This window comes from Mesorhizobium sp. B2-9-1 (genome assembly GCF_006439455.1).
Taxonomy (GTDB): Bacteria; Pseudomonadota; Alphaproteobacteria; order Rhizobiales; family Rhizobiaceae; genus Mesorhizobium.
Map to the genome: position 1 here is coordinate 394,752 of NZ_VFTP01000001.1, position 57,034 is coordinate 451,785.

The following is a 57,034-nucleotide window of genomic DNA, read 5'->3' on the forward strand; positions in this document are numbered from 1 at the left end:
TCCACCTATGCCGATTTCGGCTTCGAGGAGGTCAGCGTGAAGCTGTCGACCCGGCCGGACAAGCGCGTCGGCACCGACGAGGCCTGGGACCATGCCGAGGCGATCATGAGCAATGTGCTGGAGACGATCCGCACGCGCTCTGGCAACCGCATCAAGACCTCGATCAATCCGGGCGAGGGCGCGTTCTACGGCCCGAAGTTCGAATATGTGCTGAAGGACGCCATTGGCCGCGAATGGCAATGCGGCACCACGCAGGTCGACTTCAACCTGCCGGAGCGCTTCGGTGCCTTCTATATCGGCTCGGATTCGGAGAAGAAGCAGCCGGTGATGGTGCATCGCGCCGTCTGCGGCTCGATGGAGCGCTTCCTCGGCATCCTGATCGAGAACTATTCCGGCCATTTCCCGCTGTGGTTCGCGCCGCTGCAGGTGGTGGTGGCGACGATCACCTCGGATGCGGACGAGTACGCCTTGAATGTGGTCGAGCGGCTGAAGGCCGCGGGGCTGCTCGCCGAAGCCGACCTGCGCAACGAGAAGATCAACTACAAGGTGCGCGAGCATTCGCTCGCCAAGGTGCCGGTCATCCTCGTCTGCGGCAGGCGCGAGGCGGAAGAGGAAACCGTCAATGTCCGCCGGCTTGGCTCCCGCGACCAGGAATCGCTGAAGCTCGACGACGCGGTGAAGCAGCTTTCCGACGAGGCGGTCTCGCCCGACCGCAAGCGTCGCGCAGCCTGACTTACCAGCGCTTGCTTGAATGGCGGTGGCGTGTCCACCGCCATTTTCATATGCCTGTCACGCCAACCTTGTAACGAGCCGCCATGCTCAAGTTGAAACTGCGGGAAAGACGGTTTCCCGAGCTTTCCTACGCCAACCCGCATCAACCGGTGCTGACGCGCTGGTTCATCCATTCGGTCGAGGGTCTCTCTGGGCGCGACCGCTTCGCCGTGCTCTACGATTTCTGGCGCCGCCAGGTGGTGCCGACAGGCGACCGAATATTCAGCCGTATGCTGGAACTGATCGACGTCAAGGTCCGCAACGCCGTGCAATGGCCGCCGCCAGCGCTGCCGGACACGCCGCTGGTCATCGTCGCAAATCATCCCTTCGGTATCGGCGACGGCATTGCGGTGCTGTCACTTGTCGAGCAGCTCGGCCGCCCGTTCCGGGTCATGATCCACAAGGATCTGCTCAGGATCCGCGAAATGGAGCCCTATTCGCTGCCGATCGATTTTTCCGAGACCAAGGAAGCGCTGAAGAACAACATGGCGGTGCGCCATGAAGCGGTGCGGCTGTTGAAGGAAGGCGTCACCATCGTCGTGTTCCCGGCCGGCGGCGTCGCCACGGCGCCGAAGGGTTTCGGCCGCGCCATCGACCTGCCGTGGAAGATGTTCCCGGCCAAACTCGTCCAGGACGCCAAGGCCTCGGTTATCCCGATGCATTTCTCCGGCCAGAACGGCCGCCTGTTCCATCTCGTCAGCGGCCCGATGAACATGGCTGAGCGCGACAACCGCGTAGCGAAGTTCATCGGCAAGGCGTCGCTGACGCTGCGCACCTCCTTGCTTATCCGCGAATTCGCGCGCCTGTCGGGCAAGGCGATCGAGGTGCGCATCGGCGACGTGCTGAGATGGAGCGACCTCGAGCCGCTGCGCGACCGCAAGGCGCTGCTCGATCGCCTCTATCGCGCGGTATTCGACCTGGCGACGCCTTCCGCACAGCGCGGGCGCGTGCCGTTTTTGCCGAAGCGGATGCGCAAGGCGGCCTGATCAGCCCGATCAGTCCGCGCCCTCCTCGGGGTCGATGGCGGAAGATTCGTTGGCAACGACCTCGATTTCCTGGTTCTGGCCGGCAACGACCGTGAAATCCTTCTGGTAGATACGGTCGCGGTTCTTGGCGATGATGGTGTATTGGCCTTCGGCCAGCACCATCGAGGCGAAGGCGCCGACCGCTTCCTTGATCGGATCGCCGCTCTCGTTGAGCAGCGACCAGGAGGTATCGGCGATGGCCTCGCCGCCGGGCTCGCGCACCAGCTTCATCGTCATTTCGGCGGCGCGGTGCTCGACGGTCGCCTCCATCAGCTTGCCGGCCTCGACGCGGATGTCGGAGCGGATCACGGCGTTGACCGCGCCATAGGTGGAGACGACATGATAGGTGCCGGCGTTCAGCCGCACCACGGTGTTCGGCGCGACGTCGGGGGCGATCAGCGCCCGGTCGCCATTGGCCGCGGCTTGGCCTTCATAGATCGAGAAGCGCAGTTTCTTCGACGGGATGGGCGCGCCGCCCGATGTCACCGCGTCAAGTTTCAGGCCGCCGGCATCGAGCACAAGGCTTTCGCGCCTTGCCTCCTTGCCGACGGTGATGCGCTTGGTGGCGCCGGCGCGTCCGTAGGAGGCGTGCACCAGATAGCTGCCGGGGTCGAGCTGGAACACGGCTGTGCCGCCATGCGCGGACGCCACCATCGGCAGCTTGCCGTCGCTGGCGGGCTGCGGCCTGAAGACCCGCCAGACGATGCCGCGAGTGATGTCGGCGCCCTTGTCGGTCAACTGCGCCGACAGAGTGATGGCGCCGCCGTTGCCGAGCGCCAGCGGCGTCCCGGCCTTCGGCGTCGCGTAACTCGAAATGCCTGGAAGCTTGATGTCGCCGACATCGTTGGCGTTCTGGGCCAGCGCGAAGGAAACCGGCACCGCGAACAACGCAGCGACGAGTGCGATCACGAAAAGGCGCAAGGTCCCCTCAAACATGGCTTGCGTTGAAGCCCAAGGCGGTGGCAATTTCAAGGCCTAGAGCCGGATGATTTCAGGTCGAATTGACCTGAAATCTGAATCCGGCTCTAAGTCAAAGAAGTAGAGCATGATGTCGTCCGAAAACCGCTTCACACTTTTCGGCATCATGCTCTAGAAGCGCGCCGCCTTGCGCGGCGGCTTCTTATCCGGCGCAAAACGCCACCGCCCGAGCCGCCCGACCTCCCGATGGCGTGCTTCAGCTCAAAATCCCAGGAGACTTGCGCCCATGGCGTCGCCGATCATCGACTTCCTGCTCACCCGCAATTCCGCGCCTATACCCGACCTCAAGGAACCGGCGCCGAGCGATGCCGAGATCGCGACGATGATCGCGGCCGCCTCGCGCGTTCCCGACCACGGCCGGCTCGAGCCATGGCGGTTCATCCTTTATCGCGGCGAGGCGCGCATCGAGATCGGCAAGAAGCTGGCAGCACTTGCCGAACAGCGCGAGGGGCCGCTGCCGGAAGGCCGGCGCAACCAGGAGCTGGCGCGCTTCTCGCGCGCGCCGCTGGTGATCGGCGTCGTGTCGGTGCCGAAGGAGAACCCGAAGATCCCGCAATGGGAGATGTTCCTGTCGGGCGGCATGGCGGCGATGAACCTGATGATCGCGGCGAACGCGCTGGGCTATGGCACCAACATGATCAGCAACTGGTATTCCGACGTTCCGGAGGGCAGGGCGATCCTCGGGCTGTCGCCGCAGGAGCGCGTCATCGGCTTTGTCCATATCGGCTCCTATAAGGGGCCGGCGCCGGAGCGGCCGCGGCCCGATCCGGCAAAGCTCTATGGCGATTACGCCGGTCACTGGGCCGGTTAAGATTATTTGCGGGTTTTCGGAGGAAACGGCGCGGCGGGCGGCCAATAGCGGCAGGGACATCACGGGAAGGTTGGTCATGATCTCGAGATTGATTTTCCAGACATTCGTATGGTTCGGCATCATGGGCGCGCTGCTGTTTCTGTCGGCAGGCACTCTGCACTGGACCGGAGCCTGGATGTACATAGCCGTGATGGTTGGGCTGAGCCTGACCATGGGCGTCGCGCTCGCCCGGCGCGATCCAGGCCTGATGAATGAGCGTCTCCGCCCGCCGATCCAGAAGACCCAGACAGCGGCCGACAAGATATTGCTGAGCATATTGCTGCTCGGCATCTTCGCCTGGCTGGCTCTGATGGGTCTCGACATCCGTTTCGGCTGGTCGGCAGCTCCCGTGTGGGTGCAGGCGATAGGCGTGCTGGTCCTGCTTGTCGGTATCTGGATCTGCTATCTAACGATGCTGGAAAACAGCTTCGCGGCACCTGTCGTGAAGATCCAGGACGAGCGTGGCCAGAAGGTGATCACGACAGGCCCCTACAGTTATGTCCGCCATCCGATGTATGCCGGCGCCATACTCTATTTCGCCGGCACGGCGCTGCTGCTTGGTTCCTGGTGGGGGCTGGCATCGGTGCTTGTCTTCATCGTCCTGCTCGGCATCCGCACCTTCATCGAGGAAAGGACCTTGCGGACCGGCTTGCGGGGCTATGACGATTACGCCACGCGCGTTCGGTACAAACTGATCCCGATGGTGTGGTAGCGGTCAGGCGGAGCTGCCTGCGGCTCAATCTCCTTGTTTTTACGCAATTCCGCACGGAAAACCGCTCACACTTTTCCTGGAATTGCTCTGGCGCGCGCGAGCAGCCGTTCGGCCAGCCGCAGATGCGGCCGGTCGTACATCTTGCCGTCGATGCCGACGACGCCCGGATTTCCCGCCGCCGCGAAGGCATCGACGATCGCCCGCGATCGCGCGACCGCTTCGGCGGACGGCGTGAAGGCGGCATTGATGACCGGCACCTGCGCCGGGTGGATCGCCATCTTGCCGGTGAAGCCGTCGCGCTCGGCCTCGCGGCATTCCTTCCCAAGGGCGGCCATATCGCGGAAATCGGGAAAGACGGTGTCGATGGCGGCGACTTCGGCCGCGCCGGCCGCCAGAATGGTCATGGTCCGCGCCAGGCGAAACACGTCGGTATAGCGGCCGCTCTCGTCGCGGGTCGCGCGCGCGCCGATCGCCGCGGACAAGTCCTCCGCGCCCCAGGTCAGGCCGGCAAGCCGCGCGCTTGAGCCGGCATAGCTTGCCGCCGCCAGCACGCCTGCCGCGGTCTCGGTGATGATCGGCAGGATTCTTATGGCGCCGTCCGGCAGCCCGTCCTCGGCTTCGTGCACTCGCAGCTTTGCCGCCAGTTGCTGGACGTCCTGCCCGCTGTTCGACTTCGGCAGCATGATGCCGTCGGGCTTCGCCAGGACGAGCGCCGCGAGATCGGCGTCTGTCAGGCCGGTGGAAAGATCGTTGACCCGCACATAGATGGCCGAACCCGTCCGGTGTCTTTGACTTGAGATGAACTCGGCCGCGGTCGCGCGCGCCGCCGCCTTGCTAGTGGCGGCAACGGAATCCTCGAGATCGACGATGACCACGTCGGCGCCGGCCTCGAACCCCTTTTCCAGCTTGCGCTCGGAATCGCCGGGCACGAACAGCAGCGAGCGCATCAGGCCGCCTTCCTCAGCATCATCGCCTGCCTGGTGCATTTGGCGACAAGAACGTCATTCTGATTGTAGGCGCGGTGCTCGAGCTCGACGATGCCGCGATCGGGTTTCGACTTGGAGTCGCGCACGGAGACAACCGTCGTCTCGACCCGGATGGTGTCGCCGTGGAAGACGGGGTGCGGGAACACCGTTTCCTTCATGCCGAGGTTGGCGACCGTGGTGCCGACGGTGATGTCGTTCACCGAGATGCCGATCATCAGGCCGAGCGTGAACAGGGAGTTCACCAGCGGCTTGCCCCACTCGGTTTTCGCGGCAAAGTCGAAATCGATGTGCAAGGGCTGCGGGTTCAACGTCATCACCGAAAACAGCATGTTGTCGCTCTCGGTCACAGTCTTGCGCAGCGTGTGGCGGAAGACATGGCCGACGACAAACTCTTCCAGATAAAGCCCGGCCATGGTTCGATTTCCTCCAATGTCCTTGCTTGATAGGCGTTGGCTGCGCCCCCATCAAGCCGGTTAAGAAACATGGTGAACCGTTCGTAAACCATTTGCAGCTTACCGTTCACAACGGGGCCGGGACCTTTCCGGCAAGGGCGCAGCTGGTCGGTATGGTTGTTTCGCATTTTCTAAAATGGATTGATACGGCAAGGGTTTCCGAGCGTGCCGCCGCCGCGAGCGCGCTGGCGCGCGCCTATATCAATTCCGATCTGCCGTTCGAGGATCGCTGTGCCGCCGAGGCGGCGCTGACGCTGCTTCTGGACGACGCTTCGTCCAAGGTGCGCCTGGCGCTGGCCGAGGCGCTGTCGATGAGCCATCACGCGCCGCCGCAGGTGATCAGCGCCTTGGCCGCCGACCAGCCGGAAGTGGCGGCGCTGGTGCTTGCGCGTTCGCCGCTGCTTACCGACGCCGATCTGGTCGAGCGCATCGCCTGCGGCCACAAGGCGACGCAGAAGCTGATCGCCAACCGCCCGGTGGTCTCGATGTCGCTGGCGGCGGCGATCGCCGAGATCGGCGAAGCGGAAGCCTGCGCCGCGCTGGTCGGCAACAGCGGCGCCGAGATCGCTTCGCTGAGCTTCCGCCGCATGGCTGAGCGGCACGGCCACCTGCCGCTGGTGCGCGAGGCGCTGATTGCCGATCGGCGCCTGCCGGCCGACTGCCGGCACATGTTGCTGGTCAAGCTCGGCGAGACCCTGAAAGGTTCGCCGCTGGTGCTGGCGATGATGGGGGCGGCGCGCGCCGATCGCGTCATGCGCGACGCCTGCGTGAAAGCCTCGGTGACGCTGATCGAGGGAACGCGCATGGAGGAGCATGCCGCACTGATCGAGCATCTGCGGCTGCGCGGCGACCTCACCGCCGGTTTCATCATCCGCACCATCGCGCATGGCAAGGTCGACTTCTTCGGCTCGACGCTGGTGGCTTTAGCCCGACAGTCTGAGCAGCGGGTAACGGCACTTCTCGCCGGCGGGCACGACGTTGCGCTGCAGGCGCTGTTCCGCAGCGCCGGGCTTGCACCGGCCACGCATGGCATCATCCTGAGGGCGCTGAAAGTCTGGCGCGAGGTGGCCAACGGCCGGCGTGTCGCCGGCGTGCAGGAAGTGAGCTGGCTGATGCTGAAGGAGCTCGGCGGCCAATCGGCCGAGGGCGATCTTGCCGGGTTGGTGAAGTCGATCCATCTCGACGCCCTGCGTGAAAACGCGCGTGGGCACGCGCTGGCCATCGCCGCGGCCTGAGCGGATCACAATCAGATCTCAGCTGAGTTCCTGGGCGAGTCCGATGAGAAGCCCTTCAGGCCCACGGATGTAGCAAAGCCGATACGCGTCCTTGTACCGGACGACTTCGCCGACGAGCTCGGCGCCGCGCTTGCGGAGCCTCTCCAGCGTGTCGTCGATGTCGTCCACGGCGAACATGACGCGGAGATAGCCCAATGCATTCACAGGGGCGTTGCGGTGATCCGCCACGACAGGCGGCCTGAGAAAGCGGGACAGCTCGAGGCGGCTGTGGCCGTCCGGCGTGCGCATCATGGCGATCTCGACATGCTGGTCGCCGAGCCCGGTGACACGCCCGGCCCACTCTCCTTCGATCGCGGCACGCCCTTCGAGTTCAAGGCCGAGCTCGCGAAAGAAATCAACCGTGCTGTCGAGGTCATCGACGACGATTCCGACATTGTCCATCCGCTTGAGCGCCATGTGTCCAACCTAAAAGGTGTCGCCCAGTCCAGCAAGGACCTATTCTCGGAAGGGCCCAAACCAGACACGTCCCGAGGTGGTTAAGCGCGACCCTTCGCGAAGAAATCCGGGTAATCTTCCATCGCCGCGGCAATGATGCGCAGCGAGGCGGCGATCTGCAGCATTTCGAGCCGATCGTTGCGTTGCGCGATGCTGGCCGCGTATTGCCTCGCCACCGCGATGGTCGCCGTCTGCGGCTCGCCCGGTTGCCGAAACAGCAATTCGCGCGCCAGGCCGCGCAGGAAATTGCCGATGGACTCGACTGTTTCGTGCGGGACGGCGGAGTTCAGTTGCGCCTGGCGCAGCCGCAGCACTTCCAGCCCGACGGTGACGGCCGCGATGCTGCCGCCAAGAATGGGATCACCCTTGCGGCCCGTCCGCTGCACCTGCGGCATCAGCTGGTTGATCCGGTCATAGGCGAGGCTTTCGAAGGCCGAACGGCGGGGAATGCGCTCGTGCAGGCAAAGCCGGGCCAGGTCCTCGCGCATCGCCTGCGAGATGCGCTCCATGGTGGCCCAGGGATCGGCCGGCAGCACGACAATGAAGACGCCGATAGCAATCAGGATGCCGACCAGGATCGAGGCCGAGCCGGCGAAGAACGGCCCGGGATCATAGATCATCTGCTGATGCGGGCTGAGGAAGGCGAGGAAGTTGATGGCGAAGGCGGTGGCGACGCCGACATGGCGCGGATTGGCCATGCCGAGCGCCGCGGGCACCAGGATCGGCACGACGAAGAGCGTGAACCAGCCGAAGCCCGGCAGCGCCGGCAGCGCGACCTGGCCGACAACGAAGGCAAAAGGCAGCGCGATCAGCGTGCCGGTGAAAAAACCCCAGGCGGACTGCACGGGATCCGGGCGCGATGCGAACAGGCTGGAGACGACGGCGACGAGGATAACGGTGCCGGCCGCTTCCGACCATCTGGTCGTCAGCCAAAAGATCGCCACGAGCAAGGTCGCCAGCGCGGCGCGCAGGGCGTTGCGCCATGCGGCCTCGTAGTCGCGGTGGACGACCAGCGCCGGCTGGCTCCGCTCGCCCGATTTCCGGGAGACGGGCGAGCGCAGCGCCTCCAGCCCGCGCATCACCTGCTTCAGCGCCTCGGCGAAATCGCCGGCAATGGTCAGGCGGGTGATGGTGCCGACCTTGTCTTCGCCGGCATCGTGGGAGCCCGTATCGTTCGGCTGGGTATCTGTGGGCAGGTCCGGCATCTCCATGGCCTTGCTGGCGATCGCATCGAGCCGTGCCACCCAGGGCCCGGTATCGTCGAGCGCGCCGGGCGTCGCCGCCAGTTCGCCGACGAAGGCTTTCAATTCGCTGCGCATGGGAATGAGCGCCGCGTTCTTCGGTCTGCGGTGGCTGTGCAGGGCGCGCGCCGCCGAAAGCGCCCACAGAAGCTGGCCGATCGTGCGCCGCACCGGGTGGGCGCGGGTGGCGAAGCTCGGCGCCTCCAGCCGCGCATAGGTGCGCATCTCGGCGAGCGTCTGGGCATCGGCGATCAGCTTGCGCTGGAGCGCGGCGAGGCTTGCCGGGTCGCCGCCGGAGAAAGCGCCGCCGGCATATTCGGCGAGGTCGAGGATGCTGCGCTTCAACCTGGAAATGATAGCGTCGGCCGCGAGCTTTGGCAGGATCAGCCGGCTGGTGACGCCGGCGCAGACGATGCCGAGCACGATCTCGGCGCAGCGCGCGACGGCGAGGTCGACGACAATATGCGGTTGTCCGAGGGCCGGCAGGCTGATGATCATCGCCGTATAGCCGGCAAGCGCGGCGCCATAGGCTTCCGGGTTGCGCAACAGCGACGAGACCAGCGTGCAGACGCCGATCCAGAGCGCCAGCACGCTCACCAATAGCCAGGGATTGGCGCCGAACAGCGATGTGATGCCGACGGCCGCCAGACCGCCGGCCAGCGTGCCGAGCAGCCGGTAGAAGCCCTTTGCCAGCACCATGCCGGCGACCGGCTGGGCGACGATGAACACCGTCATCATCGCCCATTGCGGATGATCGAGCTTCAATGCATAGGCGACAAGCAGCGCGACCAGTCCGGCCGAAACCGTGCGCAGGGCAAAAATCCAGTCCGAACGGGTCGGCTGCGTCAGACCGCTTAAGGGCGTCTCGACAAGCTCTTTCAACCGCGTCCAGGTCACACCGGTTCTCCGTGCCGGAGACTGTTATGGACCGGCAGGCGATCAGATATCCAGCACGTCCGCCTCGGCGAATTCGGCGCGCTCCTGGATGAAGCGGAAACGCGCCTCGGGCTTGGTGCCCATCAGCGCGTCGACGGCATCCTTGGTGGCCTGCTCGGCGTCGATCACGTCGACCCTCAAAAGCGTGCGCTTCCTCGGATCCATCGTGGTCTCCTTGAGCTGCGCGGCCATCATCTCGCCCAGGCCCTTGAAGCGGCCGATCTCGACCTTGCCGCGCCCGGTGAATTCGGTGCGCAGCAGTTCGTCCTTGTGCGCGTCGTCGCGGGCGTAGCCGACCTTGCCGCCTTGCCGGATCGAATAGAGCGGCGGCACGGCCATGTAGAGATGGCCGCCGCGGATCAGGTTCGGCATCTCCTGATAGAAGAAGGTGATCAGCAACGAAGCGATGTGCGCGCCGTCGACGTCGGCGTCGGTCATGATGATCACGCGGTCGTAGCGCAGATCCTCGTCGCGATATTTCGAACGCGTGCCGCAGCCGAGCGCCTGGATGAGATCGGAAATCTGCTGGTTGGCGGCAAGCTTGTCGTTGCCGGCGGAGGCGACGTTGAGGATCTTGCCGCGTAGCGGCAGCACTGCCTGGCTGGCGCGGTCGCGCGCCTGCTTGGCCGAGCCGCCGGCCGAGTCGCCCTCGACGATGAAGATCTCGGCGCCGGCGGCGGCGTTCTGCGTGCAGTCGGCAAGCTTGCCCGGAAGGCGCAGCTTGCGCACCGCGCTCTTGCGCGAGACTTCCTTTTCCTGGCGGCGCCGCACGCGTTCGTCGGCGCGCGCGATGACCCAGTCGAGAAGCTTCGAGGCTTCCTGCGGATTGTCTGCCAGCCAGTGGTCGAACGGGTCGCGAAGGGCGTTTTCGACGATGCGCATCGCCTCGATCGTCGCCAGCCTGTCCTTGGTCTGGCCGACGAATTCCGGCTCGCGGATGAACACCGACAGCATGCCGGCGGCCGAGATCATCACGTCGTCGGTGGTGATGATCGAGGCGCGCTTGTTGCCGATGAGGTCGGCATAGGCGCGCAGTCCGCGCGTCAGCACGTTGCGGAAGCCCGCCTCATGCGTGCCGCCCTCGGGGGTCGGAATGGTGTTGCAATAGGAGTTGAGGAAACCGTCGCCGCCGAACCAGGTGACGGCCCATTCGAGCGAACCGTGGCCGCCCTGCTTGTCGCTCTTCCCGGCGAAGACCTCGCGCGTGACCTGGAATTCGTCGCCGAGCGTCGCCTTGAGATAGTCCTTGAGGCCGCCGGGGAAGTGGAACTCGGCCTTGGCCGGCGTCTGGTCCTTGTCCTTGATCAGCGACGGATCGCAGGTCCAGCGGATCTCGACGCCCCCGAACAGATAGGCCTTCGAGCGCGTCATGCGGTAAAGGCGCGCCGGTTCGAAGGCGGCGCCCTTGCCGAAAATCTGCTCGTCGGGATGGAAACGGGTCTTTGTGCCGCGGCGGTTGTGGACCTCGCCGAGATGCTCGAGACCGCTGACCGGGACGCCGCGGGAGAATCTTTGGCGGTAAAGTTGACGACCCCGCGCGACCTCGACCTCGAGGTGGTCGGACAGCGCATTGACGACCGAGACGCCGACGCCGTGCAAGCCGCCGGAGGTCTCGTAGACCTTGGAGTCGAACTTGCCGCCCGAATGCAGCGTCGTCATGATGACTTCGAGCGCCGGCTTCTTGAATTTCGGATGCGGATCGACGGGGATGCCGCGGCCGTTGTCGGTGACGGTCAGGAAGCCGTCGGCGGAAAGCTCGACGTCGATGAAGGTGGCGTGGCCGGCCACCGCTTCGTCCATCGAATTGTCGATGACCTCGGCGAACAGGTGATGCATCGCCTTGTCGTCGGTGCCGCCGATATACATGCCCGGACGGCGCCGTACCGGCTCGAGCCCTTCCAGCACCTCGATATCGGCGGCGCTGTAGCCCTCGCTGCCGTCGCGTGTGGCGGTCGAACGCTTCGCGGCCTGCACCAGCGGATCGGCGGGCCGCGAGGGCGCGCGCACCGGCTGTGCCGGCTTTTCCATCTTGCCGAAGAGGTCGTTGCTGTCGTCCATGCTGGGCCTAGCGTCCGGTAATGCGAATCATTCCTCGATACTGCCACGCTTTTGGCGGGCGAACGAGTTCCTGTTCCGTTCAGGGATCAAACTGTCTCTTATTCCAAAACCATTCGATAACCAAGCCGGCCGAAATAGGGCGATCGGCGGGTCGTGGGATTCCTGATTCTTTAACATTAACGCCTAGCGTGAGACCCAACCAACAAAAGACCACGGGCGTCAGGGGTTTCGTTGTGAGGGGCAGGGCCATAACCATGATCGGCATCGCCGCCGTTTTCGGCGCGATCTCGATCTTTGCGGCGGATTTCTGGGTCAAGAGCCAGGCAAAGGCCCAGGCCGAGATCAAGGTCGTCTCCGTCACGGCGCCGCAGCAGCCCAAGGTCGAGTTCAAGACCATCGTGGTGGCGCAAGCGCCGCTGCGTTACGGCATGGAGCTCGCACGGCCGCAGCTCGCCGAGATCCCGTGGCCGCAGGATTCCCTGCCGCAAGGCGCTTTCCCGACCATCGACAAGCTGCTCGCGGACGGCGGCCGGGTCGTGCTGTCGCCGATCGAGGTCAACGAACCGGTGCTGCTCACCAAGCTGTCGGGGCCGAACGGCCGCGCTACCCTTTCCAACATGCTGTCGCCGGGAATGCGGGCCGTCACCGTCCGCACCGACGAGATCGCCGGTGTCGGTGGCTTCATCACGCCGGGAGACCGCGTCGATGTCGTGCTGACGCGCGATGCTGGGGACATCCAGGAAGTATCCAAGAATGCTCAAGGGGCCGCCGGCTCGACCGTCACGTCCGAGGTCGTCGTTGCCGACGTCAAGGTGCTTTCGGTCGGACAGGGCGCCGACGAACGCAAGACCGAGCCGCAAGTCGCCAATTCGGTGACCATCGAGGTGACCAACGAAGGGGCGCAGAAAGTGGCGCTTGCCCGCACCGTCGGCACGCTGTCGTTGTCGCTGCGGTCGGCCGCCGACGCAACTGCCAGCAATGGCGGGCTTACGACCATCTCGTCCTTCGGCGGCTCGGTTGCCGCAAATGCGCAGGCGAGCGCCGCCTCGCTCGTCAATGCGGTGACGAAGGACCAGGACGAGCCGAAATTCAAGACGGTGATCGTGACGCGCGGCGACAAGGTCGAGGAATACAAGGTTCCTTCGCGGCAACCGCCGCAGGAACTGCAGCAATAGCCGGTGGGGACCGGCGGGACGGGGCAAGATGTTCGGGTTTGATGCATTTCGGACGACCGGGGGATGGCGTCTTCTCGGCGTGATCGCGCTGGCGGCGACAGTGCTTGCCGTCGCCGCGCCGGCAAGGGCTGGCAATGACGTCGTCTATGTCTCGGCGAACAAGAACGCCTCGATCAAGGTCGCCAAGGGCAAGCCGAAGACGATCATGACGAGCGCCGCCTTCTACCAGATCGTCATCGGCGATCCGGAGATCGCCAACGTCAACCCGCTGACCGACAAGTCCTTCTATGTGCTGGGCAACAACCTGGGCACCACCGGCATCGCCCTGTTCGACCAGAACAAGCAGCTTGTCGGCACCATCGACATCGAGGTGACGCTGGATACCGACCAGCTGGCCAGCACCATCCGCGCCAGCGTGCCCGACGCCAAGATCAAGGTCGGCTCGGCGAACGGGCGCGTCGTGCTGTCGGGCGAGGCGGACGATGCGGTCGCCGCCGACAAGGCCAGCAAGATTGCGTCGCGCTTCTCCGGCAATGAGGAAGTCATCAATTCGGTCAACATCTCGTCCTCGCAGCAGGTTCAGCTCAACGTCCGATTCGTCGAGATCAACCGCCAGGCCGGCCAGGACCTCGGCGCCAAATACGCCGCCAATTTCGCCTATGGCATCGGCAACCGCAAAGTCGTGCTGAACCCTGATGGAGGAGACCTGACGGCTGCGGGAACAGGCGAGATCATCGGCAGCTTGCTTTCGAACGGCGTTTCCATCGACATCGCCATCAAAGCACTGGAGGAACGCGGCCTGGCGCGACGGCTGGCGGAGCCGAACCTGATTGCGCGTTCGGGCCAGACGGCGAGCTTCCTTGCCGGCGGCGAGTTTCCGATCCCGGTTTCCGAAGACAATGGCAAGATCAGCGTCACCTACAAGAAGTACGGCGTCGGCCTCGATTTCACGCCGACGGTGCTGAAGGACGGGCTGGTCAGCCTCGACATCGCGCCGGAAGTGTCCTCGATCGACCCGTCTGCTTCCATCCAGGTCAGCAGCGGCATTTCCATCCCGGCCTTCATCGTGCGCCGCGCCAGGACATCGGTCGACCTCAAGAACGGCCAGAGCTTCATGATCGCCGGCCTCCTGCAATCGCAGAACGACATCACGACGTCGCGGGTGCCGGGGATCGGCAAGCTGCCGGTGCTCGGCCCGCTGTTTTCCTCGAAGTCCTATCAGCGGCGCGAGACCGATCTGGTGATCATCGTCACGCCCTACCTGGTCAAGCCGGTCGATCCCTCGAAGAAGATGGTCGAGCCGACCGACGGCACCCAGCCGGCAAGTCCCGCCGACTATTTCCTGAACAACACCGAGGAAGTGAATGCCTCGGCGTCAAAGCGTCCGGTGGCGCTGGCAGACGGCAGCGCCGCCCGCCCGGTGGCTGCCGCCACGTCCGGCCACTTCCTCGATCTGCCAAAGGATTAAGGCCATGCGCATCCCCGTTTGCATCGCTCTGCTGCTCGCCGGTTTCGCCGGCGGTTGCACCAGCGACGACTATGTACGCTCCGAAGGGGTGACCTTGGCGGCCGGCAACGCGCAGGCGTCCAACACCGCCATGCAGATGGTCGATCCCTGGAAGTACGGCGTGCAGAACACAAGGCTTCTGGTGCCGGCCCAGCGTCCGGGTTCCGAGAGCGCTGCCGTCGGTGCGAAGGCCGGCTCCGTGTCGTCACCGACGACATCATCAACAACATCGAATTGATGGGCTGGCGAGGATGGCATCTGGTAGCAAGACCAAAAAGATCCTGCTCGTTTCGACGGACAGGACGTTCTTGCAGGACACGCGGACGGCTTTTGCGGCCTCCGAGGTCATCGAGCTCTTGACGCTGGAAAAGAGCGTCAACGAACTGCGCGGCGAGATCCTCGAGGCGGACTTCGGCACGGTCATCGTCGACATGGATGCAGCCAAGCTCGAGGAAATCGAGTCGCTGCAGCGCGTCATGCGGCGGCTGGAAGGCAGCGTTCCGGTGGTCGTCGTCACCCAGGAATTCAACGCGGCGGCGGTGCGCATCCTGGTGCAGCTCAAGGTCGCCGATTTCCTGGTCAAGCCGATCACCACGGCCGATCTCGTGCGTTCAGTCATCCGTGCGCTGCAAGGACCGGGGCGGGAAGAGAATACCGAATCGCATATCTATACGTTCATGCCGGCAGCCGGCGGCGTCGGCACAACCACGCTCGCCTTGCAGACGGCCTTCCAGCTGCATCATTCGGTGATCCGGGGCGCCTCGACCTGCGTCGTCGACCTCAATTTCCAGCAAGGCGCCTGCGCCGAATATCTCGACCTCGAACCGCGCTTTGACATCACCGAAATCGAGAACCAGCCGGAGCGCCTCGACCGGCAGCTGCTTGACGTGATGCTGTCCAAGCATGCGAGCGGGCTGTGCGTGCTTGCCGCGCCGACGCGCCCCTCGGACATGCGCTCGTTCAAGACCGATGTCGTGGTGCGCATGCTCGACCTCGTGGCGGCCTATTTCGACAACGTCGTCATCGACATGCCGCGCACCTGGTTCCCCTGGACCGAGACGGTGCTGCTGGGTTCCAACAAGCTCTATATCGTCGCCGAGATGACGGTGCCCTGCCTGCGCCATACGCAGCGTCTCATCCAGGCCGTCTACGAGACCGCCGGCAAGGAAGTGAAGCCCAACGTCATCGTCAATCGCTTCGAGCAGAAGATGTTCGACAGCGGCATCAAGCAGGCCGACGTTCAGGAGATACTCGGCGAGCATTTCGTCGGCGGCATCTCCAACAACTACCGGCTGGTGCGCGAGGCGGTCGACCGCGGCGTGCCGCTGCACGCCATCGACCCCAACGCCAATGTCGTCAACGACCTGAAGAAGATCATCCTGCCGGAGGAGGCCGTCCAGACGATGGCCAAGTCGAGGTCGCTGTTCGGCCTGGGCAAGGGCTTGCTGAAGAGGAAGGCAGGATGACCAGCCGCTTCTCCAACCTGCAGAGCCGCGACGTCCGCCCGCAGCGGGCGCCCGAACCCGCGCCGGTCACGCACAATGCAGTGATCATCCCGACGACCCGCAAACCGGCGCCGCCCAGGCCTGAGGCAGCCCCCGCAAAGAGCGCCAACAAGGTGCTGGACGCACGCGTGCGCATCCATCGCATGCTGCTCGAGGAGATCAACCTCGTGGCGCTGGAGCGGCTGCCCCGGGATGAAATGCGCCGGCAGGTGCATGATTTCGTCTCGGAAAAGACGCGCCAGGAGCGGATGGCGATCAACAATGCCGAGCTCGACGCGCTGGTCGACGACATCGTCGACGAGATGGTCGGCCTCGGCCCGCTGGAGCCGCTGCTCAAGGATCCCGAGATCAACGATATCCTGATCAATGGCCACCAGAACTGCTTCGTCGAAAAGCGCGGCAAGCTGCAGCAGGTCCACATCCCGTTCAAGGATGAGGCGCATCTGCTTAGAATCATTAATAAAATCGTCGCGGCGGTCGGCCGCCGCGTCGATGAATCGCAGCCCATGGTCGACGCCCGAATGCTCGACGGCTCGCGCTTCAACGCGGCGATCCGCCCCGTCGGCGTCGACGGCCCGCTGGTGTCGATCCGCAAGTTCTCCAAGAACAAGCTCGGCCTGCACAAGCTCGTCGAATTCGGCGCCATCACCCAGAACATGGCCGAAGTGCTGGCGGCGGCGGTGCATGCCCGCAAAACCACGATCATCTCCGGCGGCACCGGCACGGGCAAGACGACGATGCTCAACGCTTTGTCGGCCTTCATTCCGGAAGACGAGCGCCTGATCACCATCGAGGACGCGGCCGAGCTGCAATTGCAGCAGCCGCATGTCGCGCGCATGGAGACACGTCCGGCCAACATCGAGGGCCACGGCGAATTGAAGCAGCGCGACCTGGTCAAGAATGCGCTGCGCATGCGCCCCGACCGCGTCATCCTCGGCGAATGCCGCGGCGAGGAAGCCTTCGACATGCTGCAGGCGATGAACACCGGTCATGAAGGCTCGATGGCCACCATCCATGCCAACACGCCGCGCGATGCCATCTCGCGTCTGGAACAGATGCTCGGAATGACCGGCATGCCGATGACCGTACAGTCGATCCGCAGCCAGATTTCCAGCGCCATCGACATCATCGTCCAGCTGACGCGCCTTTCCGACGGCAAGCGCAAGGTGACCAGCGTCGCCGAAGTGACCGGCATGGAAGGCGACGTCATCCAGATGCAGGAGATCTTCCGCTTCGTGCGCACCGGCATGGAGGCGGACGGAAAGATCCTCGGCCACTTCGAGGCGACCGGCATCCGCCCACGCTTCCTCGAGGACCTGCGCAACATGGGCATCGAATTCCCGGGCAAGTATTTCGAACCCGGCCGGCCGCAGGACTAGGCCGGTGTTCGAGGGATTCAGCCCGGTCTACGTCGTCTACGCCGCGGCGGCGCTCACCGGCATCATGATCGCCGAGGGCCTTTATCTGCTCTATGCCGGGCGCAGCGACAAGCGCACGGCCATCAACCGCCGCATGAAGCTCGCGGAGAACAAGATCAGCCAGGAGCAGGTTCTGATCCAACTGCGCAAGGAACGCGGGATCGACGGCGGCACCTCCATCTTTTCCCTCGACCGCTTTCGCGCCCTGCGCACGCAATCCGGCATAAGCACGCCGCTGCCGAAATTCCTGACGATCACATCGGGGATCGCTCTCGCCCTGGCGCTTGTGGCGATCTGGAAGGGCTTGCCGCTCCTGTTCGGCCTTATCCTGCTTCTCCTGCTGTTGCCGGTGCTGCCGGTCATGGCATTGCGCTGGATGCGCAAGCGCCGGCACAAGCGCTTCGGGATGCAGCTGCCCGAGGCGCTTGAATTGATCACGCGCGGCCTGAAGGCAGGCCATCCGGTGCCGGTGGCGATTGCCATGGTGTCGCGCGAGATGGCCGATCCGATCGGCACCGAGTTCGGCATCGTGGCCGACGAGGTGACCTTTGGCTCCGACCTGGTCTCGGCGTTGAACAATCTTTTCGACCGGGTGGGGCATGAGGACCTGCCGCTGTTCGTCACGGCGGTGTCGATCCAGAGCAGTTCGGGCGGCAATCTGCGCGAGATCCTCGACGGCCTGTCGGCGACGATCCGCGACCGCGGCAAGTTGCGCCGCAAGGTGCGCGCCATTTCGACGGAAGGGCGCATGTCGGCCTACATCCTGACCGCGGTGCCGGTGCTTCTGTTCACCGCCATCATGGTGCTGATGCCGCAATTCTACCAGGATGTCTGGGACGTGCCGAAGACCTGGTACATGATGGGCGGCTCCATCATCTGGCTGCTGCTCGGCAACGCCATCATGTTCAAGATGTCGAATTTCAGGTTCTGAGATGGAAGACGTCATCCGCTTCCTCGCCTCGCTCGCGCCGACCTCGATGGTACCGGTCGCCATGCTGCTCCTTGTGCTGGGCGGGGGCGCCGTCGCCTGGCCGCTGGTACTCGCCAAGGGTGATCGCGGCGAGGTCAAGCGCCGGCTGAAGGTGGAGACATTGCAGCCGGCCGAGCAGGTGGAGCCCGCGCCCAAGAAGAGCACCAACGCCGTGCGCGAGAAGGCGGTGAAACGGGCGCAGGAGTTCTATGCCAAGAGCGATCCGGAAAATGTCGCGCGGCTGCGCCTGAAGCTCATCCAGGGCGGCTACATGGAACCGCGTGCCGTCGGCATGTTCTTCCTGATCCGTTTCGCCGCGCTGGTCGGCGCGGCGCTCGGCGCATTCCTGGTCAACCACTGGGCGGCAAGTGCGGAGTCGACCATGACCAGCCGCTGGACCTTCATCATCCTGTCGGCAGCCGGCGGCTATTTCCTGCCTGGCCTGGTGCTGACGCAGAAGATTCGGGAAAAGATGCGCGAATACCGCAACGGCTTTCCCGATTTCATGGATTTGATGATTGTCTGCTCAGATGCCGGCATGAGCATGGAGGCCGGCATCGAGCGGGTCTCCAGGGAGCTTGCCAGGACCTATCCGTCGCTCAGCCAGAACCTGATCCTGGTGTCGCTGGAGTTGCGGGCCGGGCGCAGCCTCGACGATGCGCTGAAGGCGCTTGCCGACCGCCTCAGCCTCGACGAGGTTCGCTCCTTCGCGACGCTGCTGCAGCAATCCAAGGAGCTCGGCACCAGCCTGTCGGGCTCGCTGCGCGTCTTTTCCGACGAAATGCGGCACAAGCGCATGTCGCTGGCCGAGGAGAAGGCGCATGCCCTGCCGGCCAAGATGTCGGTCCCGGTGACGGTCTGCATCCTGCCGGTGGTGCTGATGATCGCGATCATTCCGATCATCGTGAAGCTGACCGCGCACTGAGTATTCAGGTGAGGCCGCCCTGCAAATGGCAGCTTCCTGCGCTCCGCCCCGGTTCTCGGAATCCGCCATTTTCGACTCGGCCTGACCTGAATCCAGGACATTGCTGTGGTTAACGCATCCTTGGCGCGCGACCGAATTTTATCTGCATTTCGGCACCGAAGCTTAATCGCTGTCCTGTATCGTTTTTCCTGAAGAACGACCCGGCAAATCGGGCGATGGGGCAGGGGCATGCGTCAGAGACTTCCCAGGGCAGCGGCGGCATTGGCGGCCGTCTTGATGATTACCGGCTGCACGACGAACAACAATGTCGACACGACCAAGACCACGGCGATCCAGCCGGTGGCCAAGGACGTCAGCGCCAACGACCTCGTTGAAGGCAAGGCGCAGTTCCGCGAGGCGAATTTCGGCCTTGCCGAACAGCATTTCCGCAAAGCGGTCGAGCTCAAGTCCGACAATGCCGAGGCCTGGATGGGGCTTGCCGCATCCTATGACGAGCTTGGCCGCTTCGACTTCGCCGATCGCGCCTATATGCAGCTGTTGAAGGTCGCCGGGCGCAAGCCGCAGATCGTCAACAATATGGGTTATTCGCAGCTTCTGCGCGGCAACAAGAAAAAAGCGCGCGCGCTGCTGCTCGAGGCCAAGGCCGGCATGGCCGACCAGACGGTGGTCAATGCCAATCTGGCGCTGCTCGACAAGGGCTGATCCTGCTCCCGGTTCGCGTATTCCGTGTGCCGTCATGGGATTTCGCCTCACATGTCGACGCTTTGTAAACCCTGTGTCGAGGTAGCGTTGGGTGTCCGCCGAAAACGGTTTGCGCCAGCCGTCGCCAGCCTACATTGAGGAGCGACGGGCACCCGCTAGAGGCAGTTCTTCACCGATGTTGGATTTCAGTTCGCTCCTGCTCGCGGCGGCGCTGTCGGGCACATGCCTCAGCATCACCATGTTTGCGATCTGGCTCGCGACACCGAGGGCGCGCTTCGTGCTCACGGTCGCCTGCGGCATCCTCGTGCTCGTCGCCCATGTCGTCGCGTTCTGGCGCTATAGCAAGGATGCCGATCCCTGGCTGTGCCAGGTCGTGCTCGCGCTGCTGACCCTGGGTTTCCTGGTCCTCTGCCTGTCGGCGATGCAGTATCTCGGCTTTCGCGACTACCGCCGCGCCATCGTGCCGACGCTGGCCGCGATGGCTGCCTGCGCGATCGTCACCTTTCTCGGTTTCGACGGCATCGGCTTCCAGATCACCTATGCGGCCGTGACGGCGTTGCTCGCGGCGATCGGGGCGATGTTCTGGATGAAGGGGGATCACGACCGCCGGATATTGTTCATCGTTTCGTTCCTCAGCGGCGCCTGCGGCTTGTCCTTCGCGCTGTGCGGCCTGGCGTTGCTGACGCAAGAGCAATGGGTTCTCGGCGCCGCGCCCGACAATTGGGCGGAGCGATTGAACTCCGTCGTCGCGGTCGCTTGCATGACCGGCCTCGGCGCGCTGACGCTTTCACTGCACCATCTGCAGGCGCAGATCGAGCTCAAGGCCGAAACCATGACCGATCCGCTGACCGGCCTGATGAACCGCAGGGCGCTCACCGAGCTTTACGGCGAGCGCAGCTTCGGTCCGTTCATGGCGATCGCCATGTTCGATCTCGACCATTTCAAGATGACCAACGACGTCTTCGGTCATCCCGTCGGCGACCAGGTGCTTTGCCGCTTCGCGGCGGTGATCAGGAAATACGGCAGGACAGGGATCGACGCGTTCCGGCTGGGCGGCGAGGAATTCGCGCTCGTCATGTCGCGCGTGACACCGGAAAAGGCGCATGACATTGCAAGCCGGATCGGCGTCGCTTTCGGCACCGAGGTCGTCGCGACCCATCGCGGGCCGCTGCGCAGCAGCGTCAGCGGCGGCATGGGATTCGGCTCGATCGCGGGCCATCCACTCCATGAGGTGCTGGCGCAGGCCGACGCCGCGCTTTATGCGGCCAAGCGTGCCGGGCGCAACCGTGTCGTCGTTCAGGACAGAGCGGGCCAGCCCGATGCCGGGCCGGCCCTGAAGACTGCCTGAGCAGAGAGCAATTCCAGGAAAAGTGTGAACGGTTTTCCGTCTGGAATTGCGTTGAAACAAAGAGATAGAGCGGTTTGCCGTTTCCGTGCAACGGTGAACCGCTCTAGCGGTTACTCGGCGGCGCCGAGATATTCCGACAGCGGCGGGCAGGAGCAGACCAGGTTGCGGTCGCCTGCGACGTTGTCGATGCGCGAGACCGGCGGCCAGTATTTCGCCGCCAGATCGGCGTCGCCCGCCGGATAGGCCGCCTCCAGCCGCGAATAGGGATGCTTCCACTCGCCGGCAAGCGCTTCCGCCGCGGTATGCGGGGCGTTGACCAGCGGGTTGTCGTTGGACGGCCACTCGCCCTTCGCCACTTTCGCCGCCTCGGCGGCGATGGCGATCATCGCCTCGCAAAACCGGTCGAGCTCACGCTTGGGCTCGGACTCGGTCGGCTCGACCATCAGCGTGCCGGCAACCGGGAACGACATGGTCGGCGCATGGAAGCCGTAGTCGATCAGGCGCTTGGCGATGTCGTCGACGCTGATGCCGGCATTCTCCTTGAGCACGCGTGTGTCGAGGATGCATTCATGGGCGATGCGGTCGCTTCTGCCTTTGTAGAGCAGCGGGTAGTGCGGCGCGAGCCGCGTCGCCACATAGTTGGCCGAGACGATCGCCGTCTCCGTCGCCTGTTTTAGGCCGGTGCCGCCCATCATGCGGATATACATCCAGGTGATCGGCAGGATCGAAGCGCTGCCGAAGGGCGCCGCCGCCACGGCATGCGCCGAGCCTTCGGTGACATGGCCCGGCAAATAGGGTTTCAGATGCGCCCTGACGCCGATCGGACCGACGCCCGGGCCGCCGCCGCCATGCGGGATGCAGAAGGTCTTGTGCAGGTTCATGTGGCAGACGTCGGCGCCGATGTCGCCGGGACGGGCGAGGCCGACCAGGGCGTTGAGGTTGGCGCCGTCGAAATAGACCTGGCCGCCATGCTCGTGGATCAGCGCACACAGATGACGCGCGCCTTCCTCGTAGACGCCATGCGTCGAAGGATAGGTGAACATCAGCGCTGCAAGGTTCTTGGAATGCTCGTTGGCCTTGGCGCGCAGATCGTCCATGTCGATATTGCCGTCATCCAGGCAACGCACGACGACGACGCTCATGCCGGCCATCGCGGCGCTCGCCGGATTGGTGCCATGCGCGGAAGAGGGGATCAGGCAGATCGTGCGGTGGCCTTCGCCGCGCGCGCGGTGATAGGCGCGGATGGCGAGCAGGCCGGCATATTCGCCTTGGCTGCCGGCATTGGGCTGCAGGCTGACGGCGTCGAAGCCGGTGATTTCCGACAGCCATGCCTCCAGGTCGGCGGCCATCTTGCGATAGCCCGCCGAATGGCCGGCCGGCGCGAAGGGGTGCAGATTGGCGACGCTCGGCCAGCTCACCGGCATCATCTCGGCGGCGGCGTTGAGCTTCATGGTGCAGGAGCCGAGCGGGATCATGGTGCGGTCGAGCGCCAGGTCCTTGTCGGCCAGCCTGCGCAGGAAGCGCATCATCTCGGTTTCGGAATGATTGTCGTGGAAGACCGGCTGGGTGAGGAATTCCTTGCCGCGCGGCTTGCCCGGCATGGAGCTGCCTCCAGCCGCGCCGGGCTTGGCGCCAAACAGGGCCGCGATCGCCTCGAGATCGGCTTCCGTGGAGGTCTCGTCGAAGGCGATGCTGACATGGTCGGCATCGATGACGCGCAACAGCCGGCCGGTCTTCTCGGCGGCTTGCGCGATCGAAGCGGCCTTGCCCTTCACCTCGGCCGTGACCGTATCGAAGCGCCTCGCGCCGAGCACCGAAACGCCGGTTGCCTCAAGGCCCGAGGCGAGGCGGCCGGCCAACGCGTGGATCTGCCCGGCAATCGCCTGCAGGCCGGCGGGGCCGTGCCAGATCGCATAGGCCGTCGCCATATTGGCCAGCAGCGCCTGCGCGGTGCAGATGTTGGAGGTGGCCTTGTCGCGGCGGATATGCTGCTCGCGCGTCTGCAGCGCCAACCTGTAGCCCGGGCGGCCCTTGGTATCGGTCGACTGGCCGACAAGGCGGCCGGGCATCAGGCGGGTCAGCTTGTCGGAGACGGCGCAATAGGCGGCATGCGGGCCGCCGAAGCCCATCGGCACGCCGAAGCGCTGCATCGGACCGACGGCGATGTCGGCGCCGAGCTTCGCCGGCGCATCCGTCAGCGTCAGCGCCAGCGGATCGGCGATGAAGACGACCAGCGCGCCGGCGGCGCGGGCCTTCTCGATCGCCGCCTTGTGGTCGCCATAGACGCCGAGCGTGTCCGGCCAGGAGACGAGCAGTGCGGCGGTGTTGTCGTCGATCGTCTCGCCGTCGACCTCGATGTCGAGCGGCTCGGCGCGGGTGCGCACGACGTCCAGCGTCTGCGGATGCGCCGTGCCGGCAAGCGCCACTTTGGTGCGCTTGTCGCGGTGGTGGCGCAGCGCAATGCCGACGGCTTCGGCAACGGCGGTGGCTTCATCGAGCAGCGAGGCCGACGCCACCGGCAGGCCGGTGAGCTCGGCGACCAGGGTCTGGAAGTTGAACAGCATCTCCAGCCGGCCCTGGCTGATCTCGGCCTGGTATGGGGTGTAGGCCGTGTACCAGGCCGGGTTCTCGAACAGGTTGCGCTGGATGACCGGCGGCACGAAGACGCCGTGATAGCCGGCGCCGATGAAGCTCTTCAGCACCGTGTTCTTCGCCATGATCGCCGACAATTCGGCCAGCGCTTCGGCTTCGCTCGCCGGAGCGGGCAGGTTGAGCGGCAGGTCGAGGCGGATCGATCTCGGCACGGCTTGGCTGATCAACGTCTCGACGGATGGAACGCCGATGACGGCGAGCATTGCCCTGACGTCGTTGACGCCTGGGCCAATATGGCGGGCCGAGAAGGGAATAGGTGCTGCGGTCATTTCCAGGATCCTGATATCAGCCGATATGGGCTTTGTAGGCGGCTTCATCCATGAGGCTGTCGAGCTGGCTTTCGTTGGCCAGCTTCATCTTCCAGAGCCAGCCGTCGCCGGTCGCGGCCGAATTGACCAGCGAGGGGTCGGACGACAGGGAGGCGTTGGCTTCGGTGATCTCGCCGTCGACCGGCGCGTAGACGTCCGAGGCCGCCTTGACGGATTCGACCACGACGGCGGTGTCGCCCTTGGCGAGCTTGCGGCCGATTTCCGGCAGCTCGACGAAAACGAGATCGCCGAGCTGTTCCTGCGCATAGTCGGTGATGCCGACCGTGGCGACGCCGCCGTCGACGCGCAGCCACTCATGGTCTTCCGTGAAATAGGTCTTTGCCATCTGGAAATCATCCTTTGCGGTAGCGGTGTGGGGTGAAGGGCAGGGGCGTGACGTCCACCGGAATTTTCGTTCCGCGGACATCGGCGAAGAGTTTCGTGCCGGCCTTGGCAAGCGCGGTGTTGACATAGCCCATAGCGACCGGGTGGCCCGCCGAGGGGCCGAAGCCGCCCGAAGCGACATGACCGGCCGGATGGCCGCCGGCATCGATCAACGCGGCGCCCGCGCGCACCGGCTGGCGTCCGTCGGGCTTCAGGCCGACGCGCTTCTGCGACGGCCCGCGCTCGATGATCGAGCGCAGCGCGTCGGCGCCGATGAAATGGCCGGAAGCGCGAACTTCCTTGGGAATTGCCCACATCAATCCCGCGCTTGCCGGGTCTATCTCGGGCGTCAGGTCCTGGCCGTGCAGGCAAAGCCCGGCCTCGAGCCGCAGGCTGTCGCGGGCGGCAAGCCCGATCCATTGCACGCGCTCGTCTCCCAGCAGCTTGGCGACCAGATCCCGCGCGTCCTTCTCCGGCAGGCCGATCTCGAATCCGTCCTCCCCGGTGTAGCCGGAGCGGCTCATGAACCAGTTTTGCCGGGGCTCGACCCCATGCATGAAGAGCAGCGAGCCGGTCTCGATGCCGGCCCGCGCCAAAGCCGCCCAGGCGTCCGGTCCCTGGATCGCCAGGAAGACGCGGTCGAGCGGATCGACCCTGGCATCGAAACCGGCGGCAAGCGCGCGCAGATGCTTCTCGTCCTCCGCCGCGTTGCCGGCGTTGGCCACCACCATGAACCGGTCATCGCCCAGGCGCGTCACGATGAGGTCGTCGATGATGCCGGCAGCCTCGTTGAGGAAGAAGGCGTATTTGGACTGCGAGATTTCCAGCGCGTCGGCATCGAGCGGGCAGGCGCGGTTCAGCAATGCGGCGCTGCCCGGACCGGCGACCTCGAACAGCTTCATATGCGAGATGTCGAACAGGCCGGCATGCTCGCGTGTGTGAAGATGCTCCTTCATCACGCCCGGCGAGTAGGTGAGCGGCATCGACCAGCCGGCGAAAGCGCCGAAACGCGCGCCCGCGGCCTGGTGCAAATCTTCAAGGGGGAGATGTCTGGTGTCGTCGCCTGTCATGTCTTCTCCAGAGTCGCACGCAATCGACCGCCGTTCGCGGTCCAGTCCGTGCCCCTCTGTCTGAAGCCTGAGAGACTCGCGCCCCGTAACTCTGTCGGCAGCGCTTACACCTTCGGCGCGGGACGAATCCCGACTTTCCAGAGTTGTCTTTCCCGTCCACGGTTCTTTTGCCTGAGAGATTTCGGGCGATTTCCCCTTCGGCGACAGCTTGCGCTGCTCTCTCCCGCAAACAGGTAGGACTCAGTCGCCTGAGTCCTCGACATGTCATCCATAGCCCGTCGGCGACACCTTGTCACCTCCCAGCGACATTTTAAGCGCGCCCTGCTTTTCAGCGACATGAATTGGCCGACAAGGCTTCGCTAACCACGCCGTTTGCCGGTTTCTCAAGACAATGCTGATAAAGCTCGGCGGGGTAGTGCACGCAGCTCGCCGGCAACGTGGCGACGGACAGGGACGGCAATGGGCGAATTGATCATGAGCGCTCCGGTCGCGGGGCTGACCTCGAAGAACAAGATCACGGCCGAGGACGTGACGATGCTGCGGCGCGAGGTCTTCGCCGACGGCCTGGTAAGTCGCGGCGAGGCGGAGGCGCTGTTCGCGCTCGACCAGACGGCGCGCGACAAGTGCGGCGAATGGGCGCCGTTCTTCGTCGAGGCGGTGACCGACTACATCGTCCACCAGGAAAAGCCGGAAGGCTATATCTCCGAGCAGAATGCCGACTGGCTCGTCCGCACCGTCTCGCGCGACGGCATAGTCGACGGCCGCACCGAGCTTGAATTGCTGGTGCATGTGCTGGAGGAAGCGAAGTCCTCGCCCAGCGAGCTCTCGGCCTATGCGCTGGAACAGGTCGCGCATGCGGTAATCGACGGCAAGGGTCCGCTGATGCATGGCGGCAGCCTGGTTCCCGGCCATATCGCGAAGGCTGAGGTCGATCTGCTGCGGCGCATCCTCTATGCCTATGGCGGCGACGGCAACATCGCCATCAGCAAGGCCGAGGCGGAGGTCCTGTTCAGGATCAACGACCGGACCGCGGCAGCCGACAACGATCCGTCCTGGAGCGACCTCTTCGTCAAGGCGATCGCCAACTACGTCATGTGCTCGACCGGCTACGAGCCGCCGACGCGGGAAGTGGCGCTGCGCCACGAGAACCTCCTCGACGAGGCGGCGCCGACGCTTGGCGGCTTCTTCAGCCGGATGGTCTCGGGTGGTTTCGCGGCGATCCTCGAAGCGTATCATTCGCCCGGCGATATCGAGGCCGAATGGGAAGCCAGGAACCGGGCCGCCGAAGCGCTTGCCCGCCGCGCCGAGACGATCGACGCCGGCGAGGCCGAATGGCTTGCCGAGCGTGTCGGCGGCGGCCAGCGGCCGCTGCGCGACAATGAGCGCGCGCTGCTGACGCTGATCAAGCACGCGGCGCCGGAAATCCATCCGGCGCTGAAACCGCTGCTCGAGAAAGTGGCTTAGGCGTTTCCTGCAATCGTCTTGCAAAGAATGATGTTGGAATGGCCTTCGGGCCACCCGGCGAATTCGGCCATGCGCTCGAAACCGGCTTTTTCATATAAGCCCGGCGCCTGGAAGTCATGGGTCGAAACCCATATCCGCAGCGAGCCGCGCGCGGCAGCTTCCGCGACGAAGGCATCGAGTAGCTTCCTGCCGTGGCCAAGGCCTCGATAGGCTTCGTCGACCCACATCAGCGTGAGCTCGGCAATGCCGGCCCAGGAATAGCCGGCGGCCGCCCCGACGGCGCGGCCTTGCTCATCCCGCAGCGCAAAGACGATGGCGCGGTCGTCGCCACGACCGGTCAGCCGCCGGTTGTCGTTGTCGAGACGCTCCTCGATGGCACCAAGCTCGGCGGCCGCTAGACCATGCTCGGCCTGCAGGCGAAGGACCGTCAAATCCCGCCATACCAGTCGTAGCCATTGTCCTCCCAGTAGCCGCCGCGGCCGCCGCCGACATTGGCAAAACTGTCGACCAGCTCGATCTTGTGAATGTATTTCGGCATCTTGTAGCCGAGCTGGCGCTCGACCCGCACGCGCAACGGCGCGCCGTTCTCGACCGGCAGGGGATTGCCGTTCAGGCCGTAGGCCAGAATCGTCTGCGGGTGGCGGGCGTCGATCAGGTCGATGGTGCCGTAATATTTGATGTCGCCGGACAGGCTTTGCTCGATCGTGTCGAGGCAGTGGAACATGACATAGCGGGCCTGCGGCTTGACCACTGCCTGGTTGAGCACCAGCGACAGCGGCGTGCCGGTCCATTTGGCGATGCAGCTCCAGCCTTCGACGCAGTCATGACGGGTGATCTGCGTGCGGCTCGGCATGTTCTGAAGCTGCTCGCGGCTCAACGACAGCGGCTTCTCCACGAGGCCGGTAACTTCCAGCCGCCAGTCCGCGAAATTGTTGGCGAGCAGACCCTTGTAGGTGTCGTCATCGGGCGCCGTGACGCCGTTCGGCCGCTGCGGCTGGCGGATGTCGGCCTCGGTGAATTCCGGCGCCAGCGCGTCCCGGCCGGCAAGCAGGCGCTGCGCGCGCCAGGTCAGGCCATTGGCGTTTTCGAGGAAGCTGCGCAGTCCGCCGCCGATGCCGAGGCCGCTGTCGAACACATCGCAGCCGGACAGCGCGATGCCGGACAGGCCGAGGCTGGCGGAGGTGAGCAATTTGCGGCGGCTGATCTCAAATTTTGCCATGTCAGGCGCTCCTCTCGGTCGGCTGGTCGTGCTTCGCAGGCGGGTCGGTGCGATACCAGCCGGTGATGATCGAGCGCAGCTCGTTGATCGGGCCGGCGGCGAGGATCATCAGGATGTGGACGATGAAGAATAGCACGAGCAGCACCATGACTGTGAAGTGGATGGTGCGCGCCGTCTGCCTGCCGCCGAGGATTTCGTTGAGCCAGGGCAGCACCGAATTCATGCTCGGCGACATTGCGAGGCCTGTGACGATCATCAGCGGCAAAAGCACGAAGAGCACGCCGCCATAGGCCATTTTCTGCAGCGTGTTGTATTCGCGCGCGTGGTGGAATTTCAGCTTCGCATGATCGACAATATCGCGCGGCAGCTTGCGCAGGTCCGACACGCGAGGGGCAAGATCGCGATGGATATGGCCGTTGACCAGGCTGGCGATCAGCCAGATGAGCAGGGTCGTGGTCAGGATCCAGGCAAAGAAGAAATGCACGACGCGGGCGGTGCCGAGGTCGTAATAGGACGGGATCGTCGCCCAGGAAGGGAAGGCGCGAGGCGTCTCTTGTCCCGGGGGACCCGACCAGCCGAGCACGCCGGTGGTGTCGAAGCGATGGCCGAAGATTTCAGTGAAGCCGCGCGGTCCGTTGGCGGTGTTTTCGGCGCCGATCTGGAGGATCGTGTTGTTGAACTCGAAGCCGGACTGCTTGCCGACATAGAGCTGCGGCCGCGCGTTGAAGATCTGCAGGCCGGAAAGCAGCATGAAGAAGAGCGAGAAAGCCCAGATCCAGTGGGTCAACCGCGTCCAGCGCGACTGCCGATAGATGAGGGTCGTGTCCTTGCCGTCCGCCTCGGCGGCGGAATGATTATTGGCAACAGTGTCCATCTTGCCTCCGGCCGCCTCAAGCAAGCGGCTTCTCAGGTCATTGTCTCCCCCTCAATACGTCGCCGCACAAGGCAATGTTTCATGCGATCACGGATTTATTACGGAGAGCCGAGGCTGACCGCGAGATTGACTGCCGCCGCGACGATCACCGTGTTGAAGAAAAAGGTCAGGATCGAATGAACAAGCACGACCAGCCGCATTTGCGAGGTGGTGACGGCCGTGTCCGCCGTCTGCGCCGTCATGCCAATGACCGTCGCGAAATAGAGGAAATCCCAGCCTTCCGGCCTTTTGCCGCCCGGAAAATCGAGGCCGCCGACCGGCATCTTCTTGTGGGTTTTCTCGTCGATCCCGTCGCCATCCTTCCAATAGACGTGCGCGTAGTGCAGCGACGCCATGGCGTGGATTGTGAACCAGCCGAGCGGGATCGACAGCATGGCGAAGGCGAGCTGCAGGGGATGCGCGGCATCCTTGCGGTTGATCAGCAGGAACAGCGAGACGATGGCCGCGCCGACGACAAAGAGCGTGATGGCAAAGATCAGCAGCACGGGCAGGTCGGTCGCGCGCGCATTCTTGCTGAGATAGCGGCCGGTAAGGCCCGGCATCAGGGTCAGCACAAGGGCGATATAGCTTGCAAAGAACACATTGGCGCCGATCGAGTAGGGGAGCGGCCAGCGCAGCAACAAGGCAAGCAGCAGGGCCACGATGCCGATGGCCGCGGCGAGGGCGAACTGCATGTGCCGATGCATCGGCGTCTTGAGATCGTCACCCATGGCCCGAGGCCCTTGAAGAACTTGGATCAGTCCGGTGTGACGGATTTGAGCGCGCGCCGCAAGATGCGGTCGAGCTCGCCGAGAAACTGCGACCGGTCCTTCGGTGTGAAGGAGGCATTGAAGCCCCGGCTCTCGCCGGTCTCGCGCAGATGCTGCTTGAGATCGCGCATCGCCACCGCCATGCCGATGGTTTCCGGGGTGAAGGGGCGGCCGGTGGGGCCGAGCACATGCGCGCCTAGCGCCACCGTGCGCGCGGCAAGCGGAATGTCGGCCGTGATCACGACATCGTTGGCCCTCGCGTTCTCGGCGATCCAGTCGTCGGCCGCATCCGCGCCCTTGGAGACGACGACGTTGCGGATCATCGGATCGCGCGACGGCCGCAGGCCGCCATTGGAGACATAGGTGACGACGACGCCATGACGCTCCGCGACCTTCTCGACCTCGGCCTTGACCGGACAGGCATCCGCGTCGACGTAAATGATGGGGGCAGGCAACCTTATCTCCAAATGTACGAAAGGGCCGACACAGGCCGGCCCCTTCGCATGAAATTTCGCAATTGTCAGGCCGCCAAGGCTCCGGACTTCTTGGCGGTCCAGGTGGCCATATAGTCCATCAGGCCGGGATTGAGGCAGTCATAGGGCTCAAGCCCAATCGACTTCAGCTGGCCTCGGATGCCGGCCATGCGGCTCGGGTCGACGCCGGATTCGATGATCGAGGAGACGAACGCGGCGAATCCCGGCGGCGACCAGCCATCCTCCTCGAAGCGCTCGGGATGGATGAAGGACAGGCCCTTGAAGGGATGGTCGCGCTCGACCGGGCCGTGCATGTGGACGCCGCAGCCGGTGCAGGCATGGCGCTGGATCAGCGCCGCGGGGTCGACCACCTTCAGCTTGTCACCGTTCTCGGTGACGGTGACATCGCCGGTGCCGGCAACGGCCACGACCGAGAAGATAGCGCCGTCCGGCTTCCAGCATTTGGTGCAGCCGCAGGCATGGTTGTGGGCGATCTGGCCCTTGACCTTCACCTTCACCGGATTGCTGGTGCAGGCGCATACCAGCGTCCCGCCAGCAAAGCTCGCGCTCTCCCTCGGCAAGCCGTTGTCGATCTTCGGATGCAGTTTTTCAGGCATTGAGTTCCTCCCTTGTTGAACCTGTGCAACTTCAGTCACCGGCCATAGGTCGGCGACTTGTTTTTCCTCAGTAAACCACGACGCTGCGGATCGACTTGCCCTCATGCATGAGGTCGAAGCCCTTGTTGATGTCCTCGAGCTTCAACGTATGCGTGATCATCGGGTCGATCTGGATCTTTTTCTCCATGTACCAATCCACGATCCTCGGCACATCGGTGCGGCCGCGCGCGCCGCCGAAGGCGGTGCCCATCCAGGTGCGGCCGGTGACCAGCTGGAAGGGCCTCGTCGCAATCTCCTGGCCGGCGCCGGCGACGCCGATGATGACCGACTTGCCCCAGCCGCGATGCGAGGCCTCCAGCGCCTGGCGCATCACCTTGGTGTTGCCGGTGCAGTCGAAAGTGTAGTCGGCGCCGCCGATCTGGTCGGCGCCGCGCTTGGTCAGGTTGACGAGGTAAGGCACGATATCGCCGTCGATCTCCTTCGGATTGACGAAATGCGTCATGCCGAACTTCTCGCCCCAGGCCTTCTTGTCGTTGTTGACATCGACGCCGATGATCATGTCGGCGCCGGCCAGGCGAAGGCCCTGGATGACATTCAAGCCAATGCCGCCGAGGCCGAAGACCACGGCGGTTGCGCCTTGCTCGACCTTGGCGGTGTTGATGACCGCGCCGATGCCGGTGGTGACCCCGCAGCCGATGTAGCAGATCTTGTCGAAGGGGGCGTCGGGATTGACCTTGGCCACCGCGATCTCGGGCAGCACGGTGAAGTTGGAGAAGGTCGAGCAGCCCATGTAATGAAACAGCTTGTCCTTGCCCATCGAGAAGCGCGAGGTGCCGTCGGGCATCAGGCCCTGTCCCTGCGTGGCGCGGATGGCGGTGCACAGGTTTGTCTTCCGCGACAGACACGACGGGCACTGCCGGCATTCGGGCGTGTAGAGCGGGATGACATGGTCGCCCTTCTTGACCGAGGTCACGCCCTTGCCGACATCGACGACCACGCCGGCGCCCTCATGGCCGAGGATGGCCGGAAACAGCCCTTCCGGATCGGCGCCCGACAGGGTGAACTCGTCGGTATGGCAGATGCCGGTCGCCTTGACCTCGACCAGCACTTCGCCTTCGCGCGGCCCCTCGAGGTCGACCTCCATGATCTCCAACGGCTTTCCGGCGGCGACGGCGACTGCGGCACGCGTTTTCATCAGGCGTTTCCTCCCAAGGCAATCAGTAAGTTTCAGGTTACGGCAGGCCGCCGTTCCCGCCTGGCGGGACGAAATCTCTGCCCGCCGTTTGTTTCTCCGAGCCCATCGACCACCTTATCGCTTTCCTTGGTGGCGGCCAACTTCCCTTGCGACGTTTTTCGGCGCGGCAGTCGCAATTCGAGCAAGTCGGATGCGCACCGGCCGGCCACTTGAGACATGGCGGGATTGTCCATAGAACTGGACCGCTTCGCCGGAGGACGACATCCGAATGTTCAAGAAAATCCTGATCGCCAATCGCGGCGAGATCGCCTGCCGCGTGATCAAGACCGCGCGCAAGATGGGGATTGCCACCGTCGCGGTCTATTCGGATGCCGATCGCGATGCCGTGCATGTCGAGATGGCCGACGAAGCGGTGCACATCGGACCTTCGCCGGCGGCACAGAGCTATCTGCTGCCTGAGAAGATCATCGCCGCCAGCAAGCAAACCGGCGCGGAAGCCGTGCATCCGGGCTATGGCTTCCTGTCGGAGCGCGCCTCTTTCTGCGAGGCGCTGGAGAAGGAAGGCATCGTCTTCATCGGGCCGAAGCCCAAGGCTATCAAGGCCATGGGCGACAAGATCGAATCGAAGAAGTTCGCCAACGAGGCCAAGGTCTCGACCGTGCCTGGATGGCTGGGCGTCATCGAAGACGCCGACCATGCCGAAAGGATCGCCGGCGAGATCGGCTATCCGGTCATGATCAAGGCCTCGGCCGGCGGCGGCGGCAAGGGCATGCGCATCGCCTGGAGCAAAGCGGAGGTGCGCGACGGTTTCGAGCGGGCGCGTTCGGAAGCGAAAAGCTCCTTCGGCGACGACCGCGTCTTCATCGAAAAGTTCGTCGTCGATCCCCGCCATATCGAAATCCAGGTGCTGGCCGACGCGCATGGCACGGCAGTCTATCTCGGCGAGCGCGAATGCTCGATCCAGCGCCGCAACCAGAAAGTGGTGGAAGAAGCGCCGTCGCCGTTCCTCGATGCCAAGACCAGAAAGGCGATGGGCGAGCAGGCGGTGGCGCTGGCGAAGGCCGTCGACTACCAGAGCGCCGGCACCGTCGAGTTCATCGTCGACAAGGACAAGAATTTCTATTTCCTTGAAATGAATACGCGATTGCAGGTCGAGCACCCGGTGACCGAGCTGGTCACCGGCATCGACCTGGTCGAACAGATGATCCGCGTCGCCGCCGGCGAGAAGCTCGGCATCAAGCAGAGCGACGTGAAGCTCAACGGCTGGGCGGTAGAGAGCCGCCTTTACGCGGAGGATCCCTTCCGCAACTTCCTGCCTTCGATCGGCCGGCTGACGCGATACCGGCCGCCGGAAGAAGGCAGGTTCGGCGATGTCGTGGTCCGCAACGATACCGGCGTCGCCGAAGGGTCGGAAATCTCGATGTTCTACGATCCCATGGTGGCCAAGCTCTGCACCTGGGCGCCGACAAGGCTCGAGGCTATCGACGCCATGTCGGAGGCGCTGGACAGCTTCGTCGTCGACGGCATCGAGCACAACATACCGTTCCTTTCAGCGCTGATGCAGCACCCGCGCTGGCGCGAGGGCCGGCTGTCGACCGGTTTTATCGCCGAGGAATATCCTGACGGTTTTGCGCCGGTCGGGCCGGATGGCGACGAGAGGGCGGTGTTCGCCGCCGTCGCAACGGCGATCGAGCTGCTGCGCCGCGACCGGCTCGACCGCCTCAGCGGCAGGCTGGCGCCGCATTCCGGCCATCTCAAGCGCGACTGGGTTGTAAAGATCGGCGCGGACTATCTTCCGGTCGAGATCGTCGACGGCATGATTTCCATCCCGATGGAGGTCGATTTGTCGATCGATGGCGGCAAGCCGCTGACCGTCGCTTCGGACTGGCGGCCGGGCGACGCGATCTGGCAGGGCACGGCCGGCGCCGACAAGGTCGCGGCGCAGATCCGTCCGACGCTGAATGGCTTGCGCATCGCCTGGAAAGGCATGTCGGTGACAGCGCGCGCCATGCTGCCGCGCATCGCGGAGCTCGAAAGGCTGATGCCGGAGAAGCTGCCGCCCGACACCTCGAAGATGCTGCTTTGCCCGATGCCTGGTCTCGTCGTCTCGATCGCCGTGGCGGAGGGGCAGGAGGTCAAGGCCGGCGAGACGCTGGCCGTGGTCGAGGCGATGAAGATGGAAAACGTGCTGCGCGCCGAACGCGACCTCACGATAGCAAAACTCAACGCGAAGCCCGGCGACAGCCTGGCGGTCGATGCGGTGATCATGCAGTTTGCCTGAGAAAGGGCGTTGCGGGACGCAAAGCCTCTGGTCGCGGTCGATTGTGCTGGACTGGCATGGCCCCGTCCGGGACAATACATCTGCACCGATGAGTCTTGGCACAGCGTGAAAAAAATGGCGGATGAACGACTTCCACGCGATCCTTTGCAGCGCGAAGCCGCAGTGAAGGCCAGCCGGCCCGAAACGCCGGCGCGTAGGTTCATTCATTTGCGCGTGCATTCGGCCTATTCGCTGCTCGAGGGCGCCTTGCAGCTTGGCGCGATCGTCGGCCATGCCGTCAAGGACGAGGCGCCGGCGATCGCCGTCACCGACACCAACAATCTGTTCGGCGCGCTGGAATTCGCCCAGAAGGCGGTCAAGGACGGCATCCAGCCGATCATCGGCTGCCAGATCGATCTGGCCTTTTCCGGGGAAGCGAGCGACGGCCAGCGCGATCGCCGCCGCCACGGGCCGGAGATGTCGCCGGTCGTGCTGATCGCCGCCAGCGAGGACGGCTACAGCAATCTCGTGCGGCTGATCAGCAAGGTCTATCTGGAGACGCCGCCAGGCGAGCCGGTGCATTTGACCAGCGCTATGCTGGAAGATCGGTGCGGCGGGCTGATCTGTCTGACCGGTGGGCCGCGCGGTCCGATCGGCAGTGCGCTCAAAGCGGACCGGCGCGATCTCGCCGAACAGCGGTTGCTGTTCCTCAGGGGCCTGTTCGGCGACAGGCTTTATGTCGAGCTGGAGCGGGTCGCCGGCTATGACCGCATGGTCGAGAAATCGACCGTCGACCTTGCCTATACGCATGACCTGCCGCTGGTCGCCACCAACGAGGCCTTCTTCTCCAAACGCGAGGATTACGAGGCGCATGACGCGCTGATTGCGATTGCCGAAGGCTCGGTGGTCGCCGCCGACAACCGCCGGCGGCTTTCGCCTGACAATTTCCTGCGCGGCCAGGCCGAGATGGCGCGGCTCTTTTCCGACTTGCCCGAAGCGATCGACAACACGGTCGAAATCGCGATGCGCTGCTCCTACTATCCGAAGACCCGCAGCCCGATCCTGCCGCGCTTCACCGGCGCCGACGCCGCCGACAAGGACGCAGCCGAGAAGGCGGAGGCGGCCGAGCTTGCCCGCCAGGCGCGCGAAGGCCTGGAGGCGCGGCTGGCCGCGCACGGGCCGACGCCGGGCTACACGGTCGAGCAATATCGCGAGCGGCTCGAATTCGAGCTCGGCATCATCGAGAAGATGAAGTTCCCGGGCTACTTCCTGATCGTTGCCGACTTCATCAAATGGGCGAAGGCGCAAGGCATTCCCGTCGGGCCGGGGCGCGGTTCGGGCGCCGGCTCTCTGGTCGCCTATTCGACCACCATCACCGACATCGACCCGCTGCGTTTCTCGCTGCTGTTCGAGCGCTTCCTCAATCCGGACCGGGTGTCGATGCCGGACTTCGACATCGACTTCTGCCAGGACCGGCGCGAAGAAGTCATCCGCTACGTCCAGCAGAAATACGGGCGCGACCAGGTCGGGCAGATTATCACCTTCGGAACGCTGCAGGCGCGCGCGGTGCTGCGCGACGTCGGCCGCGTGCTGCAGATGCCTTACGGCCAGGTCGACAAGCTCTCCAAGATGGTGCCGCAGAACCCGGCCAACCCGGTCAAGCTGGCGGATGCCATCGCCAACGAGCCGCGTTTCGCCGAGGAGGCGGAGAAGGAGCCGATCGTGCAGACGCTGCTCGACACGGCGCAGAAGCTCGAAGGCCTCTACCGCCATGCCTCGACGCACGCCGCGGGCATCGTCATCGGCGACCGTCCGCTGTCCGAGCTGGTGCCGATGTACCGCGATCCGCGCTCGGACATGCCGGTCACCCAGTTCAACATGAAATATGTCGAGCAGGCGGGGCTGGTGAAGTTCGACTTCCTCGGCCTGAAGACGCTGACCGTGCTGGAAACGGCGGTGAAGCTGATCCGCCGGCGCGGCGTCGACATCGATCTCGCGACGATCCCGCTCGACGATCCCGACACCTACGCGATGCTGTCGCGCGGCGAGGTGGTCGGCGTGTTCCAGGTTGAAAGTGCCGGCATGCGCAAGGCGCTGATCGGCATGCGGCCGGACTGCATCGAGGACATCATCGCGCTGGTGGCGCTCTATCGCCCCGGCCCGATGGAGAACATCCCGACCTACAACGCCAGAAAGCATGGCGAGGAGGAGATGGCCTCGATCCATCCCAAGATCGACCATCTGGTGAAGGAAACCCAGGGCGTCATCGTCTACCAGGAACAGGTGATGCAGATCGCGCAGGAGCTTTCCGGCTATTCGCTCGGCGAAGCCGACCTCCTGCGGCGCGCCATGGGCAAGAAGATCCGCGCCGAGATGGACAAGCAGCGAGAGCGCTTCGTCACCGGCGCGGTCGAGCGCGGCGTCAGCAAGCCGCAGGCGGATTTCATCTTCGACCTCCTGGCCAAGTTCGCCGATTACGGCTTCAACAAGTCGCACGCCGCGGCCTACGCGGTCGTTTCCTACCAGACCGCCTATCTCAAGGCGCATTACCCGGTCGAGTTCCTTGCGGCGTCGATGACGCTCGACATGAGCAATACCGACAAGCTGGCCGATTTCCGCCAGGACGCCATGCGCCTCGGCATCGAGGTGGTGGCGCCGTCAGTGATGTCGAGCTTCCGTCCATTCGAGGTCGGCGGGAACAAGATCTTCTATTCGCTGGCGGCGCTGAAAGGCGTCGGCGACGCGGCGGTCGAGCACATCGTCGAGAAACGCGGCGAGAAGCCTTTCAAGAACCTTGCCGATTTCTGCGAGCGGGTCGATCCGAAGATCGTCGGCAAGCGCGTCTTCGAAAGCCTGATCATGGCGGGCGCGCTCGATTGCTTCGGCCACGACCGCGCGCAGATGATGGCCGGCGTCGAGCGGATGATGGGCCTTGCCTCGCTGGCGCAGCAAAACGCCATCTCCGGCCAGGCCGACATTTTCGGCGCTTCGCTTGGGAGCCAGTCGCAGGCGCTCAACCTGCCGGCGACCGATCCGTGGCTTGCCGCCGACAAACTGCACCGTGAATTCCAGATCGTCGGCTTCTATCTTTCGGCGCATCCGCTCGACGAGTACAAGGCTGCGCTGCAAAAAATGCGGGTGCAGAACTGGGCGGAATTCTCGGCTGCGGTCAAACGCGGCGCCGCCGCCGGGCGCCTCGCCGGCACAGTTACCTCCAAGCAGGAGCGCAAGACCCGTACCGGCAACAAGATGGGCGTCGTGCAGTTTTCCGACACGACGGGACAGTATGAGGCCGTACTGTTTTCCGAAGGCCTGGCGCAGTATCGCGACATGCTGGAGCCCGGCAGTTCGGTGGTGATCATGGTTGCGGCCGAAGACAGGCCTGAGGGCGTAAACCTGCGCATCAACTCGGTGCAATCACTGGATGATGAAGCCAGCCGAATCCAGAAAGCGCTGCGCATCTTCGTCAGGGACGATGCACCATCGTCGATCATTCAATCGCAGCTCAGACAGCGTGGCGACAGTCAAGTCAGCATCATCGTTCTCAAGGGAGAGGCGCAGGGCGAGATTGAGATCGGCCTGGGTAATTATCGCGTCTCGCCGCAGATCGCCTCCGCCATGCGCGCGGTGCAGGGCGTGGTGGACGTGGAGTTGGTCTAGTTGTGTGTTGATATTCAGGTGATGCCAGCCTGCAAATGATGGCTTTCTGCGCTTCCGGTGCTCACGAACCCCAATGTCCGCTCCGCTCCGGCCTACGCCGGCCGAAGCCCTCATAAGTGTCTCCGCTCTATGAAGGCTACGGCCGGCGTAGGCCGGTTCTCGAAAGCCAGCATTTTCGGCTTGGCCTGACCTGAGTGTCAACACACCCGAGCTCAAGGCGTTGCCGCCTCCGCCTCTGCCACCCGCGGCGTCTTCTTCTGCAGGTTGAGCAAATTGCCGGCGAGAATCAGAGCCGCGCCGCCGGCGGTGAAGACGTCGATCTGCTCATGATATAGCAGCCAGCCGACCAGCGCCGTCAGCGGCACGCGCAGGAAGTCCATCGGCGAGATGATCGTGGCATCGGCATGGACCAGCGCGCGGGCCAGGCAGAAATGCGACGACATGCCGGTGAAGGCGATGACGAAGATCCACGGCCAGAGCCCTGGCGAAGGGTTGTGCCAGCTATAGAGAGCCGGGATCAGGCCAACCGCCGACTGGATGATCAGCATCCAGAAGATGATGCGCACCACGCTTTCGGTTTTGGTCATCGACTTGACCAGCACCATCGAGATGCCGAAGCAGACCGCGGCGCCCAGGACGACGAGGTGGCCCGGATCCATCGAGCCGGCGCTGGGACGCACGATGACGACCACGCCGATCAGGCCAAGCACGATCGCCGTGAGCTTCGACCGGGACAGTCTTTCCCCCAGAAAGCTGACCGCCAGGATCGCCGTCCAGATCGGCGTGGTGAACTCGATCGAGATCAGCACGGCGAGCGGAATGAGCGTCAGCGCGTAGAGCCAGGCGGCCTGGCCGGTATAGTGGATCATGTTGCGGGCGATATGGGCGAGGGGGCGCTCACTGCGCATCGCGGCAAAACCGCCGCTCATCATCACCAGCGGCAAAAGGATGAAGAAACCGATCACCGAGCGCAGCTCCAGCACCTGGAAGACGTTGAGCTCGGCCGTCGTCTCGCGGCCGGCAACCGACATCGCCAGCATCGAGGCGATTGACAGAGCCATCCAGAACGCGGCTTTTGGGATCGAGGGAGCGGGCGCCATTGGGGCCCTATGTCGCAAGCCCGGACCCGGGTCGCAACCGTTAGCGGCATCATTCCACTGGGCCAGCGGAGCGGGCGTCAAAAAACCGTCATCGCGGCGGCGGAACCTGGCGCCTGGGCATCCGTTAAGTCCACGCCTTCCGTCGGAAGGCGCATGATCGCGAGAGGGAAACGTCTTGATGAAATTGACCGCCGCTGTGCTGGCCGCCGCCTGTCTTTTCTGCGCGACGGCCGCGCATGCCGACGAGGCGGCTTTCCTGCGATCGCTGCAGGGGAAGTTCGCCGGTAAGGGGACGGTCAGGATCAGAACGAACACGCCGGTGATGAACATCAACTGCAACTTCACTTCGGACGCGACGGCGGACTCGCTCTCGCTTGACGGCACCTGTCGTGCGTTGTTGATCATGTCGCGGGAAATCCGCGCCGACCTGAAGGTCGACGGGGCGAGCTACACTGGCACTTACATAGGTTCGCGCAGCGGACCTGCCGGGCTCAGCGGAAGCCGCAAGGGCGATGCAATCAACCTCGACATCCACTGGGCGAAAGTCGTCAATGGCGACCGCAATGCGGAGCTGACCGTAGAAAAGATCGGGCCGGACAATATGCGCATGACGGTGACCGACATGGATCCGGCAACCGGCAAGATGGTGGTGACGAGCCGGATCGACCTCAAGCGCACCTGACGCTTCAATCTTCCAGCGGCTCGGGCGGATTGGCGGCGCGGCCCTTGCCGAATGTATAGCCGGTCTCGACGGCTTTCCTGCCGAACTTGTCGCGCAGCGTGTCCATCGCGCCTTCGGCAAGCGCGCGCTTGCGCGACTGCACGTCGACCAGATCCGGCGGATCGGCCTTTTCGTCGTCGGAGAGGTCGCTGACGCCGATGCCGAGCAGGCGGAATTTTGTGCCGTCGGCCTCGCGGCGCAACAGGTCGAGCCCGGTCTGGAAAATGCGGTCGGCCAGGCGCGTCGGATCGCCGAGCTGGCGGTTACGGGTGCGGGTCTTGAAGTCCTGCGTCTTCAGCTTCAGCACCACGGTGCGGCCGGCGATGCCGGATTTCTTCAGCCGCGCCGAGACCTTTTCCGACAGCCCGCGCAGCACCGGCACCAGCTCCGCCAAGGCGGCGATGTCGTTGTCGAAGGTGGTTTCGGCCGAGACGCTCTTGGCATCGCCGTCCGGATCGACCGGGCGGTCGTCCTCGCCGCGCGACAGGCGGTAGAGCCGGTCGCCCATCACGCCATAGCGGCGCATCAGGTCGCCGCGTTCCATGCGCTGCAGCTGCCCGATCATGCGGATGCCGTCGCGCTCCAGTGTCGCGGCCAGCGCCTTGCCGACGCCCCAGATCATCGTCACCGGCTGCGCGGCGAGGAAGCTTGGCGCCTCGGCTTCGCCGATCACGGAAAAGCCGCGCGGCTTGCGAAAGTCCGAGGCAATTTTCGCCAGGAACTTGCAGTAGGAGAGGCCGGCCGAAACGGTGATGCCGAGCTCCTTTTCCACCGTCTGCGCGAAGCGCCCCAGCACCAGCGCCGGCGGCATGCCGTGCAGCCGCTCGGTACCGGCGAGGTCGAGAAAGGCCTCGTCGATCGACAGCGGCTCGACCTGCGGCGTCAACGCCTGCATCAACGCCCGCACCTGGCGGCCGACGCCGACATATTTTTCCATGTTGGGCGGGATCACCACCGCTTCGGGGCACAGTTCGAGCGCCTTGAACATCGGCATGGCCGAGCGGACGCCATGGATGCGGGCGATATAGCAGGCGGTGGAAACGACGCCGCGCCGGCCGCCGCCGATGATGACCGGCCTGTCCTTCAGCGCCGGGTTGTCACGCTTTTCGACCGCCGCGTAGAAGGCGTCGCAATCGATGTGGGCGATCCGCAGCCGGTAGAGCTCGGCGTGACGGACGAGGCGCGGGCTGCCGCAGCGATCGCAGCGACGCGTCTCGCCGCGCTGGAAAGCCAGGCAGTCACGGCAAAAACCGTGTTCGGGATTGTTGACAGGAGCCGCCATCGCTGCGAACATAAAGAGAACAAATGCAATGGTACGACAGCGCAAGGCTGGCAACAAGCTTGGCCTGGGGAGAACGCATGAGCACGACCATAGCACCGCTGACTCCTGAACGCTGGCCCGATTTCGAGGACCTGTTCGGCAAGCAGGGCGCCTGCTACGGCTGCTGGTGCACGCATTTCCGGTTGTCGCCGGCGGAGCGCCGCGCCAGCGACAAGGAGCGCAACAAGGATCTCATCAAGGCGCGAATCGAAACGGGCCCGCCGCCGGGGCTCTTGGCGCTCGATGACGGCAAGGCCGTCGGCTGGATGCAGATCGGCCCTCGCGCCGACGTGCCTGAGTGGAACAATCAGGGCAGGGGCTCGGCGCCGGTTGATCCTGCCGATGCCGGCGACCCGGCCGTCTGGGCGATCTCCTGCTTCTTCATCCGCGCCAGGGCAAGGGGCCGGGGCATCACGCATCGCCTTGTCGAGGGCGGCATCGCTTTCGCCCGCGAGAATAGAGCGAGGCTGCTGGAAGCCTGCCCGATCGACCTGTCGCGCGATTCGCGCTCGATCGGGCTTTTCGTCGGCTCGTCGCGGGTGTTCGAGAAGGCCGGTTTCGAGAGGCTGGTGGAGCGCAAGCCCGGCCGGCCGCTGATGCGCCTTGTGCTTTAGGCGGCTGATGCGTCTGGTGCTTTAGCCGGATGAGCTTTTGGCCTACAGTCGGCGTCTTGCGGCTGTTACGCTTCTTGCCTACCAGAAGCATGAATATTTCGTCTTCCGAAATCACGGAGAACTGACGTGAAGCGTATTTTGCCATTTGCCTTTGCCCTTGCGCTCAGCGCGCCGGCTTTTGCCCAGACCGTCGACAATCAAGGCGCCAAAGATCTGTCCGACAATCTGGCGCGCTATTTCGGCAAGCAGGCGTTCGACAAAGGCGTGCTCAAGGTTTCGGTCGAGGGCGACGCCTACAAGATCGCGCTTGACGTCAAGGCGCTCGTCAATGCGCTGCCGGAACAGAAGCTCCTGAAATTCGACATGGCGCCATACGCGCTGATGGTGAAGCCGCGCAGCGACGGGTCCTGGGACGTCTCGTCGAATTTCTCGCAAGGCGCATCCTTCGAGTTCGAAGGACCGGAAGGCCGTCAGAGCATGGAGTTCACGATCAAGGACGGCAAGCTGACCAGCGTCTACGATCCGGCCCTTGCCGCCTTCACCAGCGCGACCAGCTCATTGGCCGGAATGACCATGACGTCCCGGCAAGCCAAGCAGCAGGCAGATGTCTCGACCGGCGCCGGCACCGCCAACGTTACCGCGACCAAATCCGCCAATGGCGGCGTCGACTTCACGGCTACGCAGAAAGTCTCGGACTTCGTCGAGATGATCAAGGTGAACGACCCCGACAGCGGGATGAACTTTCCGCTCACCTTGAAGACGCCGGAACTTTCGGTGGACGCACACGGCAAAGGCGTGCGGACGAAGCCGCTGCTCGACCTGCTTGCCTTTGCCGTGGCCAATGAAGACGAAGCCAAGCTCAAGGCCAACCAGGCCGAGCTCAAATCGTTGATGCTGGCCGCGCTGCCCATCTGGGAAAGGGTCGACGGCAATTACGGCTTCAAGAATTTCGAGGTGGACAGCCCGGTCGGCAAGTTCGGCGCTACGCAATTCAGCACCGCATTCGGCATGGATGGCGTCTCCCAGAACGGCAAGGTCGATTACGCGATCAAGGCTGCCGGCCTGACGATCCCGCATCAGACCCTGCCGGAATGGACCACGCCATTGCTGCCCACCGACATCGACCTGAATTTCGGCGGCGCCAATATCGATCTCGATACGATGGCGAAAAAGGCGATCGAAGCCTTTGATCTCAATAAGAATCCGCCGCTGTCGGACGAATTCGGCAAAGCTTTGGTCGCCGATTTCAAGGCCAAAAATCCGAAGGTCGTGATCGGGCACAGCACGGTGAAGAACGGAAGTATCGAGGTTGCGCTGGAAGGCGAGATGACCTTTCCCGGCGAGAAACCCGATGCGACCGTGACCGTCGATGTCGCCGGCTATGACAAGATCATCGATGCCTTGAAGGAAGCCGCCAAAAGCGATGAGCAGATGGCGCAGGCCTTCCCATTTGCGTTGGCCGTCAAAGGTTTTGGCAAGACGCTGCCGGACGGCCGGCTGGAGTGGATGATCAACACCAAGGCCGATGGATCAGTCACGGTCAACGGCGCCATGCTGAAGGGACCGGACGCCGCCCAGGACGACAGCGCGGGCCAGGATGACAACTCAGGCGACGACGGCGCGGGCGGAACGGATGATTCCGCCGGCGGCGATGATTCGGACGGCGGCGACAATGGTGGGGCCGGAGCGAAGCTGAAGCCTTGAGTGCTTAGGTTAAAGCCCGAGCGCGGCTGCGATCTTTGGCGCCGCATCGCGCCAGTCCTCGACCGAGATGATGTCTTCCGGCGTCGGCGGCAGGAAGGGCGCGCAGCGAGTTGTCAGCCATCAAATGGAAGAGGTGGGCATCGGCCACGGAATTGCGCGCCGAAACCAGGTTGGAAGGCTGGTCGTCGACGAAGGCGACGGGCCGGCTCTTGACGCCGCGCAGTTTCGCGATGGCAGGTCCCTTGGCCATTTCCGTCGTCAGCAGCGGATAATTGAGTCCCAGCGCATCGAGATGCGCGCGGCGCACGGCGCGGTGCTTGTGCGGCATGGCGGTCAGCAGGACGATCTCGGCGCTTCGTCCGAGCATCGCCAGCGCGTCCGCCGCGCCCTCGGCGATGCTTTGCCAATCCGCCTGGGCGTCGAAGAATTCGCCCAAAAGCGCCGTCACTTCCGGCTGCTCGATCAGCCGCCCGCTCGCCGTCTCGGCGATGTTGCCGGTGAGGCGGAAGGAAGCCAGCGTCAGCCCGAAGCCGCGCGACTTCAGGAAATGCGGGAAGGGCCGGACGAATTCGAGCACGACATCGTCGACATCGAGCACCAGCAGCGGCCGGTCATCGACGGCAAGCTCTTCGATCTGCCGCGCCGTCTCGGGATCGTCGCTCATGTCGAGCGCTCGTGATCGTCGTCGCCGAGCGGAAGGGCGCGCAGCGCCTTGCCGACGGCGGCAGGCGGCGTGCCGGTCTCTTCGGCGAAGCGCAGAAGCGTCGGCTCGTGCGCCAGGATGAATTGCAGAACGCCGGCAAGGAAGCCCGGCTCAGCTGCGGCCCTGCGGATCGAGTTCGCCTCGATGCCGGTGATCGCCAGGAAGCGGGGCAGAAGCTCCGGGTCGGCGGCGACGAAGGCCAGGGCCTTGACGGCAACGGTTTCCGCTTCCTCGCGCATTGACGCTGCGTTCGCCATCGTTACCTTTGCAATGGTGGATTTTTTCGAGTCTCCTTCCGCAGTAACGGCAAGCGTCGCTTGCGGCAAGCCTCCGCTCTTTCCCATGCAACGTCCGAAGGTGGAATTGGTGCAGCTTTCCAACCTCCGGTTTCCGTTTCGTCAATCATATTGGGTTAGAGTGGAAATGGGTTGGGTGCGGTCCGAAGGGGACGCATTGCGACGGCCTTCGGCTTCGAGGGCGGTCGGGACGGGAAACTGATGGCTAAGAAGGTGATGATCGTCGAGGACAATGAGCTTAACATGAAGCTCTTTCGGGACCTCATCGAAGCCAGCGGTTACGACACGGTTCGCACGCGCAATGGCCTGGAGGCGCTCGACCTCGCGCGCCAGCACCGGCCGGACCTCATCCTGATGGACATCCAGCTGCCGGAAGTGTCCGGCCTGGAAGTGACCAAATGGCTGAAGGAAGACGACGAATTGCATTCGATCCCCGTCATCGCCGTCACCGCCTTCGCCATGAAGGGCGATGAGGAGCGCATCCGCCAGGGCGGCTGCGAGGCCTATATTTCCAAGCCGATCTCGGTGCCGCGCTTCATCGAGACGATCAAATCCTATCTGGGCGACGCCTGATGCCCGAGACCAGCAGAACCGGAGTTTTGAGATGACCGCGCGGATCCTCGTCGTCGACGATATCCCCGCCAATGTGCGGCTGCTGGAGGTTCGGCTGCTTGCCGAGTATTTCGAGGTGCTGACGGCCAATAACGGCCCGGATGCGATCGAGACCTGCGAGAACGGCAAGGTCGACGTCGTGCTGCTCGATGTGATGATGCCGGACATGGACGGGTTCGAGGTCTGCAAGCGCTTGAAGAGCGATCCGGCGACCTCGCATATTCCTGTCGTCATGATCACCGCGCTCGACCAGGTGTCGGACCGGGTGCGCGGCCTCGAGGCGGGCGCCGACGATTTCCTGACCAAGCCGGTCAACGACCTGCAGCTGATGACACGCGTCAAGAGCCTGGTCAGGCTGAAGTCGCTGACCGACGAGCTCAGGCTGCGCGCCTCGACCACGCGCAATATCGGCATCGAGGAGCTTCTGAGCCGCGATTTCGCGACCGAAGACGCCAAGCCGCGGGTGCTTCTCATCGATGAGCGCAAAACTTCCGTCGAACGCATCCAGAAGATGCTGCGCAACACCGCCGAGCTCGATGTCGCGACCGACCCGAATGCGGGGTTCTTCCAGGCGGCCGAGACGGCGTATGAATGCGTGCTGATCTCGACTGCCTTCTCCGACTTCGATGCGCTGAGACTCTGCTCGCAGCTGCGTTCGCTCGACCGCACCCGCTTCCTGCCGATCATGCTGCTCGCCGACGAGGGCGAGGAGGGCCGCATCCTGCGTGGCCTGGAACTTGGCATCAATGACTACCTGATCCGGCCGATCGACCAGCACGAGCTGACGGCGCGCCTGCGCACACAGGTGCGGCGCAAGCGCTACAACGACCAATTGCGCGCCAGCGTCGCGCAGACGATCGAGATGGCGGTGATCGACGGGCTGACCGGGCTGCACAACCGCCGCTACCTCGACAGCCATCTGCAGACGCTGTTCGATCGCGCCGTGGCGCGGCGGCGGCCCCTGTCGGTGATGATCACCGATCTCGATCGCTTCAAGTCGATCAACGATACCCATGGCCATGACGGCGGTGACGACGTTCTGCGCGAGTTCGCCCGGCGGCTGCGCAAGAATGTGCGCGGCATCGATCTCGCCTGCCGCTTTGGCGGCGAGGAGTTCGTCGTGGTTATGCCTGACACCGACGGCGCGGTCGCCGAGAAGGTTGCCGAACGCATTCGCGCCGAGATCGCGCAAGCGCCTTTTGCCATCGGTGCCGACGGCAAGGCGATCGAGGTCACGGTCAGCGTCGGCGTGTCCTCGCTTCTGAAAGGGACCGACAGCGTCGCCGCCCTGATGAAGCGCGCCGACCTTGCGCTCTATGAGGCCAAAAGCGGCGGCCGCAACAGGGTGGTCGCCAAGGCTGCCTGAAAACACGTCGCGATCTTTCAGACCCCGCACGCGCCGGTCTTTATCCCGAAACCGGTTTCCAGTTTCGGGAGACATGCTCGGCAAAAAGGCGACGATTCTCGGCCGTCCCAACAGGGTTACGAATTTACCTTAACCCAAGCGATTCGTGAGCGGTGGTTAAGAAATGGTTGATTTTTATAAGGTCTTGCGCAAATCTGCGACGCATAGACAGAAGACGAGGCCGGCGCGAGGGTAGAGTAGCCGGCTCGATCCAAAAATACCCCATGATGCTCAGGTCCGCCGCATCTCCTGGGTCCGTGGGGTCGGCCGGCCGGCGCTGGCACATAGTGGCCTCCTCGTACCGCTGCCAACCGCCGACCGGCCCCCTTTTCTCAAAAACCGACATCGGAACCCCGTGCTTGATCGTGGCACGGCTCCTTTGTCGTACGGGCGACCTAAAACAAAAACGCCGCCCTCTGGGCGGCGTTTTTGGTTTCGCAGGATAACCAGATTACTTGATCTTGGTTTCCTTGAACTCGACGTGCTTCTTGGCGACCGGATCGTACTTGCGGAACGAGAGCTTGTCCGTCTTGGTACGGCTGTTCTTGCTGGTGACGTAGAAGAACCCGGTGTCGGCGGTCGACAGAAGCTTGATCTTGATGTTTGCGGCTTTGGCCATGATTTTCGTCCGTTAATGTTCGTGGAGTTTTGGCCGCTGAAGCACGGGGAAAACACCCGGACGCGGGAAACTTGGCGCGACACATAAAGAACGCGCCCGGAAAGTCAAGCCCGAGCGCCCTCCGAGCCCGCGAGCGCCCGAGGATCGTTCCGGATACGACGATGAGTCACGGCTCATGGAAGGATGGATGGCTGGTCGATCACCCAGAGCCATGTGCCGTCGCCTTGCCGGCGAGCAATTTCCACAGTCACCGTGCCATTGGGAAGGCGCGTGGAGGTGAGAGCCAAATCTCCGTTGATCATAGCCGGACGCTGATCTCCAAGTTCAAACTTTGGCCCCGCCATCACCAACTTGGCGTAGAACGCGCGGATGGCGTCCCTGCCGCGCGCCAACTGCCCGCTGCCGATATCGAGGATGGCATCGGGCGCGTAGAGAGCGGCCATGCCTTCAGCGTCTCCCGCCTGCTGGCGAGCAACCAAAAGCCGCGCCAGGTCCTGAGGATCGCGTGCGGGCATGCGGGTTGCGTGGTCATTCATCGGCGATTTCCAAGCGCTGCAAGGCTCCGGCTTTACTCCGCCGCAACCGATTCCGGGCTTGGCGCCTTGCCGAGTCGATCCTCACCCGCCTTTTTCCAGTCGCCCGTGGTGTTCCACCAGCGGTTGGGATTGGCACGGTCGTCAAGACCCTTGGAACGGCTGGCGAGCAGCGGCTGGATGCGGATGACGGGCTCCTGATAGGAATGGGCCTGGAATATCGCCTCGACGACACGGGCGGCGAGCACCTGGTCGTCGGCGATCTCGAACGACACTTCGACGGTGCCGGGTCGCCGGCGCAGTTCGGTCTCAGCGCCGGCCGCGGCGCCTTCGAGAGGCCGGTAATGCTCGATGCCTTGCGCCGATTGATAGGCGTTGGCGTCATACTTGCCCATGCGCAGCGGCGTGATCGCCACCACGGCCTCCATGATGCGCTCGACATCGACGGCCGGTGCCTGGAACGTGACGAGCAGAAGCAGTTCCATCCTGAGGGATCTGGTTTCAAAGCCGCTGTCGACCATCGCAATTCTCCTACCTCGCGTCGGAGGCAGGTTATAGCAGGGGTGCTGCTGACACGGTGATGTCAGGATGCCCGACGCTTCAGCGGCATTGCCTAGAGAATCTTGCGCACCAGCCTGACCAGGATCAGAGCCATGTAGGCGGCGAAGAAAAAGGCCAGCGACCAGCCGAAGCCGGATGGGCCAAAGGCATCCATGCCGATGCCGATCGCCTGCGGACCCAGCACCATGCCGACGCCATAGCAAAGCACGAAGGCAGCATTGGCGGATGCCAGTTCATGGCCGGACAGCTGCGAGCCGAGATGGGCAAGGCCGATCGTGTACATGGCGGCGACGACGCCGCCCCAGACGAACAAGAGGGCCGCCATCAGATGCCAGTTCTGCGCGAAGAACGGCATGAAGACGGTGCCGATGAGCCCGACCGTGGCGCAGGCCAGCAGCAGGTAGCGGCGGTCGGAAACGCGGTCGCTGATCATGCCGATCGGGATCTGCAGCAGCACATTGCCGAGCCCGATCATTGTCAGGAGCAGCGCGGCGTCGGCTTCCGAATAGCCGATGCGATTGCCGTAGACGGGGAAGAGCGAGAAACCGCCGGTCTCGACGGCGCCGAAAACAAGCACGGCGAAGGTCGCGGTCGGCACCAGCCAGATATAGCGCAGGAAGTGGCTGGTCTCGCTGTCGGCGACGATGGTCGGGCTCTCGTTGCGGGCGGCCAGCACCGGAATGGCGGCAAGCGTCACCAGCGCTATGGTGACGCCGAACGGCAGGAAGCCCGTGCTGCCTAGATGGGCGAACAGCCATGGTCCGGCGGCGAAGCCGAGCGACAGCACGGTGGCGTAGATGCCGAGCACAAGGCCGCGCCGGTTCGGCGGGGCGGAGGTGCTGATCCAGAATTCCGACAGGATGAACAATACCGTCAGCGAAATATGCAGGGCGACGCGGAGCGGAAACCACATCCAGAATTCCGGCGCGAAATGGAAGCCGACGAAGGCGAGCGCGCCGATGGCAATCATCAACAGCATGGTCCAGGCGACGCCTAGCCGCATGGCAAGCGGGGTAGCGAGCGGCGCGCCGGCAATCGAGGCGAGACCGGCGACAGCGGTGTTGAGACCGATCATCGAAGCGGAATGGCCGCGACTTTCCAGAATGACGCTGAGCAGCGGCATGCCTAAGCCTATGGCGATGCCGACGACGCTGATCGAAGAGATCGCCGCGACCATCGGCAGCCAGTGTACGCGTTCGTCGCCCTGTTGTTGGGTATCGACCGTCATGGGATCAAAATGCTCTGTTTCTAAAGGACTTCGCGGACGAAGCGGTTGCGGACGAGCCGGAAGAACGGCACGGCGCCCCCCGGCCGCAGCAATGGATCTTCGGCAAGCCGACTTTCCAGTTCTTCCAGGACCACGCCGGTGATGTCGGGGATGTCGGCCTTGCGGGCATCGGCAAGCGGCAGCCAGACAAGTTCTTCGAGTTCGTTCGTCGGACCGCCGCCGGGCAATTCCACGGCAACGTCGTGGCGCCAGGCGCTGAAAAAACGCGTGTCGAAACGGCGCACGCGATTGGGCGGAGTGATGGCGCGGGCGACGAAGCGGAGCGCGTCAAGCGAGGGGACTACGCCATGTTCGGCAAAACCCTGCCAGTCGCGCTTCGCGGTCGAGAAGGCGCCCTTGCGGCCGATCAGCAGGCCGGCTTCCTCATAGGTCTCGCGAATCGCCGATAGGGCGATTGCGCGGGCCCGCGCCGCGCTCGCGCCGCCGGGGCCTGCGGCCAGCTTGCCTTCTTCTTCACCCCGCAGAGGGGCAGCGACGGGAACGCGGCTGTCGGCGGGATCGGTGCGGCCGCCGGGGAAGACGAATTTTCCGGGCATGAAGGCGTGCCCGGCATGGCGCCGGCCCATCAGCACCAGAACATCCTTGTCCCGGCGATCGAGCAGAATGAGGGTCGCCGCATCACGCGGGCGCAACGCCCGGCCGCTGCGTACGGCCAGGCCCTTATCGAGCTTGTCGACATCCGCCTTGGTCATTCCTTCCATGCGCTCGACCTAGCGGAAACTTCCTTGATGCGAAAGTGGCTTGCGCGTCGCGGCCTTTGCACCAGGGCCGACCGCGGTGCGGCCTGGCTTATCAATGGCTCTCGAATTCGTCCTTCTCGTCGCCGAAGCCGTGCATATAAAGCGCCCATTGCAGGCCGATGACAGCGCCCTTGACTGGCTGCAGCAGCGCAACGGCCAGAATGATGGTCAACGGCACCCAGATCAGCGCGTGCTGCCACGTAGACAGCGTGGTGGTCGCCTCCACTGCCATGAAGGAGCCGACCACGATGTGGCCGACAATGACGATGACCAGATAGGCAGGCAGGTCGTCCGCGCGATGGTGGTGCAGTTCCTCGCCGCAGACCCCGCACTTGTCGACGGGCTTCACGAAAGCGCGGAACAGCTTTCCCTTGCCGCAATGCGGGCAGCGGCCGAGTATCCCGCGCTTGATCGCCGTCCACAGCGGACGCGCGACGCGGCCCGAATGATGCTTGCCGCCGAAAACCTGTTCTTGCACTTGGACGTTACCTGGCATTATCGTCTCCTGCCGCGCGGTCCCGAGCGCGATTGCGACGCGCGGGCGCGGCCCTTGGCCTTGTGGAACGACCGCCTTGAGCCGGGCAGGGGCTTCGGGTCGGTCAGCATCTCGAAACGCATCGCGCCGGCCATTGGCGCGACCTCGACCAGCCGGACTTCGACACGATCGGCAAGCTGATAGCCCTTGCCGGTGCGTTCCCCGAACAGCGATCGGGCGGTTTCGTCGTAGATATAGTAGTCGCCGCCCAGAGTTGACACCGGAATAAAGCCGTCGGCGCCATACTGCGGCAATTGGACAAAGAGTCCCGCCTTGGTGACGCCGGAGATGCGCGCGTCGAACGTGTCGTTGACGCGCTCGGCGAGATAAGCGGCAATCAGCCGGTCGACCGTATCGCGCTCGGCCGCCATGGCGCGACGCTCGGTCGCCGAGATCAGCGCGGCGACCTCTTCCAGCCGGTCCGCCTCCTGCTGCGCCAGGCCGCCGGGCCCGAGGCCAAGCGCCGCGATCAGTCCACGGTGCACGATCAGATCGGCGTAGCGGCGGATCGGCGAGGTGAAATGGGCGTAGCGCCGGAGGTTGAGGCCGAAATGGCCGATGTTCTTCGGCGAGTACTCCGCCTGGCTCTGCGAGCGCAGCACCACTTCGTTGACCAGCGCCTCGTTGTCGGCGCCGCGCACCCGCTCCAGAATGCCGTTGAACTGGCTCGGCCGCATCTGCGCGCCGCGCGCCAACGACAGGCTGAGCGTTGCCAGGAACTCGCGCAGCGATTCCTGCTTGGCGAGCGACGGCGCGTCATGGATGCGGTAGACGAGCGGCTCTTTCTTGCCCTCCAATGTCTCGGCGGCCGCGACATTGGCCTGGATCATGAATTCCTCAATGAGCTTATGCGCGTCGAGGCGCTCCGGCACGACGACGCGGTCGACCGTGCCGTCGGGCTTCAGCAGGATCTTGCGCTCGGGCAGGTCGAGCTCAAGCGGCTGGCGGGACTGGCGGCCGCGCCTGAGCACGGCGTAGGCGTCCCATAGCGGCTTCAAAGCGCTGTCGAGGATCGGCCGTGTCTTGTCGTCGGGCACGCCGTCGATCGCGGCCTGCGCCTGCGGGTAGGCGAGCTTGGCGGCCGACTTCATCATGACGCGGTGGAAGGAATGCCTGAGCTTGCGGCCTTCCGAGGAGAAGGTCATGCGCACGGCGATTGCCGGCCTGTCTTCGCCCTCGCGCAGCGAGCAGAGATCGTTGGAGATGCGTTCAGGAAGCATGGGCACGACGCGGTCCGGAAAATAGACCGAATTGCCGCGCTTCAGGGCTTCGCGGTCGAGCGGCGTGCCGTAGCGAACATAGGTTGCGACATCGGCGATCGCCACGGTGATGACAACGCCGCCGGGATTCTTCTTGTCCATGTCCGGCGTGGCGAAGACCGCGTCGTCATGGTCCTTGGCATCGGCCGGATCGATGGTCACCAGCGGCAGACTGCGCCAGTCCTCGCGGTGATCGAGCGTCGCCGGCTTCATCGCTTCGGCCTCGGCAATCACGTCCGCAGGAAAGACATGGGGAATGTCGTGGGCGTGGATGGCGATCATCGAGACCGCCTTCTCGCTGCTCAGCGAGCCCAGCACCGCCAGCACCTTTGCCCGGGGCAGTCCGTAACGGGATGCCCGCGCCGGCTCCACCTCCACCAGATCGCCATTCCTGGCGCCGTTCTGGAATTCCTTGTCGACGATCAGTTCCGGCTGGCGCCGTTCGACCGGCTCGATGCGGAACGTCCCATCCTTCAGCACGCGAAAGACGCCGAGCACGGCGTCGCTGCGCTTCTCGAAGATCTTCATCACCCGCCCGGTATAGGCAGGGCCTGACGGATCGTCGGTCGGGAAAGTCTTGGCAAGCACACGGTCGCCAATGCCGGGGACCGGGCCTCCGGCGGCGCGCGAGATGCGGATGGCGATGACGGGGGGCGAGCCGGCGCCGGTATATTCACTTGGATTCGCCAGAAGCACGCCGTCATCGTCGCGGCCAAAAATGTCGAGCACCGCGACATGAGGCACGGCGCCCGCGCGGGTGAGGCGCTTGCGCTCCTTGTTGAGGAGGCCTTCGTCCTGAAGGTCTCGCAACAGGTCTTTCAGCCAGATGCGGTCCTCGCCGCGCAGCGCGAAGGCCTTGGCGATCTCGCGCTTTCCGGAGCGATCGGGATTTTCGGCGATGTAGCGCAGGACCTCGTCACGCGAGGGACGATAGTCGTCCTTGACCTTGGCCCTGGTGTCGGCGTTGCGCGGATCGCCGTGGCTTCTTCCGGAGATCCTGCGCGCCACGTCCTGCTATCCCTTCTTCGCCGCCCGGCGGAAGGGCTTTTTGCCGCCTCCGCCCTTGGCTTCCTTCTCGGCAATCAGGGCGAGCGCTTCGTCCATCGTCACCGATTGCGGGTCCTTGCCTTTTGGCAGCGTCGCATTGACCTTGCCGTAGTTCACATACGGACCATATTTGCCGTCGCGCACGACGATCTTGCCGCCGCCGTCGGGATGGTCACCGAGGTCCTTCAACGCCGCCGGCGTGGCGCCGTTGCGGCCACCCTTGCCCTTCTGCTGCTTCTCGGCGATCACCGAAACGGCGCGGTTCAGCCCGATCGAGAACACGTCCTCGATGCTTTCCAGATTGGCATAGGTGCCGTCATGCAGCACGAACGGGCCGTAGCGTCCGAGGCCGGCCGAGATCATCTTGCCGGTTTCGGGATGCTTGCCGACATCGCGCGGCAGACCCAGCAGCGCCAGCGCCTTCTCGTGGTCGATCGAGTCGGGCGTCCAGCCCTTGGGCAGGCTGGAGCGCTTGGCCTCCTTGCCCTCGCCGCGCTGGATATAGGGGCCGAAACGGCCGCTGCGCAGGGTAATTTCCTCGGCGGTGTAAGGGTCCTTGCCGAGCAGCTTGACGCCGTCCTCGCCATTGCCGTTCTCGCCATTGGGATTGGCGGCGTCGCCGAGCTGGCGTGTGTAGGAGCACTCGGGATAGTTCGAGCAGCCGACAAAGGCGCCGAACTTGCCGAGCTTCAGCGACAGATTGCCGGTGCCGCATTTCGGGCAGATGCGCGGATTGGAGCCGTCCTCGCGTTCCGGGAAGACCAGCGGCGCGAGTTCTTCATTGAGCGCATCGAGCACGTCGGCGACGCGCAGTTCCTTGATGTCGTCGACGGCGCCGGAGAAATCCTTCCAGAAGTCGCGCAGCACGTCCTTCCAGGCGAGCTTGCCGTCGGAAATCTCGTCGAGCTTCTCCTCGAGCGAAGCGGTGAAGTCGTATTCGACGTAACGTTCGAAGAAGCTTTCGAGGAAGGCCGAGAGCAGCCGGCCCTTTGCCTGCGGCACCAGCCGGCGTCGGTCGATGGTCACGTAGTCGCGGTCCTCGAGCGTCTTCAGGATCGCGGTGTAGGTCGATGGCCGGCCGATGCCGAGCTCTTCCAGCTTCTTGATCAGCGACGCCTCGGAATAGCGCGGCGGCGGCTCGGTGGTATGCTGGGTGGCGTTGATCGCCTGGCGGGCGAGCTGCTCGCCGGAGCGGATCTCGGGCAGGCGGCGGCTCTCCTCGTCCTCCGCGTCCTCGTCCTTCTGGTCGGTATAGGCGGCGATGAAGCCGTCGAAGCGGATAACCGAACCGACGGCCCGAAGCTCGGCAGCACGAGCGCCGTTGACGGCTTCGATCTCGACCGTGGTGCGTTCGATCTCGGCCGGCTGCATCTGGCTGGCGATGGCACGCTTCCAAATCAGCTCGTAGAGGCGCGCCTGGTCGGCGTCGAGATACTGCCTGACCGACTGAGGCGTGCGCCCGAAATCGGTCGGGCGGATCGCCTCATGCGCTTCCTGGGCGTTCTTCGCCTTGGTGGTGTAGAAACGCGGCTTCTCCGGCAGGTACTTCGCGCCGAACTCGCTGACTATGGCGCTGCGGGCAGCCTCGATCGCCTCCGGCGCCATCTGCACGCCGTCGGTACGCATATAGGTGATGAGGCCGGCGGTCTCGCCTCCGATGTCCATGCCTTCATAGAGCTTTTGCGCGACCTGCATGGTGCGCGTGGCCGAGAAACCGAGGCCTGACGAGGCGGCCTGCTGCAGCGTCGAGGTGGTGAAGGGCGGGCCGGGATTGCGCTTGGTAGGCTTGGCCTCGACCGACAATGCCTTGAAGGTCGCGCCTTCGAGCATCGCCTTGATGTCGTCGGCCTGAGTCTTGTTGGCGATGTCGAGTTTTTGCAGCTTCTTGCCGGCAAAGGCGGTCAGCCGCGCCTCGAAACTGTCGTTGCGCGGCGTGCCGAGGATGGCTGCGATCTGCCAGTATTCCTCGCGGATGAAGCGCTCGATCTCGGATTCGCGGTCGCAGACCAGGCGCAACGCCACCGACTGCACGCGGCCGGCGGAGCGGGCGCCCGGCAGCTTGCGCCACAGCACCGGCGACAGCGTGAAGCCGACGAGATAATCGAGCGCGCGGCGGGCGAGATAGGCGTCGACAAGCGGCGCGTCGATCTGGCGCGGATTGGCCATGGCATCCAGCACCGAGGCCTTGGTGATGGCGTTGAAGACGACGCGGCTGACCGGCTTGTCCTTCAGCGCGCGCTTCTGCTTCAGGACTTCGAGCACGTGCCAGGAAATCGCCTCGCCCTCGCGATCCGGGTCAGTGGCGAGGATCAGCCCATCGGCATCCTTGACCGCCTTGGCGATGTCGGCGAGGCGCTTGCCCGATGCGGTGTCGACCGACCAGGACATGGCGAAGTCCTCGTCAGGGCGCACCGAGCCATCCTTGGCCGGCAGATCGCGGACATGGCCGAACGAGGCCAGAACCTTATAGTTCTTGCCGAGATATTTGTTGATTGTCTTCGCCTTGGCCGGCGATTCGACGACGACGACGTCCATGAGGTCTCTTATTCAGCTGTGAGGTGGCGGAAGAACTCCGCGACGCGCGACGAAATCCCACTCTTTTCGTCGCTCACATGGCCGTGCTTTTGCGATCGGTCAAGGGGAAGCCGCCAATTTGGGAAGCGGCCGCTGGCAATACACTCTTAGAGTGTATGGCAAAGATCACATTTTTGGGGATGGAGGCATGCACGCCTCGAACCGGGCGGACGATCGGTAATCAACAACAGGCTGCCGGATCAAGGGAACCGGCAGCCGGGGCATTCAACAGCGTTGCCTCAGTCGGCCTTGACCACGTGCCAGGCGCCGGCAACGCCTTCGCCGGTCATGTCGCCGGCCTTCTCGTCCTTAACGAAGGTATAGACCGGCTTGCCGTCATAGGCCCACATCTTGCTGCCGTCGGTGCGGTCGACGATCGTCCATTCATCGTCGGCCTTGGCCCCGGCCTCGGCCTTCAGCGGCGGCCAGTTGGCGGCGCATTTGTCGTAGCAATTGGACTTGCCCTTCTCGTCCTTGTCGAAGGTATAGAGCGTCATGCCCTTGGCGTCGGTATAGATCTTGGTGCCGCTGACTTCGGCTTCCTTCCAGGCTTCGGCGGCCTGGGATGCGGCGGTGCCCAGCAGTAGCGCGGCAAAGCCGAGTGCGATTGCTTTCACGGTAGTCTCCCTGAAACAAGCGCGCGGCAGTCGCGCGCTTGTTCGGTCAACGCGTTGGGATGCCTGTTTCTTCCTGAGGCGAAGCGGCGACGTGCCACACAATGGTGATTGGCACGGGCGTGCCCGCATCGCTATATCGACGCCAGCACAATCGGGACTCATTGAATGGCATTGGACATCGGCTATGTCAGCGCGGTCGGGGCAGGGGCGATCTCGTTCCTGTCGCCTTGCGTGCTGCCGCTGGTGCCGCCCTATCTTTGCTACATGGCCGGCGTTTCGGTCGACGATTTCCGTGGCAATCAAAGCGTGACGGCAAAGGAAGGCGCGCGCGGCGCGCTGCTTTATGCTTCCGTGGCCTTCGTGCTCGGCTTTTCCACCGTCTTCGTGGCGCTTGGGGCCGGCGCCTCGACCATCGGCCGCCTGCTGCGCGTCTGGCAGGAGCCGCTGGCGATGGCGGCGGGCGTGCTGATCATCATCATGGGCCTCAACTTCCTCGGTATCCTGCGCATTC

The 57,034-nt window shown here is 64.3% G+C and carries 51 protein-coding genes, 1 pseudogene and 1 riboswitch (2 of these 53 only partly in view); of the genes and pseudogenes, 23 read left to right on the plus strand and 29 right to left on the minus strand.

The annotated features are described in order from the left end of the window. Together thrS and FJW05_RS01935 are read left to right on the plus strand one after the other, a co-directional pair. On the plus strand, nt 1-732 hold the 3' end of the coding sequence (gene thrS, locus FJW05_RS01930) for a threonine--tRNA ligase (RefSeq protein WP_140627336.1). The gene continues 1,242 nt to the left of window position 1, outside the view; 732 of the gene's 1,974 nt are visible here — the last part of the coding sequence; the start codon falls outside the window, past its left edge; the stop codon is at nt 730-732. Nucleotides 733-815: 83 nt separating this feature from the next. Further along, nucleotides 816-1,757, plus strand: a complete 942-nt coding sequence (locus tag FJW05_RS01935; protein ID WP_140627338.1) for a GNAT family N-acetyltransferase — start codon at nt 816-818, stop codon at nt 1,755-1,757. 9 nt (nt 1,758-1,766) lie between these two features. Here the strand turns inward: FJW05_RS01935 and FJW05_RS01940 are convergent, their stop codons facing one another. Beyond that, complete coding sequence (locus tag FJW05_RS01940; RefSeq protein WP_140627340.1) at nt 1,767-2,732, minus strand: hypothetical protein; 966 nt, start codon at nt 2,730-2,732, stop codon at nt 1,767-1,769. Nucleotides 2,733-3,000: 268 nt separating this feature from the next. Between FJW05_RS01940 and FJW05_RS01945 the strand changes: the two genes are divergently transcribed. After that, nucleotides 3,001-3,585, plus strand: coding sequence for a nitroreductase (locus FJW05_RS01945; RefSeq protein WP_140627342.1), 585 nt, complete (start codon nt 3,001-3,003; stop codon nt 3,583-3,585). A 76-nt stretch (nt 3,586-3,661) separates the two neighbouring features. Beyond that, complete coding sequence (locus tag FJW05_RS01950; protein ID WP_140542177.1) at nt 3,662-4,336, plus strand: isoprenylcysteine carboxylmethyltransferase family protein; 675 nt, start codon at nt 3,662-3,664, stop codon at nt 4,334-4,336. Between the two features lie 65 nt (nt 4,337-4,401). Here the strand turns inward: FJW05_RS01950 and FJW05_RS01955 are convergent, their stop codons facing one another. Continuing rightward, nucleotides 4,402-5,283 carry a CoA ester lyase gene (locus FJW05_RS01955; protein WP_140542178.1) on the minus strand — a complete coding sequence of 294 codons (882 nt, stop codon included), beginning with the start codon at nt 5,281-5,283 and terminating at the stop codon, nt 4,402-4,404. After that, nucleotides 5,283-5,735 (minus strand): MaoC family dehydratase, encoded by a 453-nt coding sequence (locus FJW05_RS01960; RefSeq protein ID WP_140627345.1) that lies wholly within the window; start codon nt 5,733-5,735, stop codon nt 5,283-5,285. Before FJW05_RS01960 ends, FJW05_RS01955 begins: the two co-directional genes overlap by 1 nt. 152 nt (nt 5,736-5,887) lie before the next feature. On the opposite strand from FJW05_RS01960, the gene FJW05_RS01965 reads away from it, so the two are divergent. Further along, nucleotides 5,888-7,009: a DUF2336 domain-containing protein gene (locus FJW05_RS01965; RefSeq protein ID WP_140627346.1), complete on the plus strand. Its 1,122-nt coding sequence runs from the start codon at nt 5,888-5,890 to the stop codon at nt 7,007-7,009. Nucleotides 7,010-7,027: 18 nt separating this feature from the next. Here FJW05_RS01965 and FJW05_RS01970 read toward each other — a convergent pair whose 3' ends face one another. The 3 genes from FJW05_RS01970 to parE all read right to left on the minus strand — a co-directional run bounded on the left by FJW05_RS01970 (nt 7,028) and on the right by parE (nt 11,739). Further along, nucleotides 7,028-7,465, minus strand: coding sequence for a VOC family protein (locus FJW05_RS01970; RefSeq protein WP_140627348.1), 438 nt, complete (start codon nt 7,463-7,465; stop codon nt 7,028-7,030). A gap of 80 nt (nt 7,466-7,545) precedes the next feature. Further along, nucleotides 7,546-9,642: an FUSC family protein gene (locus FJW05_RS01975; protein ID WP_140627350.1), complete on the minus strand. Its 2,097-nt coding sequence runs from the start codon at nt 9,640-9,642 to the stop codon at nt 7,546-7,548. A 42-nt stretch (nt 9,643-9,684) separates the two neighbouring features. Further along, nucleotides 9,685-11,739: a DNA topoisomerase IV subunit B gene (gene parE / locus FJW05_RS01980; RefSeq protein ID WP_140627352.1), complete on the minus strand. Its 2,055-nt coding sequence runs from the start codon at nt 11,737-11,739 to the stop codon at nt 9,685-9,687. A gap of 254 nt (nt 11,740-11,993) precedes the next feature. Here parE and cpaB point away from each other — a divergent pair, with 254 nt between their 5' ends. The 9 genes from cpaB (at nt 11,994) to FJW05_RS02025 (ending at nt 21,289) form a co-directional block, all read left to right on the plus strand. After that, entirely contained in the window at nt 11,994-12,914 is a 921-nt protein-coding gene (cpaB, locus tag FJW05_RS01985; protein ID WP_140542184.1) for a Flp pilus assembly protein CpaB, read from the plus strand. A 28-nt stretch (nt 12,915-12,942) separates the two neighbouring features. Next, nucleotides 12,943-14,382 carry a type II and III secretion system protein family protein gene (locus FJW05_RS01990; RefSeq protein WP_140542185.1) on the plus strand — a complete coding sequence of 480 codons (1,440 nt, stop codon included), beginning with the start codon at nt 12,943-12,945 and terminating at the stop codon, nt 14,380-14,382. 4 nt (nt 14,383-14,386) lie between these two features. Next, complete coding sequence (locus tag FJW05_RS01995; protein WP_140542186.1) at nt 14,387-14,659, plus strand: hypothetical protein; 273 nt, start codon at nt 14,387-14,389, stop codon at nt 14,657-14,659. A 13-nt stretch (nt 14,660-14,672) separates the two neighbouring features. Further along, nucleotides 14,673-15,887, plus strand: coding sequence for a response regulator/pilus assembly protein (locus tag FJW05_RS02000; RefSeq protein ID WP_140627354.1), 1,215 nt, complete (start codon nt 14,673-14,675; stop codon nt 15,885-15,887). After that, nucleotides 15,884-17,305: a CpaF family protein gene (locus tag FJW05_RS02005; protein WP_140542188.1), complete on the plus strand. Its 1,422-nt coding sequence runs from the start codon at nt 15,884-15,886 to the stop codon at nt 17,303-17,305. The genes FJW05_RS02000 and FJW05_RS02005 overlap by 4 nt, the downstream gene beginning before the upstream one ends. A 4-nt stretch (nt 17,306-17,309) precedes the next feature. Then, on the plus strand, nt 17,310-18,275 hold the full coding sequence (locus FJW05_RS02010) for a type II secretion system F family protein (RefSeq protein ID WP_140627357.1): 966 nt from the start codon (nt 17,310-17,312) through the stop codon (nt 18,273-18,275). 1 nt (nt 18,276) lies between these two features. Beyond that, nucleotides 18,277-19,239 (plus strand): type II secretion system F family protein, encoded by a 963-nt coding sequence (locus FJW05_RS02015; protein ID WP_140627359.1) that lies wholly within the window; start codon nt 18,277-18,279, stop codon nt 19,237-19,239. A 228-nt stretch (nt 19,240-19,467) separates the two neighbouring features. After that, nucleotides 19,468-19,941 (plus strand): hypothetical protein, encoded by a 474-nt coding sequence (locus FJW05_RS02020; RefSeq protein ID WP_140542191.1) that lies wholly within the window; start codon nt 19,468-19,470, stop codon nt 19,939-19,941. Between the two features lie 175 nt (nt 19,942-20,116). After that, on the plus strand, nt 20,117-21,289 hold the full coding sequence (locus FJW05_RS02025; RefSeq protein WP_140627361.1) for a GGDEF domain-containing protein: 1,173 nt from the start codon (nt 20,117-20,119) through the stop codon (nt 21,287-21,289). A 110-nt stretch (nt 21,290-21,399) separates the two neighbouring features. Here the strand turns inward: FJW05_RS02025 and gcvP are convergent, their stop codons facing one another. Genes gcvP through gcvT form a run of 3 tightly spaced genes read right to left on the minus strand, consistent with a single transcriptional unit; the run spans nt 21,400 to nt 25,703 of the window. Then, the gene (gene gcvP / locus FJW05_RS02030; RefSeq protein ID WP_140627363.1) at nt 21,400-24,210 is read right to left on the minus strand and encodes an aminomethyl-transferring glycine dehydrogenase; all 2,811 of its coding nucleotides are present in this window, start codon (nt 24,208-24,210) and stop codon (nt 21,400-21,402) included. 16 nt (nt 24,211-24,226) lie between these two features. Further along, entirely contained in the window at nt 24,227-24,595 is a 369-nt protein-coding gene (gcvH, locus tag FJW05_RS02035) for a glycine cleavage system protein GcvH (protein WP_140627365.1), read from the minus strand. Nucleotides 24,596-24,602: 7 nt separating this feature from the next. Then, on the minus strand, nt 24,603-25,703 hold the full coding sequence (gene gcvT, locus FJW05_RS02040) for a glycine cleavage system aminomethyltransferase GcvT (protein ID WP_140627367.1): 1,101 nt from the start codon (nt 25,701-25,703) through the stop codon (nt 24,603-24,605). 149 nt (nt 25,704-25,852) lie between these two features. Next, nucleotides 25,853-25,939: riboswitch (glycine riboswitch) on the minus strand. Between the two features lie 223 nt (nt 25,940-26,162). Here gcvT and FJW05_RS02045 point away from each other — a divergent pair. Next, the gene (locus tag FJW05_RS02045; protein ID WP_140627371.1) at nt 26,163-27,167 is read left to right on the plus strand and encodes a hypothetical protein; all 1,005 of its coding nucleotides are present in this window, start codon (nt 26,163-26,165) and stop codon (nt 27,165-27,167) included. On the opposite strand, the gene FJW05_RS02050 is transcribed toward FJW05_RS02045, so the two are convergent. From FJW05_RS02050 to FJW05_RS02080, 7 genes are all read right to left on the minus strand, one after another. Continuing rightward, on the minus strand, nt 27,164-27,598 hold the full coding sequence (locus tag FJW05_RS02050) for a GNAT family N-acetyltransferase (protein ID WP_140627373.1): 435 nt from the start codon (nt 27,596-27,598) through the stop codon (nt 27,164-27,166). The genes FJW05_RS02045 and FJW05_RS02050 overlap by 4 nt on opposite strands. Beyond that, nucleotides 27,595-28,386 carry a molybdopterin-binding protein gene (locus tag FJW05_RS02055; protein WP_140627375.1) on the minus strand — a complete coding sequence of 264 codons (792 nt, stop codon included), beginning with the start codon at nt 28,384-28,386 and terminating at the stop codon, nt 27,595-27,597. Before FJW05_RS02055 ends, FJW05_RS02050 begins: the two co-directional genes overlap by 4 nt. 1 nt (nt 28,387) lies before the next feature. Continuing rightward, nucleotides 28,388-29,260, minus strand: a complete 873-nt coding sequence (locus FJW05_RS02060) for a cytochrome b/b6 domain-containing protein (protein ID WP_140627377.1) — start codon at nt 29,258-29,260, stop codon at nt 28,388-28,390. Nucleotides 29,261-29,358: 98 nt separating this feature from the next. Then, entirely contained in the window at nt 29,359-30,030 is a 672-nt protein-coding gene (locus FJW05_RS02065; protein ID WP_140627379.1) for a DUF1345 domain-containing protein, read from the minus strand. A gap of 26 nt (nt 30,031-30,056) precedes the next feature. Continuing rightward, complete coding sequence (locus FJW05_RS02070) at nt 30,057-30,524, minus strand: YaiI/YqxD family protein (RefSeq protein WP_140627381.1); 468 nt, start codon at nt 30,522-30,524, stop codon at nt 30,057-30,059. Nucleotides 30,525-30,589: 65 nt separating this feature from the next. Further along, nucleotides 30,590-31,159 (minus strand): S-(hydroxymethyl)glutathione synthase, encoded by a 570-nt coding sequence (gfa, locus tag FJW05_RS02075; protein WP_140627383.1) that lies wholly within the window; start codon nt 31,157-31,159, stop codon nt 30,590-30,592. Between the two features lie 67 nt (nt 31,160-31,226). Continuing rightward, on the minus strand, nt 31,227-32,354 hold the full coding sequence (locus FJW05_RS02080) for an S-(hydroxymethyl)glutathione dehydrogenase/class III alcohol dehydrogenase (protein WP_140627385.1): 1,128 nt from the start codon (nt 32,352-32,354) through the stop codon (nt 31,227-31,229). 268 nt (nt 32,355-32,622) lie between these two features. Here FJW05_RS02080 and FJW05_RS02085 point away from each other — a divergent pair, with 268 nt between their 5' ends. Next, nucleotides 32,623-34,635, plus strand: a complete 2,013-nt coding sequence (locus tag FJW05_RS02085) for an acetyl/propionyl/methylcrotonyl-CoA carboxylase subunit alpha (RefSeq protein ID WP_140627387.1) — start codon at nt 32,623-32,625, stop codon at nt 34,633-34,635. Nucleotides 34,636-34,749: 114 nt separating this feature from the next. After that, complete coding sequence (gene dnaE, locus FJW05_RS02090; protein WP_140627389.1) at nt 34,750-38,274, plus strand: DNA polymerase III subunit alpha; 3,525 nt, start codon at nt 34,750-34,752, stop codon at nt 38,272-38,274. Nucleotides 38,275-38,486: 212 nt separating this feature from the next. On the opposite strand, the gene FJW05_RS02095 is transcribed toward dnaE, so the two are convergent. Next, a complete protein-coding gene (locus FJW05_RS02095) occupies nt 38,487-39,374 on the minus strand; it encodes a DMT family transporter (RefSeq protein ID WP_140627391.1) in 888 nt (295 codons plus the stop codon). A gap of 178 nt (nt 39,375-39,552) precedes the next feature. Between FJW05_RS02095 and FJW05_RS02100 the strand changes: the two genes are divergently transcribed. After that, nucleotides 39,553-40,056: a hypothetical protein gene (locus FJW05_RS02100; RefSeq protein ID WP_140627393.1), complete on the plus strand. Its 504-nt coding sequence runs from the start codon at nt 39,553-39,555 to the stop codon at nt 40,054-40,056. 4 nt (nt 40,057-40,060) lie between these two features. Here the strand turns inward: FJW05_RS02100 and FJW05_RS02105 are convergent, their stop codons facing one another. After that, a complete protein-coding gene (locus tag FJW05_RS02105) occupies nt 40,061-41,389 on the minus strand; it encodes a DNA polymerase IV (RefSeq protein WP_140627395.1) in 1,329 nt (442 codons plus the stop codon). 65 nt (nt 41,390-41,454) lie between these two features. On the opposite strand from FJW05_RS02105, the gene FJW05_RS02110 reads away from it, so the two are divergent. Then, nucleotides 41,455-42,030, plus strand: coding sequence for a GNAT family N-acetyltransferase (locus tag FJW05_RS02110; protein ID WP_140627397.1), 576 nt, complete (start codon nt 41,455-41,457; stop codon nt 42,028-42,030). 126 nt (nt 42,031-42,156) lie between these two features. Beyond that, nucleotides 42,157-43,734 carry a hypothetical protein gene (locus FJW05_RS02115; RefSeq protein ID WP_140627398.1) on the plus strand — a complete coding sequence of 526 codons (1,578 nt, stop codon included), beginning with the start codon at nt 42,157-42,159 and terminating at the stop codon, nt 43,732-43,734. A 9-nt stretch (nt 43,735-43,743) separates the two neighbouring features. Here the strand turns inward: FJW05_RS02115 and FJW05_RS02120 are convergent. Both FJW05_RS02120 and FJW05_RS02125 read right to left on the minus strand, forming a co-directional pair. Further along, a pseudogene (locus FJW05_RS02120) lies at nt 43,744-44,398 on the minus strand (hypothetical protein). Continuing rightward, complete coding sequence (locus FJW05_RS02125) at nt 44,395-44,694, minus strand: DUF3572 domain-containing protein (RefSeq protein ID WP_140627400.1); 300 nt, start codon at nt 44,692-44,694, stop codon at nt 44,395-44,397. The pseudogene FJW05_RS02120 and the gene FJW05_RS02125 overlap by 4 nt, the downstream one beginning before the upstream one ends. A 240-nt stretch (nt 44,695-44,934) precedes the next feature. On the opposite strand from FJW05_RS02125, the gene FJW05_RS02130 reads away from it, so the two are divergent. Together FJW05_RS02130 and FJW05_RS02135 are read left to right on the plus strand one after the other, a co-directional pair. Then, complete coding sequence (locus FJW05_RS02130) at nt 44,935-45,306, plus strand: response regulator (RefSeq protein WP_040995610.1); 372 nt, start codon at nt 44,935-44,937, stop codon at nt 45,304-45,306. A gap of 31 nt (nt 45,307-45,337) precedes the next feature. Further along, nucleotides 45,338-46,711, plus strand: coding sequence for a PleD family two-component system response regulator (locus FJW05_RS02135; protein ID WP_140627402.1), 1,374 nt, complete (start codon nt 45,338-45,340; stop codon nt 46,709-46,711). Between the two features lie 490 nt (nt 46,712-47,201). Here the strand turns inward: FJW05_RS02135 and rpmG are convergent, their stop codons facing one another. The 9 genes from rpmG to FJW05_RS02185 all read right to left on the minus strand — a co-directional run bounded on the left by rpmG (nt 47,202) and on the right by FJW05_RS02185 (nt 56,523). Further along, nucleotides 47,202-47,369, minus strand: coding sequence for a 50S ribosomal protein L33 (gene rpmG / locus FJW05_RS02145; protein ID WP_006201775.1), 168 nt, complete (start codon nt 47,367-47,369; stop codon nt 47,202-47,204). 173 nt (nt 47,370-47,542) lie between these two features. Continuing rightward, complete coding sequence (locus FJW05_RS02150) at nt 47,543-47,905, minus strand: nuclear transport factor 2 family protein (RefSeq protein ID WP_140627404.1); 363 nt, start codon at nt 47,903-47,905, stop codon at nt 47,543-47,545. Between the two features lie 32 nt (nt 47,906-47,937). Next, the gene (locus FJW05_RS02155) at nt 47,938-48,423 is read right to left on the minus strand and encodes a hypothetical protein (protein WP_140627406.1); all 486 of its coding nucleotides are present in this window, start codon (nt 48,421-48,423) and stop codon (nt 47,938-47,940) included. A 92-nt stretch (nt 48,424-48,515) separates the two neighbouring features. Next, nucleotides 48,516-49,691: an MFS transporter gene (locus tag FJW05_RS02160; protein WP_140627408.1), complete on the minus strand. Its 1,176-nt coding sequence runs from the start codon at nt 49,689-49,691 to the stop codon at nt 48,516-48,518. A gap of 20 nt (nt 49,692-49,711) precedes the next feature. Beyond that, a complete protein-coding gene (locus tag FJW05_RS02165) occupies nt 49,712-50,452 on the minus strand; it encodes an NUDIX domain-containing protein (RefSeq protein ID WP_140627410.1) in 741 nt (246 codons plus the stop codon). A 91-nt stretch (nt 50,453-50,543) separates the two neighbouring features. Further along, a complete protein-coding gene (locus FJW05_RS02170; protein WP_140627412.1) occupies nt 50,544-50,987 on the minus strand; it encodes a DUF983 domain-containing protein in 444 nt (147 codons plus the stop codon). Then, nucleotides 50,987-53,293 (minus strand): ribonuclease R, encoded by a 2,307-nt coding sequence (rnr, locus tag FJW05_RS02175; RefSeq protein WP_140627414.1) that lies wholly within the window; start codon nt 53,291-53,293, stop codon nt 50,987-50,989. The genes FJW05_RS02170 and rnr overlap by 1 nt, the downstream gene beginning before the upstream one ends. 6 nt (nt 53,294-53,299) lie before the next feature. Next, complete coding sequence (gene topA, locus FJW05_RS02180) at nt 53,300-55,867, minus strand: type I DNA topoisomerase (RefSeq protein ID WP_140627416.1); 2,568 nt, start codon at nt 55,865-55,867, stop codon at nt 53,300-53,302. Nucleotides 55,868-56,145: 278 nt separating this feature from the next. Next, nucleotides 56,146-56,523, minus strand: coding sequence for a hypothetical protein (locus FJW05_RS02185; protein ID WP_140627418.1), 378 nt, complete (start codon nt 56,521-56,523; stop codon nt 56,146-56,148). Between the two features lie 165 nt (nt 56,524-56,688). Here FJW05_RS02185 and FJW05_RS02190 point away from each other — a divergent pair, with 165 nt between their 5' ends. Then, nucleotides 56,689-57,034 carry the 5' portion of a cytochrome c biogenesis CcdA family protein gene (locus FJW05_RS02190; protein WP_140627420.1) on the plus strand. Its footprint extends 401 nt past the window's final position, so only the first 346 of its 747 coding nucleotides appear in the window; the start codon lies at nt 56,689-56,691; its stop codon lies off the right edge, out of view.

Excerpts from the sequence above, each read along its gene's own strand:
- gfa (WP_140627383.1), bottom strand. The coding sequence starts at position 31,159 with ATGCCTGAAAAACTGCATCCGAAGATCGACAACGGCTTGCCGAGGGAG.
- FJW05_RS02170 (WP_140627412.1), bottom strand. The coding sequence starts at position 50,987 with ATGCCAGGTAACGTCCAAGTGCAAGAACAGGTTTTCGGCGGCAAGCAT.
- FJW05_RS02085 (WP_140627387.1), top strand. The coding sequence starts at position 32,623 with ATGTTCAAGAAAATCCTGATCGCCAATCGCGGCGAGATCGCCTGCCGC.
- FJW05_RS02000 (WP_140627354.1), top strand. The coding sequence starts at position 14,673 with ATGGCATCTGGTAGCAAGACCAAAAAGATCCTGCTCGTTTCGACGGAC.
- FJW05_RS01950 (WP_140542177.1), top strand. The coding sequence starts at position 3,662 with ATGATCTCGAGATTGATTTTCCAGACATTCGTATGGTTCGGCATCATG.
- FJW05_RS02125 (WP_140627400.1), bottom strand. The coding sequence starts at position 44,694 with ATGGCGAACGCAGCGTCAATGCGCGAGGAAGCGGAAACCGTTGCCGTC.
- FJW05_RS02150 (WP_140627404.1), bottom strand. The coding sequence starts at position 47,905 with ATGAATGACCACGCAACCCGCATGCCCGCACGCGATCCTCAGGACCTG.
- rpmG (WP_006201775.1), bottom strand. The coding sequence starts at position 47,369 with ATGGCCAAAGCCGCAAACATCAAGATCAAGCTTCTGTCGACCGCCGAC.
- gcvH (WP_140627365.1), bottom strand. The coding sequence starts at position 24,595 with ATGGCAAAGACCTATTTCACGGAAGACCATGAGTGGCTGCGCGTCGAC.
- FJW05_RS02065 (WP_140627379.1), bottom strand. The coding sequence starts at position 30,030 with ATGGGTGACGATCTCAAGACGCCGATGCATCGGCACATGCAGTTCGCC.
- FJW05_RS01965 (WP_140627346.1), top strand. The coding sequence starts at position 5,888 with ATGGTTGTTTCGCATTTTCTAAAATGGATTGATACGGCAAGGGTTTCC.
- FJW05_RS01940 (WP_140627340.1), bottom strand. The coding sequence starts at position 2,732 with ATGTTTGAGGGGACCTTGCGCCTTTTCGTGATCGCACTCGTCGCTGCG.
- FJW05_RS01960 (WP_140627345.1), bottom strand. The coding sequence starts at position 5,735 with ATGGCCGGGCTTTATCTGGAAGAGTTTGTCGTCGGCCATGTCTTCCGC.
- FJW05_RS02160 (WP_140627408.1), bottom strand. The coding sequence starts at position 49,691 with ATGACGGTCGATACCCAACAACAGGGCGACGAACGCGTACACTGGCTG.
- topA (WP_140627416.1), bottom strand. The coding sequence starts at position 55,867 with ATGGACGTCGTCGTCGTCGAATCGCCGGCCAAGGCGAAGACAATCAAC.
- FJW05_RS02155 (WP_140627406.1), bottom strand. The coding sequence starts at position 48,423 with ATGGTCGACAGCGGCTTTGAAACCAGATCCCTCAGGATGGAACTGCTT.
- gcvP (WP_140627363.1), bottom strand. The coding sequence starts at position 24,210 with ATGACCGCAGCACCTATTCCCTTCTCGGCCCGCCATATTGGCCCAGGC.
- gcvT (WP_140627367.1), bottom strand. The coding sequence starts at position 25,703 with ATGACAGGCGACGACACCAGACATCTCCCCCTTGAAGATTTGCACCAG.
- parE (WP_140627352.1), bottom strand. The coding sequence starts at position 11,739 with ATGGACGACAGCAACGACCTCTTCGGCAAGATGGAAAAGCCGGCACAG.
- FJW05_RS02110 (WP_140627397.1), top strand. The coding sequence starts at position 41,455 with ATGAGCACGACCATAGCACCGCTGACTCCTGAACGCTGGCCCGATTTC.
- FJW05_RS01945 (WP_140627342.1), top strand. The coding sequence starts at position 3,001 with ATGGCGTCGCCGATCATCGACTTCCTGCTCACCCGCAATTCCGCGCCT.
- FJW05_RS01970 (WP_140627348.1), bottom strand. The coding sequence starts at position 7,465 with ATGGCGCTCAAGCGGATGGACAATGTCGGAATCGTCGTCGATGACCTC.
- cpaB (WP_140542184.1), top strand. The coding sequence starts at position 11,994 with ATGATCGGCATCGCCGCCGTTTTCGGCGCGATCTCGATCTTTGCGGCG.
- FJW05_RS02095 (WP_140627391.1), bottom strand. The coding sequence starts at position 39,374 with ATGGCGCCCGCTCCCTCGATCCCAAAAGCCGCGTTCTGGATGGCTCTG.
- FJW05_RS02135 (WP_140627402.1), top strand. The coding sequence starts at position 45,338 with ATGACCGCGCGGATCCTCGTCGTCGACGATATCCCCGCCAATGTGCGG.
- FJW05_RS02055 (WP_140627375.1), bottom strand. The coding sequence starts at position 28,386 with ATGGCAAAATTTGAGATCAGCCGCCGCAAATTGCTCACCTCCGCCAGC.
- FJW05_RS01935 (WP_140627338.1), top strand. The coding sequence starts at position 816 with ATGCTCAAGTTGAAACTGCGGGAAAGACGGTTTCCCGAGCTTTCCTAC.
- FJW05_RS02005 (WP_140542188.1), top strand. The coding sequence starts at position 15,884 with ATGACCAGCCGCTTCTCCAACCTGCAGAGCCGCGACGTCCGCCCGCAG.
- dnaE (WP_140627389.1), top strand. The coding sequence starts at position 34,750 with ATGGCGGATGAACGACTTCCACGCGATCCTTTGCAGCGCGAAGCCGCA.
- FJW05_RS02025 (WP_140627361.1), top strand. The coding sequence starts at position 20,117 with ATGTTGGATTTCAGTTCGCTCCTGCTCGCGGCGGCGCTGTCGGGCACA.
- FJW05_RS02100 (WP_140627393.1), top strand. The coding sequence starts at position 39,553 with ATGAAATTGACCGCCGCTGTGCTGGCCGCCGCCTGTCTTTTCTGCGCG.
- FJW05_RS01990 (WP_140542185.1), top strand. The coding sequence starts at position 12,943 with ATGTTCGGGTTTGATGCATTTCGGACGACCGGGGGATGGCGTCTTCTC.
- FJW05_RS02105 (WP_140627395.1), bottom strand. The coding sequence starts at position 41,389 with ATGTTCGCAGCGATGGCGGCTCCTGTCAACAATCCCGAACACGGTTTT.
- FJW05_RS02015 (WP_140627359.1), top strand. The coding sequence starts at position 18,277 with ATGGAAGACGTCATCCGCTTCCTCGCCTCGCTCGCGCCGACCTCGATG.
- FJW05_RS02020 (WP_140542191.1), top strand. The coding sequence starts at position 19,468 with ATGCGTCAGAGACTTCCCAGGGCAGCGGCGGCATTGGCGGCCGTCTTG.
- FJW05_RS02080 (WP_140627385.1), bottom strand. The coding sequence starts at position 32,354 with ATGAAAACGCGTGCCGCAGTCGCCGTCGCCGCCGGAAAGCCGTTGGAG.
- FJW05_RS02060 (WP_140627377.1), bottom strand. The coding sequence starts at position 29,260 with ATGGACACTGTTGCCAATAATCATTCCGCCGCCGAGGCGGACGGCAAG.
- FJW05_RS01955 (WP_140542178.1), bottom strand. The coding sequence starts at position 5,283 with ATGCGCTCGCTGCTGTTCGTGCCCGGCGATTCCGAGCGCAAGCTGGAA.
- FJW05_RS01995 (WP_140542186.1), top strand. The coding sequence starts at position 14,387 with ATGCGCATCCCCGTTTGCATCGCTCTGCTGCTCGCCGGTTTCGCCGGC.
- FJW05_RS02165 (WP_140627410.1), bottom strand. The coding sequence starts at position 50,452 with ATGGAAGGAATGACCAAGGCGGATGTCGACAAGCTCGATAAGGGCCTG.
- FJW05_RS02045 (WP_140627371.1), top strand. The coding sequence starts at position 26,163 with ATGGGCGAATTGATCATGAGCGCTCCGGTCGCGGGGCTGACCTCGAAG.
- FJW05_RS02130 (WP_040995610.1), top strand. The coding sequence starts at position 44,935 with ATGGCTAAGAAGGTGATGATCGTCGAGGACAATGAGCTTAACATGAAG.